Below are 46,068 nucleotides of genomic sequence, written 5' to 3'. Positions count from 1 at the left end.
CCCCGACCAGGCCCAGGAGCTGCTGGTCTTCTCCGCCGTACCCGGCTCAACGGACTACGAAAAACTCCAACTCCTCGCAGCCGTAGGCGCTTAAGCCTGGTCGGCTGTCGCTCCGCAGGCCCAGATCGGGCACGCGCCCATCCAGACACTTGGCCAGCCACGTAATCGGTGCCGCGTTCTCTGTGTCCCGCCACTTGAACAGTGCCCCCAGCTCAACCCATAGAAGGAGACAACAGTCATGAAGGCCATCGTTTTCGATACGTTCGGCGGCACCGAGGTCCTGCACGAGGCGGAGATCGAGGTGCCCCGGCCCGGGCCCGGTCAGGTCCGTGTCCGTGTCCGTGCCGTAGGTGTCAACCCCGTCGACGGAAAGATCCGCTCCGGGATCATGGAGGCCATCTTCCCCACGACGCTGCCCGCCGTCCCCGGCGGGGAGATCGCCGGGGTCGTCGACGCCCTCGGCGAAGGCGTCGACCTGTTCAAGGTGGGCGACGAGGTGCTGGGCTGGTCCGACACCGGTGCCTACGCCCAGTACGCACTGGCCTGCGCGGCTGTCCTCGCCCCCAAGCCGGTGGGCCTGGACTGGACGCACGCGGCCGCGTTGCCGGTGGCGAGCGACGGCGCAGACCGGGTCCTGGATCTGCTCGATGTGAAGGCCGGCGAGACCTTGCTGATCCACGGCGCGTCCGGCGCACTCGGCACCGTCGCCGTCCAACTCGCCGTCGCCCGCGGCGCCCACGTCATCGGCACCGCCGGCCCGGCCAACCAGGAGTACGTGACCTCGCTCGGCGCCACCGCGCTGGTCTACGGAGAAGACCTGGTGGAGCGGGTCCGCGCTCTCGCCCCGAGCGGCGTGGACGCCGTGTTCGACGCTGCGGGCAAGGGCGCGCTGGAGGACTCCATCACCCTGCGCGGCAGCACCGACCGGATCGTCACCACCGCCGACTTCCGGGCCCGCGAACTCGGCATCGTCTTCGCCGAGGGCCCGGCGCGGCGCTCGGCCGCCCGGCTGGCCGAACTCGCCCAGCAGGCCGCCGACGGCGCACTGGTGACCACGGTCGGCGCAACCTACCCGCTCGCCGACGCGGCCAAGGCCCAGCAGACCAGCGACGCCGGCCACAACCGCGGAAAGCTCGTCCTCACCGTCGACTGACCCCCTCTCCCACGAGCCGGCGGCCCTTGCACCTGCGGGGCCGGCCCCCGTACGGCCGCCTGCAACCAGCAGGCGGGCCCGTGTCCGCACGCACCCGTGCGTCCAGACCGCACCCTCCCGTATCCCTTCCGCACCGAAGGAAGCCCTCATGCCCACCACTGACCTGAATCCCTTGTGGCAGCCCATCCGCGCCGGAGACATCCGGCTGCCGCACCGGCTGGCCATGGCCCCCATGACACGCAGCCGCAGCACCGCAGAAGGTGTGCCGACCGAGCTGAACGCCGAGTACTACGCCCAGCGCGCCTCGAACGCGCTGATCATCACCGAGGGCACCCAGCCGTCCGCCGACGGGCAAGGCTACCTGCTCACCCCCGGTGTCCACACCGGGGAACAGGTGGCCGGGTGGCGCAAGGTCACCGACGCGGTGCACGCCGCCGGCGGGCGCATCGTCGTGCAACTGATGCACGTCGGGCGGATCGCGCACGCCGACAACACCCCGCACGGACGGCAGCCGGTGGCGCCCTCCCCGGTGCGCCCGGCGGGCATGATGTACACCGCGTCCGGGCCGCAGGAGATGCCGCAGCCCCGGGCGCTGTCCACCGAGGAAATCGCCGCGACGGTCGAGGACTTCCGCCGCGCCGCGGCGGGCGCGGTAGCGGCCGGTGCGGACGGCGTGGAGATCCACGGCGCGAACGGCTACCTGGTACACCAGTTTCTGTCCTCCAACGCCAACGAGCGCACCGACCGTTACGGCGGCCCGGTCGAAGGCCGCATCCGCTTCGCCGTCGAGGTCGCCTCGGCCGTCGCCGACGAGATCGGCGCGGGCCGCACCGGCATTCGCCTGTCACCCGGGAACCCGTACAACGACATCCGCGAGGATGACACGCACGAGCTGTACCCGGCGCTGGTGCGCGCCCTCGCACCGCTGGATCTGGCCTACCTCCATCTGATTCACGCCGGCGATGAGCAGCTGCTGGACACCCTGCGGCCGCTGTGGCCGAACGCTCTCGTACTGAACCGCGCGGGTGCCGACCTGGCCGCACGGGCCAAGGACGTCGCCGACGGCCGCGCTGACATCGTCACCGTGGGCGCGCTCGCGCTGGCCAATCCCGACCTGGTCGAGCGGGTACGTTCCGGGACACCGCTGAACATGCCCGACCCGGCCACCTTCTACAGCGGCGGCGCAACCGGGTACACCGACTACCCCGCCCGCCGCGACGCCTGAAGAGAAGCGATGAGTTACCCCGCCTCCAGGCCCCCAGCACGGCGCGTCACGGCACCTTCGTCAGTGACCAAGCGGTCACCAGTGCGCCAAGGCACCTGCCCACCGTTGCGCGATCAACGCGCCGCTGTCCTCCTCCTTGATCAGAAAGAGTTCCGTCATGACTCCTGAGCCCCTCATCCCCGCCAACACCACCGTCGTTCTCGTCGACTACGCAGTCGGTTTCGCGAACCTTCTGCGCTCCCACAACCTCGCCGAACACATCAACAACGTCGTGGGCCTGGCGAAGACAGCGAAGTGGTACGAAAGCGGTCTGGTCGTGACCAACGGCCAGTCGAGCAAGCCGTCCGGCCCGCTGTACCCGGAGCTGCTGGAGGCCATCGGTGACCAGCCGGTCATCGAGCGTGCCGTCGACTTCAACTCCTTCCTGGACGAGTCGTTCGCCGAGGCAGTCCGGGAAGAAGGCCGGGAGAACCTGGTGGTCGGCGGCGTGGCTACGGACGGATGCGTGCTGCAGACGGTGCTGGGCGGCCTGCGTGAGGGCTACCGCGTGCACGTGGCCGTCGACGCCTCCGCCAGCCCCTCGCTCGAGGCCCACAACGCTGCGGTGCAGCGCATGGTCCAAGCCGGCGCGGTGCCGGTCACCTGGTTCTCCCTGGCCGCCGAGTTCCAGCTCGACCCCAAGTTCCACGACGCCCCGCACCGTATGCGGCTGATGCAGGAGAACGTGCCGTCCATGGGCATGAGTGCCCGGACTTTCTTTCACGCCTTCGAACTGGGCAAGCGCGCCGCCACGGCCGTCTGAGCCCCTGGGGGGCGGGCTCCGGCCCGCCCCCAGGCCCACTCGCTCATGAAGGCGGCCGGCATGGTGCAGCTGCGCTCGGTCGGCGCAGCGGTCTACGACACACCGCCCACCGCCATGACCTACTCCCATCACACCCAGCACTTCTCCCTGATGGCCGCCACCGTGCCCGCACTGCGCGCGCCGGCCTGACGAGCACTGGGAACGGCTCCAGCCGCATTTGAACGGGCTGCCTGAGCTTCGAAACGCGTACTGGACGGCGACAACTGCAGGACGCCCTTCCCGGCCAGGTACTCGAACGGCTGGTCTCACTCAAGGCGCAGTACGACCCGACCACGTCCTCGACAACAACTTTGCCCTGCCGTCGGTGCCGTTCCCGCACTGAATCCGAGGAGATGACCACCCGATGCCCAGCACACACCTGACTGAAATCCAGTCCATCCCCACCTCCGGTGCACGAGGCGTCGAGCCCTTCGACCTGGACGGCATGCATCTGCTCGCCATACCCCAGCTCGCCTATGACATGCCGGACACCCCAGCGAACATGAACGGAGGAGACAGCGACACGGATCTGCTTCTGCTCAAGCGAGGCGAGCGAGGATACGAGCCGTTCCAGCGCGTACCGGCGCCTGGCGGCGAGGACGCGGAATTCTTCCGTATCGGCGACCGTGCCTTCCTGGCCGTGGCCAGCATCCGTACCGGCAACGGCCCGTACCGGTATGCCACCTCGTCCCATGTCCTCGAATGGGACGGCACCTCCTTCGCCGAGTTCCAGTCCTTCGACAGTTTCGCCGCCAAGCAGTGGAGGCACTTCACGATCGAGGACCGGCACTTCCTGGCCCTCGCCCAAGGGGTCGCCCTTCCGGAACAGGAGGCCGACAACCGGCCTTCGCAGATCTTCCTCTGGGACGGTGAACGCTTCGCCCACTTCCAGGACATCGACTCACGATGGGCCTACAACTGGCATGCCTTCACCGTCGACGGTCACCATTTCCTGGCGCATGCCGAGCACGTGGGCCCGTCGGTGCTCTACCGCTTCGACGGGGAGGAGTTCCGGCCCCACCAGGAGCTGGCCGACCGGCACGGCCGCGCGTTCGCGCAGTTCACCGCAGACGGCGACGCCTTCCTGCTGGTGGCCCGGCTGCAGAGCGACTCGCAGCTGCTGCGCTGGGACGGCACCCGTTTCGTCGTCCATCAGACGCTGCACGGACCGGGAGCACGTGAGTTCGCCGTCGTGCCAGGTGCGGACGGGACCGTGTACATCGTCCGCGTGAACTTCGTCCTGGGCACACCGGCAGAACCGACCACCGACCTCGACTCCGAGATCTACCAGTGGCGAGACGGGCAGCTGGTGCAGACGGAGACCTTCCCCACGACGGGTGCCACCGACGTCGCCACCCTCCACGACGACGAAGAGGGTCTGCTCATCGCCGTCTCCCACAGCCTCACCGCCGACGTGCGCTTCGCCGCCCGCACGGTCCTCTACCGCTTCACCCTCTGAGTTCTCCGATCCCTGTGCCCCGCTCCTCCACGTACTTCGATCCCGCAGACGACCTCGCCGACGTTGCCCTGCGGCAGCGATCGAGTCGCGTCCCCCATTCGTGGTCGAGTCGCCGCGAGGCTCCGGGCGGCCACGTTCCCCAAGCCATCGCGCAATCTCCGCCACGAGAGCCATGCCCAGAGTCCCTGGGCCATCCGATCTTACGAGTGACCAGATCAGACGACCCATGCATGGAGAGGCAGGACTGCCATGACCGCCAACGAAAGCCCTGAGCTCGTCGACCTGTTCACCACCTACACGGCCGGCCCCACCAGCATCGGCTCCCACCTCACCCGTACCGCCGCCTCCGACACGGCGGACGCGCCACTGATCGTCGCCACCGGCACCGACTTCGCGCTCTACCCCGGCGGCGGCAAGCCCCCCACGGTCGAGGGCTTCCGCTTCTCCACCAAGGGCTTCAAGGAACTTGCCGGGATCTCCCACCTCGGCCCCGCCCTCGCCACCCTGGTGCAGCTGCGGAAGAAGTACGGCGCCCTCGGCTGGCGCGCGGACGCGGAGCGGCTTCTGGCCCAGGTGCGGCGCGGCCGGGAGGCGAACAGCGTCGAGTTGTGGCGTGACACCATTGCGGTCGAGACCTACCGCGGCCGTGAGCAGGCCATCACCGACATGGCCGACTACACCTTCGCCGTCACCGACCGCTTCCTCAGCGCGGCTCTCGATGACGAGAGCCGTCTCGACGCCGCCACCCTGCGCGGCGAGTACCTGGAAAAGGGCAGTGCCGAAGGGCACGGAACCATCATCCACATGATGATCGCCACGTTCTTCCTCACCGGGTTGGACATCTCACACCGGATCATCAGCTGGTTCCGTGAGCAGGAGATCGACTGGAGCCGGGCCATGGCGGTCATCGTCGGCAAGCAGGGGCGTCCCACCGCCGGTGTCACCTGGAACACCTCCAGCGTCGCCACCATGCTCCTGGGCGCCTCCGGCTACCAACTGCCTCTCGAACGCCTCTACATGGCACCCCACGCGCCCACATTCACCACGCCGCCCAACGGTGACCTGTCCGAGGTGGCAGCTCTGGAAGAGCCGCTGCGCCAGATCTGGTCCAACACCCGCGCCACCGTGGAACTCGGCGATCTGATGTTTCCCGGACTGCCCCGCTACGCCCCCGGACACCTCACCCTCCCGGACATCTCCGACCCGTCCGTCAACGAGATAAGCGAGATGCCCGTCATTCACGGCGCGAACGACTGGCGCGCCATGACGACCCGCCTGCGCATGGTGCTGGAGGACCCGAGGCAGCTGCTGTCCGGCTCGGTCACCGACTTCGCCGTCAGCCAGCTCGTCGCCGCCGACAACGATCCGGCCAAGGTGACCGTACCCGGCCTGGACAACGTCACCTACCCGACCGGACTGTGATCACCGCAAGCGGAAGGTCCCGTGCCGCGGTACCTTCCGCCCGAAGCCAGGAGCACGGCACATGCCCCCGTTGACCTTCGACCAAGCCCACCATCTCGACGTGGACGGCGGCCGGATCGCCTACTACGAGACGGGCACCGGCCACCACCCCGTCGTATGGGTGCACGGCCTGCCCCTGGACTCCCGCTCCTGGGCCGCCCAACAGGAGTTCTTCGACCCTCACGCCCACAACGTCTTCCTCGATCTACGCGGCTACGGGGCTTCCGACAAGCTGCCCCCCGCCGTGGACAGCGTCACCGCGCTGTACACCGCCGACCTCGCCGCCCTCATCACCCACCTCGGCCTGCGAAGCCCCACAGTGATCGGTTTCGCCTCCGCAGGGCACGTCGCGCTGAGATTCGCCGCTCAACACCCGCAGCTGCTGGGCAAGCTGGCCGTCCTCAACGGCTCACCCAAGTTCCGTCGCAGCGACGACTGGCCGTACGGCTTCGACGACATCGGCATCGCCCACTTCACCGATGCCGCTCGTGACAACGGAATCGCGGGACTCACCGACGCAGTCCTCGACCCGGGCCTGGTCTTCGCCGATATCGGCCCTGACCGCGCCGCTGAGCTCGGCTCGTGGTTCCGCGACATGAGCTACAACGCGGGCGTTGCGACCCTGCTCGGCTTCTTCGACAACATCTCACTCGACGACGACCGTCACCTGCTGCCCGCCATCACGGTCCCCACCCTGGTGATGAGCAGCACGATCGGCCAGGAGGTACCTGCGAGCGTCTCCCTCTACCTCCGCCGGACCATCCCACATGCGCGTCTGGCTGAGCTCCCCGGCGCCGACCACTTCGCCTTCGCCACGCGCCCTGACCTCGTCAACTCCCTACTGCTCTCTTTCATCGACGATCGCCCCGTACCCGGCCCGTGATCAGTGACCGGTGGTCCGCCCGGACACCAGCCGATGCCCATGCCCGCCTACGAGTGGGGCGGGCCGGACCAATTTCCCCACCGACCTCCAAGAACGGAGTTCTCATGACGATGGCCTATCTGGCGCAGCCCGAGCAGCAGCAGAAGCTCGAATGGCTCGACGGGGGAACGTTCTCCGTGCTGCTCGACAAGGAAGCCACCGAGGGCAAACTGACCGTGGGCCGCTTCGACGTCGCCAAGGGCGAAGCCCCGCCGTTCCACCTGCACACCCGCGAGGACGAGGTGTTCATGCTGATCAAGGGCACGGCCCTGGTGTGGTCCGGGGAGGAGGAACACGAACTGCGCGAGGGCGGGATCGTGTACCTGCCCCGCAACGTCCCCCACGCCTACCGCATCACCTCCGACCACGCAGACCTCCTGATGATCGCCACACCCGGCGGCATCGAGGGCATGTTCCGCCACGCCGGACGCGACCTCACCACCCCACGCCCCGACGGCTTCGAGATCCCCACATCCCTCCTGGCGGAAGCATCCGAACTCTACGGAGGCGTCATCCTCGGCCCGCCGCGCTGAACCGCTCACTGTCCCGAGTGCCCGTGCCGGAACAGCCGCCATCCTGACTGCCGCCCGGTCTCGAAGGCACTGCCTCCGAGGCGACGGCGGGCCCGTTTCCTTTCCCGCTCCCGACCACCGCGGCCGACGTCGAGCAAGCGCCGGTCCCTCAGGAGACTTTCATGCCCCTCCCTGTCCTGTTCGGCGCAAACGTAGAGCCAAATGCCCTCCCCGTCGGCCGCTCCAGTGAGCAGGCACTACTCATCGACAGTCTCGGCCTCGACCTTCTCACCATCCAGGACCATCCGTATCAAGCGGCGTTCGACGACACCTGGACACTGCTCATTTTCCTGGCCGCGCGGACGCGACATGTCACGCTCGTCCCGACGGTCAGTTCCCTGCCGTTGCGTCCGCCGGCGGTGCTGGCGAAGGCTGTGGCGACCTTGGACAGACTGACCGGCTCCCGGGTCCAACTCGGCCTGGGTGCCGGCGCTTTCTGGGAAGCCATCGAGGCCATGGGCGGCTCCCGTCGCACGCCGAGAGAGGCCGTCGACGCACTTGAAGAGGCGATCACCGTCATCCGGGCCATGTGGAGTGGCGAGCGCAGTGTGCGGACGCACGGCGCGCACTACTCGCTTGCCGGCGTCCACCCCGGCCCGGCGCCGAGCCCCGGTCTGGGGCTGTGGCTGGGCTCCTACGGGCCCCGCACGCTGGCTCTGACCGGTGCGAAGGCGGACGGCTGGCTTCCCTCGCATGCCTACCTCGGACTCGACGCACTGCCCACGGCTGTCCGCCGCATCGACGACGCAGCTCTGGCGGCGGGCCGCGATCCGGACACGATCCGCCGGGTCTACAACATCGCCGGTGTCATCCAGCCGGAGTCGGCCGGCCCGTTCCAGGGGCCCGCCGCCCAGTGGGCCGAGCACCTTGTCGCGCTCGTGCGCACCGTCGGGATGAACGGTTTCGTCATCTGGCCCGAACGAGACCACACCCGACAGATCAGCGCGTTCGCCGCCGAGGTCGTACCCGCAGTCCGCGAAGCCCTCGCACGGAAGACCTGACCACTCCGTGCGCTCGGGGCCGGGCAGCACCCCTGGCACAACGGCACCGGCTGTACCCGTCCCAGTCCTTCCGCCCCCAGCGCAGCGTCTTGATTCTCTTGTCCGTGGATAAGTACGGCAGTCATCCGGATTCACGTTCACGCGATGCTTGATCAGTCGAGCACAGGAGGGCGTATGTGGAAACAGCCATCCGCCCGCCGCGCGTGTCCAGTTGGCCGAGAACGTCGGCGTGATCGGTGTGAGCAGTGCTGAGCACGAGTGAACACTGCAAGACGCAAAGACCGGGCAGCGGTGCAAGGCAGGGTGGCAGGAGGACGGCACACCCGCCCACCGACCACCGCGTCAACTCATGTCTGACCCTGGCCGTCCGGCTGGACGGCGTCGAGGTCACCACCATCGAGGGACTGGCTGACGGCGACCAACTGCATCCGTTGCAGCAAGCGTTCATAGACCAGGACGCCTATCAGTGCGGCTTCAACAGCAGATCGGTGAGTGCGTCCGGCACGATGACCATGCAGTCATGGCCGCTTTGCAGTTCCCACACCTGCGACGCAGCGCCGCCTGGCTGCACCGCCGGAACTGGGCGGCGCGTGACGTCCCCCGGTGCGCTGCCGACACAGTGGATGTGCGTCCGGGAAATCGCGTCCGCGGCCGGGTTGTCCAGCCGGACCGGCTGCAGGAAGCAGTGCACCGACTCGTCCGACAGCATGGTGCGCAGCCACGCCGTGTCCGCCGGGTCGGTCACCCCGAACAGACCCATCGGCGCGGGCATTTCCGGCACGGGCGGGATGCGCCAGGGGGTGTCGGAGGCGGCGGCCGCGTCGATCAGTCGCTGGGTCTTCTCCCGTATGACGTCCAGCGCGCTCTCACCGTCAACCGGGACCATCGCGTCGACGTAGACCAGATGCGCGATCCGGTCCGGGACCTCCCCGGCCACGCCGGATATGACCATCCCGGCGTAACTGTGCCCGACCAGCACCACGTTGGTGAGATCCCGCTCGCCCAGGAGAGCGACGACGTCGGCGACGTGGGTGTCCAGGTCGACGTCTGGAGTGAGCAGGTGTTCCTTCTCGCCGTGGCCGGTCAGCGAAGGGGCGAAGACCTGATGCCCGGCCCGGGTCAGCAGGGGAACCACCCGGTCCCAGACGCGCCCGCTGTGCCAAGCACCGTGGACAAGAACATAGGTTTTCGTGTGCGACGTATTCATGCAGAAAGACGCTACTGAGCCGATAGGTACCTCCTGGTAACCTTCGGCCATGCACGACTCAGCCGGAAGCGTCTTCCTCGCCGACTGCCCCGCCCGGCTCGCCATCGACATCATCACCAACAAATGGGCCGTCGTCGTCCTGTTCGCCCTCAGCCGCAGGCCCCGCCGGCACGGTGAACTCGTCGACCTCGTCGGTGGCATCTCCCGCAAGGTACTCACTCAGACACTGCGCAGACTTCAGAGCTACGGCCTGATCGAACGCCATGCCTATGCCGAGGCACCCCCACGGGTCGAATACAGCCTCACCGACCTCGGCCAGACCCTCACCGAACCCATCGCTGCCCTGACCGACTGGGCGAAGACGTACGGCGCCGCCGTCGCCGACTTCCAGGAAGAGGCGCAGCAGGACACCGCCACCTCCGGCACCTGACCCGTGACCGCCGCCGGGCAGGTGATCAAGAAGGGCACTCTTTGAGCGAGTCTGTGAGCCGAGCAGACAGTCCGGCTCGCAGACTGCCGCTACACCGCCCGCGACCTCACCGACTACAACGCCAGATCCCTGCTGGTAAGCGGCGGCTTCAGGCCACTACTGCACCCTGGATTGTGAAGGGCTTGATAACCACGCCTACGAGTTGTTTTCTTCCGATTCGATGACTTGCAGGCACCTCGCGAGGGCGGCCACCATGTATCGGCGCCAGAGGGGAGTGAATGGACCGGCGAGAATCCAGCGACGACCCGGAAGCGGCTTGAATTCGTAGGTCCACCGAATGAGGGTGCCATCGCCGTCGGGATTGAAGTTCCATTCGCCTCGAACGCCGGCCGCGAGTCGGGAGAGGATGTTCGTGAATCCCGTCAGTTGATACGCAAAGCTACAGCCTTCCGTGTACTCGATCAACTGTTCGTCGGCCTGCGACCCGTCGTCGAACTGCGGGTTCCTGGTAGGACCGACGTGATCCCATGCTTCGGTCTGGTTTGCCACACCTTTGACACCGGGAAACGGTGCCACCCGGTGGAAAACACTCGATAGGTCGATGGGAACGATCAGTCGGAACGCGTTGGCGGGCGCCACCGAAGATCGCCGCTGCACTGTGATCGGAACAGTGTTGTCGGCTGAGCCGATAAGGAGGGGTATTGCCTGGACCACTGCGGCCCCCTGGGACTCGGTCGCTTTCTTCACGGCGATCGGTTTCTTGTCGGACATCGATGTCCTCCTGGCTTGGTGATGTGTATCCACTGCGAAGCATTGACGAACATAAAATGCTTCGAATGGGAAGCGAGTAGATTCGTGATGTGAGTGACCTGGCCACCGGCCTGAACATCGACGCGGGCCCTTTCCTCGCCGACCCAGGGGCCGTTCGACGAACCGGTCCAAGTTCCGTATTGCGTGCCTTGTCGCCGCCATCGGAAACGGAGGCGTCTCCTCATCACCCCTATGTGGGTGTGCGGTGCTGCAGCGATGCTGAGAGTCGTTGAGGTAGTGCAGCAATATGTGGCTGGACGCGTGGGTTGGTAAGTGACAGCAGGTCGCTGGTCATGGCTCAGATCGACTTGAGCACCCGGACCCGGTCGGCGATGGCGCGGCGGGCGACGTCGGAGGTGAAGACGACGGAGTCGAACTCGTGCGGGGCGCCGGGGTGCAGGTGGAACTCCACCGGGACGCCGGCGCGGCTGAGTTTGGTGGCGTAGGCGGTGTCTTCGTCGCGGAAGACGTCGAGTTGGCCGACCTCGATGTAGGCCGGCGGCAGGCCGGTCGCGTCCTCGAGCCGGGCCGGGGCCGCCGTGGCCGCGACGTCGGGCCCGCCGGCGGCCTCGCCGAGCAGGGCCGGCCACGCGGTGAGGCTGTCGTCGTAGGACCACAGAAGGTAGGGCTCGATGTGAGGGTCGGGCGTGGTGGTGCGGTCGTCGAGCATTGGCATGAGCAGGATCTGCCGGGCGATCTGCGGGCCGCCGCGCTCGCGGGCGAGGATCGTCAGGGCCGCTGCCATGCCGCCGCCGGCGCTGTCGCCCATGACGCCGATCCGGTGGGCGTCGACGCCGAGTTCGGCGGCGTGTTCGTGCAGCCAGCGCAGTGCGGCGTAGGCGTCTTCGAGGGATGTCGGGAAGGGGTGCTCGGGGGCGCGGCGGTACTCGACTGACAGCATCGGTACGCCGCTGGAGGACACGTAGCGGGAGACCGGGCCGTCGAACAGGTCGATGTGGCCGAAGATGTATCCGCCGCCGTGGAAGAACAGCACGGCCGAGCCGGGCTCGGCGCCGTCCTTGACGTACCAGCGCATTTTGATCTGTGTGCCGTCGTCTGCGCTCGCGTAGTGCTCGTGGGTCGTCACGTCGGCCGGGATCGGCTGCGCGGCTCCCGCGGCGCCGATGATCGGCTCCCACATGGCGCGGCGGCCGGCGATGTCACCCACAGCCGGCGGCTTGGCCTCGGCCATCGCGCCGGCCATCGGGGCCAGCGCCTCTGCGATCTCGGGATCCAGGGACAGTGTCATGGTCTTTTCCTTTCGAGGCTGGCCGGTCGGTGTCAGGCGGCGGGCGCGACGATGACGGCCTTGCCGTGCAGCTCGCCCGTGGCGGCCTGGGCGTGGACTGCCGGCAGCTCCGCCAGCGGCACTCGCTGCGCGACGTCGACGCGCAACTCGCCGGAGTCGATCAGTGCCACCAGGCGCGACAGCTGGTCGGCGTCGCTGCGGACGAACAGGTCGATGCCTCGTACGCCGCGCTGTTCGTCGCTGGGTGCGGGCATCCATACCGTGGTGTTCACCAGCACTCCACCGGGAGCGATCAGGGTGGGCAGCGCGGCCAGTTGCGCCGGGTCGATCGGCGCGAGGTTGAGCACGACGTCGACCGGCTCGGTCACCGCCTCGGTCACCTCTGTGGTGGTGTGATCGATGACCTCGTCGGCACCCGCCGTCTTGACCTGCTGGCTGCTGTGCGGGCCGGCCGTGGCTATCACGTACGCACCGGCGTTCTTGGCCAGCTGCACGGCGTAGCCGCCGACCGCTCCGCCCGCGCCGTTCACCAGCACCCGCTGACCCGCCACCAGCTTCGCGTGATCGAACAGCGCCTGCCACGCGGTGAGACCCACCAACGGCAGCGCGGCGGCATCGGGAAGCGGAACGCTCGTGGGCGCCGGCGTCAGAATCCCGGCCGGAGCCACCACGTACTCCGCGGCCGCGCCATCGCCCGCCATCGGCAGGAAGCCGACGACCCGGTCGCCGATCTCGAGGTCGGCCACGCCCTCACCCAGCGCCTCGACCGTACCGGAGACGTCGATGCCGGGAGTGTGCGGCAACGCCACCGGGATGGGACCCTGCATGAAGCCCCCTCGGATGTTGCCGTCGACACCGTTGAACGATGTCGCGGCGACCCGCAGCAGAACCTGCCCGACGCTGGGAACGGGCTGCTCGACGTCCTCGTAACGCAGGACGCTCGGGTCGCCGTACTCGTGGAAACGCACTGCCTTCATGGGAAACCCTCGTCTCTCGATATACGTGAGGTGCTGCGCTTTCGAAGCACCAACTTCGATGTGTGAGCCGACCGGCAGCCGGCGAGGCCAGGCGCCTGCTGGTGCCAGGGACCGGAGTTTTTCGTGGCTCGGCGAGCCGGGCACGGTGGAGAAGATCAACAGTTTCTGGCCCTGCTCCGGATCCACCAGCCGCTGGCGGTACGACTTGAACCAGGGGAGGTGGCCGAGTTGGCTGGTTCGTCGGTCGATTACTGCAGCCGGATCGAGTAGCAGCGTTCTCCGGCCGCGGGGAAGTCCGACGTCCTCCGGCTGCAGCACCTCCCGGCGTACCCGAAGAAGGTCGGCCGACGTACCCGATTCATCTCGTCCTCCCGTGCTCGACTGATCAAGCATCGCGTGGACCAGAACCCGGATGAAGGCCGTACTTATCCACGGACAAGTCGTCCGTGGTAAGCCATGCGATGCGGGGGGAGGGGAGAGTTGCATGACCGTCGACACCCTCACGCGCGGCGGGAACCGCATGAGCCGGCCCCGCGCTCCTCATCCGGATGGCTCGGGTCGCCTTCTGCTCCCCGCACGCGCGGGGATGGCCCCTCCACCCCGTGCTGCCCGCACTACTGCTCTCCGTGCCCGCGGGAATGGTTCCCCGGACAGCGTCGCGGACCGCCGGTTCCGCAATTGCTCCCCGCGCGGGGACGGACCCTGGTCAGCTCTGCGACCGTGGCTGCCCGCTCCGGGCACGTCTGGTCCGCCTCGGAGTCCGGGAGCAGCGCCATCAGGTTGCACACCGTCCGGCGCTGGTGGGTGAGCTTGCCAGACAGGGGCACCGGCGAGCGGGCTCCAGGTGGTCCGGTCGTCGTACGACGGGTTGCGTCGGGTCGCTGATGTTCTGTGGCCGGTGTGCCGATCGGACCGGGAGTGTGGCCGGTCGGCCGACGCGGTGTCACGGGCGGTGCGTCTAGCGTCGTTCGGACCAGGCCACCGCGTTTCGAGGGGAATGTTCGATGGATCAGCCAGGGACGACCGCACCACACGCCGACGCCACCGCCGTGGTCGGGGCGACCACGGAGTTCGAGCCGGATGTCATGGACCTCCTCGTGGGGGCACTGCGCCGTGGGGTCAGGCACGAGTTGCCGGCAGTGGGGACGGACACGCTGCTGGGTGAGCTCGTGATGGGGGACACGGACGCCGGTGCGGCGATCGCCCCGGGGATGCGGAAGGCCGGTTCGCTCAGTGGCATGATCTCCGGACTGGCGGGCCGGGGTTGGGTGAGCGACGACGAGGCGTACGATGCGCCGGTCGCGGCCGGCGCGGAAGCCGACGGGGTGGAGGTCGACGCCGCTTGGCGCGAGGCAGGGTGGCGCTTCGGCCTCGGCTCGCGGGTACCGGCTTCGCAGAGCGGCCCGGTGCTGCCCCCGTTGACCGGGGCGATGCGCGGGTGCCTGCTCCTCGCGCTCAGGTCGGCCCGCGCCGAGGGGACGATCTCGGTGCGCTGCCGCCATGTTGCCCGTGCCCTGCTGGACCTGCGGGGCAGCAGGGCACGGGAGGCCATGCTGCTGCAGAGGCTGGATACGGCCGCCGCGGCAACCGCGCTCGACGCGCTGGACGCGAGCGCCCCGGCACGGACCGAGGGGCCGGAATCCCGCGGCGTCGCCCTTCTGCGCCGGGCCGGAACGCTGGGCAGGAGCGGTAACCGCCTCACCCGCGCGCTGACTTCGTGGTTCTCCGGGACCCCGGTGAACGGCTCACCGGTGCTGTTCGCGGTGTCGGTCGAGGCCGTGCGGCAAGCGGTACGGTGCGGGCGCGCGGCGGCGGAGCCGGTGGATCTCCTGCTGGGGATACTGGCCCTGGACCGGGCCCTGTCCGTCGCCGGGCACTCGCTTCCCGGGAGTCTGGCGGACGCCAACGCCGCCGCGGCCCTGATGCGCCGGCACGGTGTACGGCAGGTTTCCCTGGTCTCCTCGGCTTCGGCGATTCCGTCCGCCGCTGTTCCTGACGGTGACGGGGTGCGGCTGTCCGCTGCCGCCGACCGGATCATGGCGGTCGCCCGCCTGTCCGCCGCCGAGCACGGTTCCCCCACGGTCGGCACGGTCCACCTGCTGTCCGCGCTGCTCGACGAGTCGGCGACGGATGCGGAAGCCGGGGCTGGCGGAGCGGTCGTACGGCTGCTGGCTGCCGGCCAGGTGGACTTGGCCGCTCTGGGGGCCGAGTTGAGCCTCCGGCTGGGCGCGTGACACCGGGGGCCCGCCGTGCGGCGACCACCACGGCCGCGGCTACCGTTCTGCCCGGGAGATCAACGGTGGCCGGGCAAGGGTGATGATGAGTCAGGTGTCCGAAGACACACAGCCGCCGCGCCCGTCCGTACGGCTGGCGCGCACGCTGACCGGCGTGTCGGGGTGGGTGCGGCGGGAGACGGCCGAGGGCTGGGCCGCGGTGCGTGCCGCCGAGCGCCGTACAGTCGTCGGCGAGGCGCTGGTCTGTGTCCTGGCGGCGGCTTTCTGCCTGCTGCCGCTGCTGACGGCGCCTCCGGAACGGCTGGCGTCGGCGGTGCTGGAGGGGGTGTGGGCGGCGCTGATCATCCCCGCTCGGCGCGGTCGGCCGGTCGCCGCCGTTGTGTGTGCCTCCTTGCTGGTCGTGGGAACGAACATATGGACGCTGGCGGTGGTGCCGCTGATCGTGCTCTCCGCCACCCGTCGTATCGCACCGCCGCGGCGTGCGTGGCAGGTCGCGGGGGTGGCCTGTGCCGCCGTCGGTGTCCTGACCGTGGCCTCCGCCCCGGTCCACTCCGAGTCCCTGCTGGGGGAACTCGCCGGCAATGCGGTCTCCGCGGTGCTGCTTGTGCTGCTTCCCACCCTGGCCGGGACCCTGCTGGGGCGGCGGCGCCCCCTGGTCAGCCTGCTGCGGGAACGCAACGCCTATCTGGAACAGACCCGCACGCTGGCCGCCGCGGCCGCCCGAACCCAGGAACGGACCCGGATCGCGGGAGAGATGCACGATCTCCTGGGCCACCGGCTGAGCCTGATCTCGGTGCACGCCGGGGCGCTTGAACTCGCCGCCGCGCGACAGGCACCCACCCTCGTGGGACAGGCCGAGCTGCTGCGTACGACCGCCGGTACGGCCATGGGGGAACTGCGCGAAATCCTCGGCGTCCTGCGGCACTCGGACGTCACGGACCAGACGGACAGAACCGGGGTAGAGAGGGGAACACGGGAGGACATCACCGCTCTGGTGACGGAATCCCGGCGGACAGGCAGCACCGTCGAACTGGACTGGTCCGTTCCCGACACGGCCCAGGTCGACCCCCGTACGCGTCAGGCGATCCACCGGGTGGTCAGAGAAGGGCTGACGAACGTGCTGAAACACGCAGCCGGTGCCCCCACCAGGGTGGAGGTGAAAGGCACGGACAAGGGGATCGAGGTGTCCGTCAGCAACGAGGCACCGCGGGCGGCGAACCACTCCCAGGGGGGAAGCCGCAGCGGGCTGGCCGGCTGTCAGGAACGGATCGCGTTGCTCGGCGGGACGTTCACAGCGGGCGCCCTGACGAACGGCGGTTTCCGTATGGCGGCTTGGCTGCCCACCCACGGGAGGACCCTTGAACGCGCCCCGCTTGAGGGGGCCTTCGCCGAAACCCCTCCGGACGCGGTGCGCCTTCCCTCCGGAGGCATCGGGCAGGAAGGGGCCCGTGCCCCGCTGTCGGACGAGATCCTGACGTGGCCGAGGGTCCTGGGATCGGGTTGTGTGGCGCTGCTCGTGGTCCTGCCGACGGTGGGCTTCCTCGTCGTACTGCTCGCGACAGCAGCCCTAAGATGAGCTGATGATCCGAGTCTTGATCGCCGATGACGAGGCACTGATGCGTGCGGGAATCCGGCTGATCCTGGAGAACGCCGAGGACATCGAGGTGGTCGCGGAAGCGGGCGACGGTCGGGAAGCCGCCGCGGCGTGCCGGGCTCAGGACGTCGACGTCGCCCTCCTCGACATCCAGATGCCGGCCCGGGACGGAATCGCGGCCGCCGAGGACATCGCCCGTCTCTCGCCCGGCACCTGTGTCGTGATGCTGACGGCGTTCGGCGAGGAGGCGAGCGTGACGCGAGCCTTGCGGGCCGGGGCGAGCGGTTTCCTGCTCAAGGACACCGGTCCCACCGAGCTGATCCGCGCCGTGCAACTCGCCGCGAAGGGTGAACCGGTCCTGGCGCCCAGGATCACCCGGCAGTTGCTGGAACGGCACGTACGGTCCGGCCGGGACACCGAGGCCGCTGTGCGCAGGACCGAAGAGCTGACCCCGGCCGAACGGGATGTCCTGCGGCTGCTCGGCGCGGGCCTGTCCAACGCGGAGATCGCCGATCAGCTCTACCTGAGCGCCGGCACGGTCAAGGCGCACATCAGCCGGATCCTCACCCGCACCGGCTGCGCCAACCGCGTACAGGCCGCCGTCCTCGCGCACGACGCGGGGCTGATCACCGACCTTTGAGCCGTCTCTACTTGATCAGGGTATTCGCGAACAGGGACGGTTCCGACGGTCGCTGCAGCGGGATCCACCTCGGTCCGACGCTCTCGGGACGGACAGGTTCGGCGCGGTCGGCCATCGCTTCGCCTCGGTGCGGGAAGAGGGGCTGGGTCGCACATGCTCACTTATGTGTCGTCAGGAAACGCGACGCCACGCGCTGCTCGCATCGTTTGTGGACGGTCACGGAATTCCCCAGGGGCGTGGTCACGGAATTCCCCAAGTATCCGCCGTGGGCACTGACCGAAGGATGACCGCGTCTTCCCGTTTGGGGGCCGGCGCGGACACCTCGGCAGCGGGCAGCGTCCGTGCCCCGTGTGAGCGCGAGGGGCTCGCGATCCCAGGGCGCTCCATGGCGGCCACGCTGACTCCAAGCTAACCGGATAGTCATCCGAATATGTGCTAGCGTCACCTCCAGCAATCGGATGACCTATCCGGTTCTACTTGGGGTGGAGGAGCGCGTGAGGCAAGCTGTAGTCACCGCCGGGACGGCCGGAATCGGTTTGGAGACGGCGCTGGGGCTTGCCGGCGCCGGGTTCGCGGTCACCGTGGTGGGAAGGAGCCCCAGCCGGGGTGCCCAGGCAGTGGACCGGATCAACGCCATGGGCCCGGGGCAGCCTGGTCGGTTCCTGGCCGCCGACCTCTCCTCGCTCGACCAGGTGCGTGCGCTGGCCGACCGGATCGCATCCGAGCACCAGGCCTCAGGGGATCCGCTGACGGTGCTGGTCAACAACGTCGGGGCGATGTTCCCCAACAGGCGCGAGTTGGGCGGCGTCGAGGCGTCGTTTGTCGTCAACCACCTCTCGCCGTACCTGCTGACCGAACTGCTCCTGCCCACGCTGACGGCCGGTTCGCCGAGCAGGATCGTGAACGTGACCTCGGGTGCGGTCGGGGTCGCCAAACGGGTGTTCGACGCCGTCGAGCCACCCGGCGGCTACTACGGCTTCCACTGGTACGGCCGCGCCAAGCTCGCCAACCTCGCCTACACCCTCGACCTTGCCGCGCGGCTGGACGGCACGGGCGTATCGGTTTTCGCCGCCGACCCTGGAGGCGCCGCGACCGACATGACCAACGGCACCCTGACCGACCCGAAGATCGTCTCTCCCGCCCTGCGACTGCTGTGGCCGCTGGTGCGCCGCAAGTTCGAACGGTCCACGTCCGGCCCGGCGTCCGCGGCAGCCAGGCCATCGATCGTCGCCGCCACCGACGACGCGCTGATCGGCAAGACCGGAGTTGTCATCGGTCCCCAAGCGCGTCCGGTCGCCCCGTTTCGCCCGGCCACCGACCGCCGCGTCGCCGACGCAGTGTGCCGGCTCAGCGAAGCCCACGCTCCCGTCGCGGCCTGGTAGGCGCTACGCCTGCGCCGGTGAACCTCGGACCAGCCCGCCTCGACCCCACGATGCCGGCCCGGCACCACCGGTAACCAGCGGGCCGAGCCCTCGCGCACCCACCCTCGCAGCTCGACGCCCCGCACCGCCGTCACGCAGACACGTAAGGCCTGCTGCCGCCGGTCACCGAAGCTCATCCTGACCCCCACGTTCGCCCGTCTGGACCCCCGTACCGAGCTGGCCGCTGCGGTCTGGCACCAGCTCTACGAGTCCGGACGCCGACAAGGACCCGGCGGGCGGGTGGGCCGCACGGCCCACGCGCCACAGCGCCGACCTCCCAGCCGGGCACGACTGCGTATGATCGAACGCCGGACACACATGACGGGACACGCGACAGAGACTGGCCACACATGACGACCACACAGCTGCGCAAGGACGCTGCCCGCAACTGGGACCGGATCGTCGCCATCGCCCGCGTCCTGGTCGACCAGGGCGTCACGCTGCAGCTCAACGATGTCGCCCGCCGTGCCGGACTCGGGGTCGGCACCGTCTACCGGCACTTCGCCACCCCCGAGGCGCTGCTGGAGACCGTGGCCACCCCCTGCCTGGAAGCCCTGGCCGCCCACGGCGAACAGGCGCTGGCCGACACGGACCCCTGGCGCGCATTCGAAGGCTTCCTGACGCGGACCCTCGACGCGCAGATCACCGACGCCTCCCTGGCCCTGGTCACCGCCGCACCGACCGACGCCCTCCCACGCACCACGGAGCTCAAGCAGTCGCTGACAACGACCGGCACCGAACTCCTCGACCGGGCCCGCGAGGCCGCAGTGGTCCGTCCCGATCTGTCCGCTGCCGATCTCGTCCCGCTGATGTGCGGCATCGCCCACGCCGTCACCGTCCACGGCGGCACTCCTGCCGACCGGATCAACACGGCACACCGCTACCTCGCCACACTGCTCGGCGGTCTGCGAGCCGCCCCGTCGAGCACGTGACACGCCTCTTGCCACCGGGGTGATCCTCGGCGTCCTGCTCCGCCGCCTGGCACCTGCACCGTGGCGGAGAACCACCGAGTCTTCGCCGGCGCCGCCCGCCACCCCTGGCTCAAGGAAGGGTTCCCGGCGTCGCCGTCCGCCCCGCCCGCGCAGACCGGATTCAGCGTTTGCCACGCGCCTGCCTTGCCGTCCTGGTCGAGCAGTCTGATCGCGGCACCGCGCCGGGCCCCGGTCCAGGTGACCCCGACGTATTCGACGGGGAAGCCCGGTTCCGCGGACCGCGCTGCCGCGCTGCCGCGCCCGAGAACGTCTTCGCCCGGGTACGGGCACACGCTCCTGCCGCGTCGTGGCCTCGGGGGCGGCGGCCGAGGCGAAAACCGGGATCGCGGCGGCGACGCCGGCCGCGAGACTGGTCGCTCCGAGGACGGTGCGACGGGTCATGGCGCGCTGGGAGAGCCTGGAAACACTCGCGGACCCGCCCCCGATCAGGGAGCAACCGAAGGCTGAGCTCTGGAAGGAGTGCTTCTCCAGTGACGGCGGCGACTCCGACTTCGGCGGCGTGCGCAACCGGTTCACGGCGGCCGTCTCACTTGACCGGTGACAGCACGTGTCATGCCTGGACGGTGGGGCGAACGTTGATCTCGCCGATCTCGACGTCGCCGGGCTGCTCGATGGCGAAGGCCACCGCGCGGGCGACCGCCGCCGGAGGGATGCCCATCGCGTCCATGGTCTTACGCGTCTGCTCGCGGATCTGCGGGTCTGCCATGGAGTCGGCGAGATCGGTGCGGATGTATCCCGGCGAGATGGCTGTCGTGCGCACCACCCCGTCGGTGGACTCCGTACGCAGCCCTTCGTGGACGGTGCGGACCGCGTTCTTGGTCGCGGCGTAGACAGCCATCGTGGGGGACACGCCGGACAAGCCTGCCACGGAGACGATGCTCACCAGGTGGCCCGACCCTTGCTCGCGGAAGACCGGCAGCGCGGCGGCGACGCCGTTGAGCATGCCGCGAAGGTTGACATCGATCATGGCCGACCACCCTTCGGTGTCGAGGTCGGCCAACGGGCTGATCGGGGCGATACCGGCGTTGTTCACCAGAACGTCGATACGGCCGTACTGGTCGATGGTGGTGGCGACCAGGCGCTGCAGGTCCTCGGCCTTGGTGACGTCGACGACGCACGTGGCAGCACGGCCCCCCTTCTCCCGGATGTCCTGCGCTATGGCCTCGATGCGCTCGCGGCGACGCGCCGCGAGGACGACCGCGGCGCCGCGCTGGGCGAGCAGACGGGCCGTGGCTTCGCCGATGCCCCCACTCGCTCCGGTGAGGGCGACGATCTTGCCGTGAAGAGAGAGCACTACTGCCTCCAAGTAAAGTGGACACGTGTCCGCTGCATGATTCACCCTACCGGACACGTGTCCACTTGTGGCGGAACCTCGGGAGAAACCAATGACCGCGTCAGCACGCCGTCCGGATGCGGCGCAGAACCGGACCCGCATCGTGGAGGCCGCCCGCGCAGCCCTCGCCGAGTCCCCCCAGGTCCACCTCAACGAGATCGCCAAGCGCGCCGGTGTAGGACAGGGAACGCTCTACCGGAACTTCCCCAACCGCGAAGCGCTCCTCGCCGAGGTCTACCGGCGCGACGTCGAAGAACTCGTCACCGCCGCCTCCGCACTGCTGGCGGAACACGAGCCCGTGGAAGCGTTGGGTCACTGGCTCGACCGCGTGATCGACTACGCCGAGATCAAGCGCGGCGTCCTGGCAGCGCTCGAGCCGGCGGCGTGGCAGGACCTTGTCGCCCACAGTCACAACCCCATCGAAGGCGCCCTCGCAAACCTGCTGGACGCCGGGAAGGCCGCCGGTTCCCTCCGCACGGACGTGGACGCCCACGGGGTCCTCCTGCTCATCGCCTACCTCGGCCGACTGGAGCAGGCCGAATGGGAGGCAACGGCACGGCCGTTGATGAACGTCATCCTCGACGGCCTTCGCCGACGGGACGCGGACCAGTGAGGGCGTCAGCCCTGACCACCGAGGTTCCACCGCGTCCCTGCCGCGCGAACGTTCAGGCGCCGATCGCAGGTGCCCCAGCCGATCGACGAACGGCCGCGTGCTGCACCGAGCGCCCGCGAGGCATCGCTGATGGCCTCGACCGCATCCGGATGTCTCAGGCGAGGCCGCGCAGTGCTTCGTCGTCGGGGCTGCCGGGCTGCGGGAAGTACAGGTACAGGACATGTCCCTCGAGCCCGGTGAGCGCGAAGGTCTCGAAGCTGAGGCGGAGGATGCCGAGGCCGTCCACGGCGAGCCGCTTCTCACCTGTCGAGCGCTCGTACACGTCGTGGGAATCCCACAGGGCACGGAATGTCTCGCTGCGCTCCCGCATACTCGCCACGAAGCCGTCGAGTTCCGTGCGGCGCGTGGCCACGGTGGCGCGCAGACCTGCGACGGCTTGCAGGGCGATCTCGTCCCAGTCGGGGTACACGTCCCGAGCGCGCGGGTCGAGGAAGGTGAACTCGATCAGGTTGTGCCCCGGGCTCCATGCCGGATTGACGCGGGCCGAGAGCGCGGTACCTGCCAGGACGTCGCGGTTGGGGGCGACGACGAACGCGGGCAGGTCAGCCCAACGCTCCAGCAGGCGCAGCACCCCTGGCCGCACGGTGTGGGCAGGAAGGGCGTCGCTGTCGGCCGGGACCAGCGAGGGCATGGCCAGGGACCAGAGGTAGGCCCGCTCGGTGTCGTCCAGGCGCAGGACACCGGCCAGTGCTTCGAGGATCTCGCGGGAGGGATTGCGGTCACGGCCCTGCTCGATCCGGGCGTAGTAGGAGGGACTGAGCCCGGCCAGCAGCGCCAGTTCCTCCCGGCGCAGTCCCTTGACCCGCCGTCGCGTGTTGTCGACGACCCCGGCAGAGGCAGCGTCGATCTTTTCCCGGCGACTGCGCAGGAAGGAACCGAGTTGGTTGTCGTCGCGCGCCATCCGACGAGCGTATCGCTCCTCATGGACCGGGCCGCTCGTGCGCCCGCATGCGAAGCTCACCCTGTGAGGGCCTCCCTCAAGGGGGCGTGGCACGTCCGCCGGCTTGCTGTTGCCATGGAGGCATGTCGAACCACAAAAACGAATCGTCCGTCTGGCTGATCACCGGCTGCTCCAGCGGTCTGGGCCGCGCCCTGGCCGAGCACGCCCTCGAGCGGGGCCACCGAGTGGCTGTCACCGCCCGCAACCGCGCCTGCGTGACCGATCTCGCCGCCAAGTACGGCGACCGCGCGCTGGCTCTACGGCTGGACGTGACCGACCCCGAGTCGGTGACCGCGGCCGTCCAGACCTGCGAGGCGGAGTTCGGGCGCATCGACGTCCTGGTCAACAACGCGGGATACGGCTACCTGGCCGCCATCGAGGAGGGCGAGGACACCGCGGTCCGTGCCCTGTACGACACCAACGTGCACGGCGTGGTGACGGTCCTCAAGGCCGTACTGCCCGGCATGCGGGCACGCCGCTCAGGGCGCATCGTCAACGTCTCCTCCTTCGGTGGCCTGGCCGCCTTCGCCGCGACCGGCTACTACCACGCCACGAAGTTCGCGTTGGAAGGACTGTCGGAGTCGTTGGCCGCGGAACTCGCGCCGCTCGGCATCACGGTGACGATCGCCGAGCCCGGCGGTCTGCGCACTCAGTGGGCGGGGACGTCGATGCAGCAGTCCCCGACGCGACTGGACGACTACGAGCAGACCGCGGGCAAGCGCCGTGAGGCCACCCTGGGGGTGTCCGGCCGCCAGCCCGGCGACCCGGTACGGGCTGCCGCAGCCATCGCCGCGGCCGTGGATGCCGACACACCGCCCCTGCGGCTGCTGCTCGGCTCGGACGCGCTCGCCGGTGCACGCGCCCGCCTTGAGCGCCTGCGCGGCGAGATCGATACCAACGAGGCGCTGACCAGGAGCGCGGACTTGGAGCAGGTGTGAGCACAGTCGGCGCGTTCGTCGTGATCGGTGCCGGGCCCGGGCTGGGCGCTGCGGCCGCCCGCCGATTCGGCCGTGCGGGACATCCGGTCGGGCTGATGGCGCGCAGCGCCGAACGCCTGGAGACGATGGCCGCCGACCTGACCTCCCAGGGCGTGACGACAGCAGTCGAGACCGCGGACATCACCGACGAGCAGGCACTCGCCGCGGCGCTCGACGCACTGCGCGAACGGCTCGGTCCCATCGAGGTGATGCTGTTCAGCCCACGGCCGAGTCTCACGTGGATCAAGCCCGTGCTCGACACCGCGCCCGCGGACACCGAGAACGCGCTGGCACTGAGCGTCGTCGCCGCCACGACGGCCGTCCGCGCGGTCGTGCCGGACATGCGCCGTCAGGGACACGGCACCCTGCTGTTCACCACAGGCGGCGCCGCCGTCGAACCACACCCCGACCGCGCGGTGTCGGGAATCGCCTACGCGGCCGAGTCGGCGTACGTGCGCATGCTCCACGACGCACTGGCCGACGACGGAGTGCACGCCGCACAGGTCACGGTCGTCGGCCCCATCGCGCCGGGCGCCAGGCACGAACCGGACGACGTGGCCGAGCAGTTGTGGCAACTCCACACCGCACGCGACCAGTCACTGCTCATTCTGCGCTGACACCTCTCGCCGGCAACCCACCGCGAGGCGGCGGCCCCGGGCCTCCTTCCAGGCGACAACGCGGGCGTGATGCCGCCGTCGCGGCCGGCCAGGGCGCCGCGACTCACCGCAGGGAGCGGAAGAAGTCCCTGAGGTCGCGGACCAGGAGGTCGGGAGCCTCCAGGGCAGCGAAGTGTCCGCCGCGGTCGAACTCGCTCCAGCGGACGATGGTGTTGGCTTCCTCGGCCCAGTGCCGGATCGCCGTGTCGCCCGCGAAGTTCGCCACCGCGGTGGGCACCTCGGAACGCGTGAGGGGGAACCACCCGGCCTGGGCGTACTTGGCCCCCTCGTAGTACATCCGCGCCGCGGAGCCTGCCGTCGCGGTCAGCCAGTACAGCATCACGTTGGTGAGCAGGGTGTCCCGGTCGACCGCGTCCTCGGGCAGTTCGGCCGAGGGATTGGACCACTCCTTGAACTTCTCGATGATCCAGGCGAGCTGGCCGGCCGGGGAGTCGGTCAGGCCGTACGCGAGGGTCTGCGGACGGGTCGACTGGATCGCCCTGTAACCGGAACCCTCGGCGGCGAACTCGCCGATCGCCGCCAGACGTTGCCGCTCCTGGTCCGTCAGCTTGGCCACCACGTCCTCAGGCACGGGGCCCAGCGGCCGGAAGCCGACGGTCGCGGCGTTCACGTGGATCCCGATGACGGACTCGGGCGCGACCCGGCCGAGCTCCGGCGTGATCAGCGCGCCCAGGTCGCCGCCCTGCGCGGCGAAAAGCTCGTAGCCGAGGCGGCGCATCAGCTCCACCCACGCCCGGGCCACCCGGTTCGGATTCCAGCCAGCCTCGCAGGTGGGTCCAGAGAGGCCGAAGCCGGGAACGGACGGGATGACCAGGTGGAAGGCGTCGGCCGCATCGCCACCGTGAGCGCGTGGGTCGCTCAGCGGGCCGATCAGGCCCAGGAACTCCACGATCGAGCCCGGCCAGCCGTGGGTCAGGATCAGCGGCACCGCGTCCGGTTCGGGCGAGCGGACATGCAGGAAGTGCACCTGGGCGCCGTCGATCTCCGTCACGAACTGCGGGATCTCATTCAGCCTGGCCTCGTGCTCGCGCCAGTCGTAGCCGTTGCGCCAGTAGTCGACCAGTCCGGCCAGGTATCCGGTCGGGACGCCGAGGTCCCAGCCGGCGCCGGGCGGCTCGTCCGGGAAGCGGACCCTGGCCAAGCGCTCGTCCAGGTCATCGAGGTCGGCCTGCGGGGTGTCGATCCGGAACGTACGGATGTCGGTCCTGGCGGCAGTGGTGTCGCTGTTCCTCATACACCTATGACATCTCCTATTGCGGAAGGAGCCTTTCCGCAATACGGGTAACGTGCCTCCATGTGATGACCGTCTCGGCCCGCCTGCTGCAGCTCCTGTCCCTGCTGCAGGCCCGCCCCTCATGGACCGGGCCAGAGCTCGCCGAGCGGCTCGAGGTGAGCGCCCGCACCGTGCGCAGCGACATCGACAAACTGCGCGAGCTCGGCTACCCGGTGCACGCGCTGCCCGGCGTCGGCGGCGGCTACCGGCTCACGCCCGGGGCGAAGCTGCCTCCCTTGCTGCTCGACGACGACGAGGCCACCGCGGTCGCGATCGGCCTGAACAGCGCGACCGGTGGCGCGGTCGCCGGGATCGAGGAAGCGGCCACCCGCGCACTGGCCAAGCTCGAGCAGGTCCTGCCCTCGCGACTACGCCACCGGATCGACCTCCTGCGCACTTCCACCGTCACCCCCCGGCACGACGGACCGGTCGTCGCCCCGGAGGTCCTGACCGCGATCGCCGCCGCTTGCCGGGACCAGCACCGCCTCCGCTTCGACTACCGCACCCACGACGGCGCCGACCAGCGCCGGGAGATCGAGCCGCACCGGCTGGTCCACCTCGGCCGCAAGTGGTACCTCGTCGGCTGGGACCCTCACCGCGCCGACTGGCGAACCTTCCGCGTCGACCGGATGCGCCCACGGACTCCCACCGGGCCGCGCTTCACGCCCCGCGAGCCCCCGGAACAGGACCTGACCGCCTACATCACCAAAGGCGTCGACGCAGCGCTCACCCGCTGTCGCGCCCAGGTGCGCGTACACAAATCGGCTACCGAACTGGTGCAGTGGCTGACCCCGGCCACCGTCGTCGAAGCCGTCGATGACCACACCTGTCTGGTCCACGTCGGCGCGGAGAGTCCGCACATGCTCGCCGCACACATTCTCGTCATCGACGCCGACTTCGAAGTCGACGGCCCCCCTGAACTCCTCGACGCTCTCCGCACGATCGGCGACCGATGCCACGCACCACAACAGCGGCGATGAGACAGGAACGGTTCACCCGGGCTCATCCACGAAAAGCCGCTGAACGGTGGCCTGGATTGCTGCGAGGTGGTCCGTCTTCAGCGGTTGCTCACCCGCTCCGTCAGTCGTTGCGGTCATCCAGCAGGGCGGTCGACACCCGCTCTGCCAGCCACTTCTCGGTGTGGTTCCACGACCAGCCGCAGTCCGCCACGTACAGACGCCAGGACTGGTGGCCGAGGAAGAACCAGAGGATGTCGGTGGCGCGGCCCCTGGTCAGGCCCTCCCGCAGCGCGCCCAGGTCCTCCAGTCGTCCGGCCACGGCAGCGAGGGCTTCGCGGTAGGCGTGGTCGGCGTGGGTGAGGGTGTCCGCGGCGCTCTCGTCCAGTGTGGCCGCGGTAGTCAGTACCTATCCCCACTTCCACCGTCCCATCGATCCGATGTTCACATCGTTTCGATGCAGGGTGTGGGATACTGAAGCATGCTGGAACTGGCGATACTGGGTTTCCTGGCCGAGGGTTCTCTGCCCGGGCACGTGCTGCGCCGCCGGGTTTCGCAGCTGACCGGGTACACGCGGCCGGTCAGCGACGGCAGTCTGTATCCGGCGATCAACCGTCTCACCAAGGCGGGCCTGCTGGAGCGGCGCGCCGACCCGGCTGCGGGGGCAGCCCGGTACGTGCTCAGTCTGACCGGCGCCGGGCGTGCCGGGCTGCTGAAGCGGCTGCGCGAGCCGGCCGACCATGAGATCACCGACTTCACCCGCTTCTTCACCATCCTGGCGTTCCTCTCGCACCTGCCCGACGTGTCCGAACAGCACGCGGTGCTGCGCAGACGGCTGGAGTTCCTGGAGGAGCCGGCGAGTTTTTTCTACGACGGTGACAGGCCGTTGCGGGCCGAAGAGGTCGCCGACCCCTACCGGCGTGGCATGCTGCTCGCCGCCCGTGCGCTCAGCGGGGCTGAACGTGCCTGGCTGCACAGGGTTCTGGACGGTGACGAGCCCACCAAGAACGCTCCTTTCCAGCTCGACGAACCCGTGAGCTGACCGACCTCGGAGGTACCCGTACATGCTTGCGTCCTGGTACGACGAGCAGGGCCCCGCCGCCGATGTCCTGCACGTCGGCGAACTGCCCGATCCCACCCCCACCCCCGGCGAGGTCCGCGTCCGCGTCACCGTCTCGGGCGTCAACCCCGGCGACACGAAGAAGCGGCGCGGCTGGCTCGGCTCCTCGATGCCGCACCCGCGGGTGATCCCGCACAGCGATGCCGCCGGAGTCATCGACGCCGTGGGCGACGGGATCGACGCCCGCCGTGTGGGGCAGCGGGTGTGGGTGTACGGCGCCCAGTCCTACCGCCCCTTCGGCACCGCCGCCCAGTACACCGTCGTACCGGCGGACCTGGCCGTCCCGCTGCCCGACCACCTCAGCGACGAACTCGGCGCCGGCCTGGGCATCCCCGGGATCACCGCCCACCGCACCGTGTTCAGCGACGGCCCCGTCGACGGACTGATCGTGCTCGTGCACGGGGTGCTCGGCGGCGTCGGCTCCCTGGCCGCGCAGCTCGCGCGGTGGGGCGGCGCGACGGTGATCGGGACCGTGCGGCGCGGCAGTGACCTGAACCGCGTCGACCCGGCCGTCGTCTCTCACGCCGTGGCGCTCGACCAGGGCGATCCCGTCGAAGCCATCCGTGCCCACGCTCCCGACGGCGTGCACCGGATCATCGAGGTGGCCCTGTCCGACAACGCGGATCTGGACAACGCCGTCGTCACGAACGGCGCGGTGATCGCCGCTTACGCAACCCGGGACGGCCGGCCCCGACTCCCCTTCTGGCCTCTGCTGTTCAACAACGTCACGCTGCGCATGCTCGGCAGCGACGACTTCCCCGATGCGGCGAAACGGCAGGCGGCCCGCGACCTCACCGACGCGGCAGCGGCCGGCATGCTGACGGTCGCCATAGGCGAGGTGTACCCGCTGGAGAAGATCGCTCAGGCCCACGACCGCGTTGACGCCGGCGGTCGAGGTCGCGTCCTGGTGACCGTCCCCAGCTGAGCTGTGCCGGGACCGGCAGCTGTCTGCTCCCGGACCCGATCTCCGGGAATGATGCCGCCACGCCATTACGGCCGGGGTGAAGAGGTCCAGGAGTGGCGGGTCAAGCTGACAAACCTGGTGGAGCAGACGATCCGACGAGCCCGCCGAAGAGACCACCGACGTTTCCACGGCCTGCGCCGACCTGCCTGCCGGTCGACCTCGCGCACCCGGGCGGCTGTCTGTCGGGGTGGGGGACGCACACCCCCTGACCGGGCGGCCCGACCCCTTTTCTTATCTCAACAGGCATAGGGGGATGGCGAGTTCACCCATGAAACTGATGAACTGCAAGATCGGCACGGATCGTATTCTGGCCCTGCCGACGCCATAGACGACAGGTAGGAGAGGTTTCGATGACAGATCTTGTGGATTCGATCGAATCGATGGAGCAACTCGCTGCGGGCTGGCGTGCCATGGTGCTCGATCGCGATGCCGATGCAGATGTGCGGGATCTTCCGGGTATCGCCGTTCGCTGGGCCGACTGCCGGTTCGCTTTCTGGAACTGCATCACGTTGACCGATGTCGGCACGGACACGAGGCTCGTCGAGCAACGGCTGGGCCAGGCAACGGACATCATGCGCTCGAAGAAGCACCCGGGCTTTTTGTGGGTCTTTGAGGACCTCCTCGATGACGAGGCCCGTGCAGTGTTAACGGCGGCGGCCGAACGGGCAGGCCTTGCCTACGCCTTCCCCGGCACCGGCATGGCCGGAGATGTGCTTCCCCTGCCCGAGCCGGTCCACCCCGACCTGACGTTCGTGCGCGTGACTACTGACGAACAGCTGCAGGCCTACGCGGACCTCAACTCGCGCGCCTACGGGTTCCCCCTGGAGGACGGTCGAGACGGGCTCGGCGGCTCCACGGTGTGGAAGAAGCAGGTGCACGCCTACCTGGGCATGCGCAACGATGTTCCGGTGACGTGCGCTGCGACAGTGGAGACAAACGGCCGTCTCTTCGTCGTGCTCGTCGCCACGGACCCGGAGTGGGAGCGCAGAGGCTACGGCGAGGCGGTGACCCGGAAGGCACTGTACGAGGGTGCCCGGGCGACCGGACTGACCCGCGCGACCCTGCACGCGACCGTCGCCGGGGCGCCTGTGTACCCGCGTATCGGTCTCAAACCGAACTCACCGATCCACTTCTACAGCCTGAAAAGCTGACAGCAACACACCGCCGCATTGCCGCTTCTGGGACCACGCCGGCGGTTCACCCTGACCGGGGTTTCGAGGCGGACGCGGCGTCGCGGGCTGAAATCCTGGAGGATCTTCCGCAGATCCCGATGCAGCCCGAACCGCATGACGGGCAGGTCAGCGACGAACGCGTCAGCCACCGCAACGGATACCGCCCGCACGAGTGGGACACCCCCGTGCGGGCACCGTTTGGCGCGGAGCCCGGGGTCACGAAGTGCGCGTGTGGCATCATCGCCACATGCCGGAAGAGGTGCCGCACCCGCGCATCGTCGAGCTCTCACGTGCGCTGGAGCACGATGTGGAGGTCGTCGAGCCGTCGGTGCGGCGGGTGTGGGACGAGATCCCTTCCTACGTCGCAGCGACGCGCGAACAGCTCGAGGCCAGTGTTCGGCGGAACCTCCGCTTGGCGGCTCGCACGGTGCTGGCCCGGAAGGTGCTGTCGCCGACGGAGATCTGGGAGGCGCAGCAGGCGACCCTGGAGCGCCTGAGCGCCGGCATCCCGATCGAGGACATCATGGCCGCTTTCCGCGTGTCGATCTCCTCGATCGAGGACCGGCTCATCGAACTCGCCGCGGTGTACGAGGTCCCGGCCGACGATGTCGTGGCACTCACGCGGCTGTTGTGGCAGCTCAGTGACGCCTTCTCCGCGCGGGCGGCCTCGGCCTACCGCGAGCAGGGGGTGACGAGCGCCCTGGCCGAACAGCGACGCCGCGACCGGTGGCTGTTGGCGCTGCTGGCCGGCGATCTGGATGCGGCGGAAGTGGAGCACGGTGCGACGTCGTACCGGCTCGGACGGCAGAGGGCCTACATCCCCTTCTGCTCGGCCGCGCGCGGTCTGGGAGCGCTGGAGGCGCTGCTGGAGCACCTGACCGAGCAATTCCGCGGGCATGGCGTGGCAATGATGCTGCCTCTGGATGATCAACTGGTCGGCATCCTGCCCGACGCTCCGAAGGCCGTCGACGGGCACCTCATCGCCCTCGGGCCGCCAGTCCGGCCGGACGAGACCGCGGCGTCGTTCGCGCTCGCCCGACGTGTCCTCGCCGCCGCCTCGGTGCAGTCCGATGGCGGTGTGCACACCGTTGAGGCCCTCGGCTGGCGCATCGGCGTGCCCGTCGTCCCCGAGCTCGCGGCGCTGGTGTCAGCCCGGTACCTCGATCCGCTACGGCAGGCCGGTGCGTTCGGCGACGAGGTGGAGCAGACGTTGCGCGCCTACCTCGAGCACGACCGGAGCATCCCGCGGACGTCCGAGGTCACACACGTGCACGTCAACACCCTGCGCTACCGATTGGCGCGTTTCGAGGAGTTGACGGGCCGGTCCCTGGCGAAGACGGACACTTTGGTCGAGCTCGCCTGGGCGCTGCAGCTGCGACCGCCTTCGTAGCCACCTACGAAATCCGGGTGCCAGTTCAGGTTTCCTGTCTGTTTCACCTCGTCGCTCACCCGGTGCACGCTGACCGAAGCAGAGGTCGCCCCGGATCGCGGTGATGGCCTCGTCACGACGAGGGATGAGGGTGACGACCGGTGAAGATCGTGACGTTTGACGCGGGCCGGCCGCGGGTGGGCCTGATCCTCGAGGACGGACGTGTCCTCGATCTGGCGGCAGCGGCGCGGATTCTCGGTGACGGCGTAGAGATCACGGACCCGTCGATCTTCGACGACACCATCGCGCTGTTTGGAGCGGGGCGGCCCGGTCTCGATGACGCGCGGCGGGTGCTCGACCGCGCGGCCGGGGTGCTCGACCAAGAGCAGATGCGCGTGGCGGTGCTCGACGCGCCCCGTCTGCTCGCTCCCGTACCCCGGCCGCCGCGGGTGCGGGACTACCTCACGTCGAGTCAGCATGGCACCAACCTGAAGATGCCGCTGCAGGCGGCGCTCGAACAGATGCCGGTGTGCTATCAGGGCAACCATCTCGCGGTGGTGGGGCCGGAAGCGGAGATCCAGTGGCCGGCCTACACCGATCAGCTGGACTATGAGCTCGAGCCCGCCTTTGTCGTCGGCGCGCCCGGCCGGGATATCCCGGTGTCCGAGGCGCTGTCACATATCGCGGGCGTCACACTGTTCAACGACGTGAGTGCACGCGACATCCAGGGTTTGGAGATGTCCTCGCTGGTCGGACCGTCGAAGGGCAAGCACTTCTGCAACGCCATCGGGCCTTGCGTCGCGACGCTCGACGAGGTCGAGGTCGATGCCTTCGAACTCGAGTCCCGCGTCAACGGCGAGGTGTGGGGTGGACCCAAGCGCTGGTCTGCGGACCACTCCGTTGCCGAAGTGCTGGCGTTCGCCTCCTGGCAGGAGGACCTGGCTCCGGGCGAGGTCATCGCGCTCGGCACGGTCGGTCAGGGCTGCGGCCTGGAGATCGACCGGTGGATTCAGCCGGGCGACGTGGTGGAACTCGAGATGGCGGGAGTCGGCGTCCTGCGCAACGTGGTCGGCCAGAAGCAGGGACGGGGCGACGCGGGCATTCCCCGTTTCCGTGGTGCGGACCGGTTCGCCCCGGCGGCCCGCCGATGAACCCCGCAGGCACCCGGGTGTGGATCGCCGGAGTCGGGATGACCCCGTTCGGGGTCCACCGCGACAAGTCCCTGTACGACCTGGTGCGGTGGGCGGTGACCGACGCGTTGCGCGACGCCGACGCGAGCCAGGACGTCCTCGACGTCGTGTTCTACGGCGCTGCCACGCAAGGCCTCCTGCAGGGCCAGCACATGATCGCCGGCGAAATCGCCATGCGTGAGCTGGGCATCCAAGCCATCCCGGTGTTCAACGTGGAGAACGCCTGCGCCACCGGCTCGAGTGCCTTCACGTTGGCCGTGGCGCACGTGCGCGCCGGGGCCGCCGACGTCGCGCTCGCCGTCGGCGCGGAGAAGATGCACATCGGCGATGCCGAACGGTCGATGGCGGTGTTCGACACCGGATACGACGTGAGTGACCGCGCTGCGCTCACAAAGACCCTGCACACCCTCGGCGGCGACATCGACGAGCCCGACCTCGGCACACGGTCGATCTTCATGGACATTTACGCCGCCATGGCCCGCAGCCACATGCGTCAGTACGCCACCACCCGCGAGCAGATCGCCGCGGTCGCAGCGAAGAACCACGCGCACGCGGTGGACAACCCCCGCGCCCACTACCGCAAGGCCATGACCGTCGACGACGTCCTGGTCGCGCGCCACCTCTCCTTCCCACTCACCGTCCCCATGTGCGCGCCGTTGACGGACGGCGCCGCCGCGGTGGTCGTCTGCAACGACAGCGGGCTGCAGAAGATCGGGGGTCGCGCCGACGTCCAAGTCCTCGCGGCGGTCATGGGAACCGGTTCGGACCGCGACATCACCACGTTTGATGATCACCTGAGTGCCAGGGTGGCCGCACAGGCCTACGAGACCGCCGGCGTCTCCCCCGGGGAGGTGGACCTCGCCGAGGTACACGACGCCACAGCCTTCGCCGAGATCCTGCAGACCGAGATGCTCGGCCTCGTGCCCGCCGGGGACGGCGGGCCGGCCGCCGAACGCGGCGACACCTCACTGGGCGGGCGGTTGCCGGTCAACCCCTCGGGTGGGTTGGAGTCCAAAGGGCACCCCATCGGTGCGACCGGACTCGGGCAGCTGTTCGAGCTCACTCAGCAGCTGCGAGGTTGGGCCGGAACGCGACAGGTCGAGGGAGCCCGCATCGCCCTGGCCGAGAACGGCGGTGGGTTCCACCGCGGCGAGGAAGCGGTCGCCTCCGTCGTCTTGCTCGGGAAGGCGTAACAGTGGCGATCATCGACTTCTTCGACCGCGGATGGCGGATCAACCCCCACGGCGTCGCCTACCGTCACGGCGACACGAGCTTGGCCTTCGACCAAGCAGGCGAGCTGTCGTGTCGCATCGCCAACGCCTTGGTCGACACCGGGGTGGGACGCGAGACCAAGGCAGCAGTGCTGTCCCCGAACGACCTGCTCGCGTGGATCTGCGTGCTGGGCATCTGGCGGTCCGGCGCCGCCTGGGTGCCGCTCAACCCAAGTCACCCAGTGAGCGACAACGTCGTTCTCCTCGACCGTTTCGACGTCGAGGTCCTGTTCTACGCTCCGTCCGTCGCCGACCAGATCGAACGGATGCGAGCTGAATTGCCCGGCATCACGGCGTGGATCGCCCTCGATGAGGGCACCGGCGACGTCGCGCTCGCAGACTGGGTCAGTGGCCACGCCGACACCCGGCCAGAGGTCGAGCGCGACATGGACGACGTCGTCGCCGTTGCACCGACGGGTGGCACTACGGGACTGCCCAAGGGTGTGATGAACACCCACCGGAGCTTCTCGACCATGGTCGTCCACCAGATGCTCGCACTGACCTATCCAGCCGGTGCACCAATCGTGAACCTCGCGGCCGCACCCATGACGCACACCGCCGGGCTTTTCAGTCTCCAGGCGACGGCACGCGGCGGGACCACCGTGGTCATTGACGAGGCGCGAGCGGACTCGATCCTTGATGCCATCGAGCGGTACGGCGTCACCGAACTGTTCTTGCCCCCCACGGTGGTGTACCGGCTCCTGGAGCGACTCGAGCACCGCGAGGCGGACACCTCCTCGTTGCGGTACATCATGTACGCGGCGGCGCCGATGTCACTCGACAAACTGCGCCTTGGGATCGAGCGGCTCGGACCGGTGTTTGTCGAGTGCTACGGGCAGATGGAGGCGCCGGCGGCGATCACCTTCCTGCGTCCGGACGAACACCTCATTGACGGCGCCACCGCGCCGGACGAACGGCTTTCCTCGTGCGGTCGGCCCTACCCGCTGGTTCGTGTGGCAGTCCTCGATCCCAGCAGCGGCGCGGAACTGGCCCCCGGCAGTACCGGCGAGATCTGCGTGCGTGGCGACCTGCTCATGAAGGGCTACTACAAGGACCCCGAACGCACGGCCCAGACCATCGTCGATGGCTGGCTGCACACCGGTGACCTCGGGCATCTCGACGAACACGGCTACCTGCATCTCACCGACCGCAGGAAGGACCTGATCATTTCAGGCGGGTTCAACGTCTATCCGGGCGAGGTCGAGCAGGTCATCTGGAGCCACCCAGCGGTGCAGGACTGCGCGGTCGTCGGTGCCCCGCACCCTGATTGGGGCGAGGCGGTCACGGCGGTGGTCGAACTCAACCCGGGCGCGTCGGCGGATCCGGCCGAGATCCTTGCGCTGTGCCGTGAGCGGCTGGGCCCGATACGGACGCCGAAAGACGTGATCTTCGTCGCCCGACTGCCGCGCAGCCCCAACGGCAAGGTGCTGAAGAAAGACGTACGCGCAACATTCTGGGCTGGGCACACGACCAAAATCTGACGGATCGACGGCGCCGCCCCCACTCCAGCGGCGACGACGAGCGAAAGGAATGCAAATGGCAAGAAAATACGTCATGGGCAACCGTGCCGACGGCCTCTCCGATGTCCTGCAGGACGACGAGATAGCGTTCAAAGGACCGGCGTCCAATGTGGACCTCTGGGTCAACGCCTCGACACCGGCGGACCTCACCGCGACCGACGACCCGACCGTCGGCAAGGCGTTCGAGCACGAACCGCCGGACGGCGGCGCGACTTTCCGGATTGTGAGCTGGGCACCGGGCTCGTTCGAGTATGCGACGCCTGAGCAGGTTCACGAGTATCACACCTCGATCCACAGCGCGCACATCCCCAGCATCGAGTACATCCGCTCAGCCAAGCACCCATCGATGCACCGCACGGACACCCTCAACTACTTCATCGTCCTGTCGGGCCAGATGTGGGCCCTGACGGAAGGCCGCGACGTCCTGGTCAAGCCCGGTGACGTCCTCATCCAGCACGGATGCATGCACGGTTGGCGCGTCGAGGGAAGTGAGCCGTGCGTCATGGCCGCCGTGCTGATCGACGCCGAATGGCCGCAGTAAGCGGCTCCGACCGAGAGAAACGCCGCTGACAACATGTGCTGTTGCTCGAGTGGATCCCGGTCGGCAGCTCAGCGAAGAACTCCGTCAGGCGCGTCTCGGGGCGCATCAGGCGCAGGCGGAAGAGGACTTCCCCGGCGGCAGCGGAGTCGTGCAGATCGGCCGGGGCGACCATGACCGACAAAGGCAGGCCGCGGGTGTCGACCACCAGGTGGCGCTGCGTACGGCGACTTGATCGTACCGGGACGCAAACGTATGGCGCGGATGCTGCCGGGTTCTCCACGGATCCCCGCCCTCGGCATGGCCACGATGCGGTCACCACCGGCGGGCACTACGACGCGGCCACCACTGGCGGCGTGAATGCAAGGAGGCTTTCATGTCCAATCTGGCGGAATACCTGGTGCGGACCGCGCGGCGGCAGCCCGAACGGCCCGCCCTGCGGCTGGGAACCAAGACCGTCGACTACGCCGAGTTGGACGAGCTGTCCGCACGAGCCGCCGCGATGCTCCGCGCCGAAGGCGTCCGCACCGGCGACCGGGTCGCCCTGATGCTGCCGAACGTGCCCGAGTTCGTCGTGCTGTACTACGGCATCCTGCGCGCCGGCGCCGTCGTCGTACCCATGAACCCGCTGCTCAAGGCAGGGGAGACGGAGTACCACCTGCGTGATTCCGGGGCCGTGCTGCTCTTCGAATGGCACCTGGCCCCCGGTGAGGGTGCTCAGGGCGCGGCGACTGCCGGGGCGCGGCACCTGCCCGTCGAGCCAGCCGCTTTCGGCGCGCTCCTGGCCGGCCACGCGCCCCGCCCCGAGGCCGCCGCCGTGTCGGAGGACGACGTGGCGGTGCTGCTGTACACCTCGGGGACCACCGGCCGCCCCAAGGGCGCCGCGCTCACCCACGCCGGCCTGCGCCACAACACCGAGACCACCGTCGCCGATGTGGAACAGCTGACCCCCGATGACGTCATAGTCGGCTGCCTGCCGCTCTTCCACATCTTCGGCCAGACCTGCGCCATGAACGCCGCCGTACACGGCGGGGCCACACTGGTGCTGGTGCCGCGGTTCGACCCGCAGACCGTCCTGGACACCATCGCCCGCGACCGGGCCACCCTCTTCCAAGGCGTCCCCACCATGTACGCGGCGCTGCTCGGGCATCCGGGCGCGGAGCGGGCCGACACCTCCAGCCTGCGCAGGTGCCTCTCCGGCGGCGCCGCCCTGCCGGTTGAGCTCCTGCACACATTCGAGCAGACCTTCGACTGTGTGATCCTCGAGGGCTACGGCCTGTCCGAGACCAGTCCGGTGGTCTCCTTCAACCACCCCGACCGCCCGCCCAAGCCCGGCTCCATCGGCACTCCCGTCCGCGACGTCGAGGTCCGGCTGCTCGACGAGGGTGGCAAGGAGGTCGGCCCGGGCGAGGTCGGTGAAATCGTCGTCCGCGGACCCATCCTCATGAAGGGCTACTGGAACCGTCCCGAGGACACCGCCGCGGCCATCCCCGACGGCTGGCTGCGCACCGGCGACCTCGCCCGTCAGGACGATGACGGCTACCTCTACATCGTCGACCGCAAGAAGGACCTCATCATCCGCGGCGGCTACAACGTCTACCCCCGCGAGATCGAGGAGGTCCTCTACGAGCACCCCGCTGTCGCCCTCGCCGCCGTCCTCGGCGTGCCCGACGAACGCCTCGGCGAGGAAGTCGCCGCGGCAGTCGTCCTGCACCCGGGCGCCCTGGCGACCGCCGAGGAGCTCCGCGAGTTCACCAAGCAGCACGTGGCCGCCTACAAGTACCCCCGCCACGTCTGGCTGATGGACGCATTGCCGATGGGCCCCAGCGGCAAGATCCTCAAGCGCCGGATCACCGCCCCGGCCCCCTGACCCCGTGCCTCCCATGAACGCTTCCGAGGCGGCTGCCGTGATCGGCAGGCCCGGCCGCGACATCCCGCGCGAGCGGGCCCTTGACCACATCGCCGACTACACCATCCTCTGCGACTGGAGTGCGCGTGACCTGCAGCTGCGCGAGCTGCCGTTGGGCGCTGGTCCCGCGAAGAGCATGGATGGCGCGATCACGCTTGGCCCTCTGCTTGTCACTCCCGACGAGATCGAGAGCCGCCGCTCCGGCAAGGGATTCGCGCTCGTCATGACCGCGGCCCTGAACGGCAAACATGTCAGCGAAGGACGATGGGACAGCATCGACTGGGACTTCGCCGACATGATCGCCTACACCTCGCGCGGCACCGAGCTCCGACCCTGCGACGTCATCGGCTCCGGAACGGTCCCCACCGGATGTCTCTTCGAGCACTACGCGACCAGTCCCGAGACCTTCACGGGCTGGCTCCAGCCCGGCGACGAGGTGCGGCTCTCGATCGAGGGACTCGGCCAGACAGCCGGCGCGTCGTGGCCGGACCGGACCTCATCCCGCTCAGCACCGGGTTCTGAACCCGACCCCGCACACAACCCTCAACACAAAGGAGCACAACATCATGACAACGACAACCACCGCTGTCGACGTCACCGTCGTTTCCGGACCGACCTCAGCCGGGAACGTCACCGACTGGGAGCTCTACTTCGCCCGCCGCGCTCTCACGAAGCTCAAGTCCCTCCTCGGCAGGGAGGGGCTGCTTGAGTTGCTCGAGCCGGACACCAGCGCCTCGGCCGGAACCCTTGCGGGCTGGGCCGCGGCATCCGATGGCCGGTGGCAGCCCGCGCTCACCCACCTGCGCGTGGCAGGAGTGGGAGCCGCTGAGTTCGTGGCCTACTTCCTCTCCCTCGAGGCCGACGAGCCGCGACTTCTCGCGGCGGAGCCCGAGCACTTCGTCCTGAGCAAGCTCGACGAGGGTCGCATCCAGGTGGTGGAGAACCTTTCGCACCACATCACGGACTTCCGGGTCACGTTCACCTCCGAGGACCAGGCCATCGACGACCTCGCGGCCGACTATCCGCTCCGGATGGTCGCCAACGTCACGCTGCCAGACGGCACCCTCATCGGACATGCGCTGCACCAGTTCAAGGAGACCGAGACCGGGTTTGACGCGCTTTTTGCGATCTACTTCCCGGCTGCTGCTCCCGAGGAGTTCATCGAGGGGCACCGTCAGCACCTCGCCGTGGAGTTCACCAATTGGATCAACGCTGCCGCCGAAGCGTTGGGACGACAGGTGAGCTCGCGGGTCCCGATCGTGGTGACCGGCTCCGAGGTCTTCGGGTCCTAACGGCGCTGCCCCCAACGCGGCCACTCACAATGCCGCCGACGCCCGCGTCACCGGGTGTCGGCGGCACCCGCGCGTCGTGACTAGGTGCCTTCCGCCCGGGCATAGCGGGCGAACTGCGACAACGCGGCAAAGTCGTCAACCGCGTCAGGAGCAGCGACATCCTCGAGCGGGTGACCTTGGATGAGTCGCTTCACCGGCAACTCGAGCTTCTTGCCCGTGCGGGTGTGGGGAAGCGCTGAGACCGCGATCACGTCATCAGGAACATGCCGAGGTGACGCGCCGCCGGCTATCGCCCGTGCTGTCTCGCTGGCCAGGATGTCGTCGAGCTGACGACCGTCGGCGAGGACGACGAACAGCACCAGCCAGTAGCCGCCGTCGCGCAGTTCGGCCCCGACGACCAAGACCACCGCCCTGGTGGAGTGCTTCGCGCAGGGTGGCGTTCTCCGCTTCGAGTTCGGCGTTCCGCGAGGCTGCTCGTCGGTCGTGGGGGGGCGTTCAAGAAACGTCTGGCCCTCAGCGTTCCGGACCTGCTGGACTACGGGCAGATCAAGGCCCCGGCGACGGAGGTGTTGATGACGGCAGCCGAACACCGGGTGTTGCGCGACGCCCTGGATGAGCACGACGGCGACACTGCCGTTGATGACGAGCGGGCGTGAAATGACCCCTGCGGCCGCAGGCCGCAGGGGTTCTTGGTGTTCACGGTGTCGGCTTCGTGTTCACGGTGTCGTGGAGAGAGCCGGTGTCTTGCCTGGGAGGGACGGCTGGAAGACTGGATGTCTGTGACTCACTCTGATCTTGCTCACCGTATCCATGCTGCCTCCCATCTGACCGGGCAATTCACGCTCCGGTCCGGACGTACTGCCACGGAGTACTTCGACAAGTACCGGTTCGAGGGTGACCCGGTCCTGCTGGACGAGATCGCCCAGCGGATGGCCCCGCTGGTGCCCTCGGGCACCGAGGTGCTGGCCGGCCTTGAGATGGGCGGCATCCCGGTGGTGACCGCACTCGGCCGACACACGGGTCTGCCCTGCGCGTTCGTGCGCAAGCAGGCGAAGTCGTATGGCACCTGCCGTCTCGCCGAGGGCGCCGATGTCGAGGGCCGCCGGGTGCTGGTGGTTGAGGACGTGGTCACCAGCGGTGGGCAGATCGTGCTGTCGACCGGGGACCTGCGGGGTCTGGGGGCTCAGGTGCAGGAGGCTCTGTGCGTGATCGACCGTGAGCAAGGCGGAGCCGATGCCCTCGCCGCCGAGGGCATCGGACTGTTGTCGCTGCTGACGGCCGGGGATCTTCGGGCCGCTGCCGCCTGATCCGCCGGGCGCCCTTCAGTCTGTCGCGTGTGTCTCGGTGATGGCGAGGCGGGTGGAGGACTCGTCGACGATGCTCTTCTCGTCGGCGAACGCGGCGATGAGGGACTGCAGGGCGATGTTGTTGACCGACCGGGGCAGGCCGCGGCTGGTGAGGTGGATCAGGTCGACGGCGTCGTCGGAGAACAGCGGATCCGATCGTCCGGCGATCGTCAGGTGGTGCTTGATGTAGCTGGCGGTCTCCTCCTTGCTCATCGTCGGCATCTGGAAGCTGATCGAGATCCGCTGGTCCAGGGCCGCCAGGACGCCGTGTTTCATCCGCTTCCGCAGTGTGGGCTGCCCGATCAGCAACACCGCGAACGGCGTCGTGCCGCGCCGTACTGGCCCCGCTGGTCAAACGCGAGATTCTGTGGCGTCTGATCACCAGCGAGCAGGGCGCGGCGGTGCGCCAGCTCGGCCTCGCCGACAGCGGCCTCAGTCATATCTCGCGGGCCGTGCGCTGGATCCGCGAGCACTACGCCGAGCCCTTCCGGGTCGAGGACGTGGCACGCCTGTCCGGCATGAGCGTCTCCGCCTTCTACCGCAACTTCCAGGCGGTGACGGCGATGAGTCCTATCCAGTTCCAGAAACAGATCCGGCTCCAGGAGGCCCGGCTGCTGCTCGCCACCCACCCGGGCGACGTCACCGGAGTCGGCCAACGCGTCGGCTACGACAATCCGTCACAGTTCAGCCGCGAGTACCGCCGCCAGTTCGGCGCACCCCCGAGCCGGGACGCGGCCCGCCTGCGCAACACCGCAGGCGTCCTTCCCTGAGCAGCCGGGCCGCGAGAGAGGATCGTGCAAGAGGAAGCGACGATAGTTCTACTGTTCCAGCAGGTCACAGCGATTGAATGGGATCACCGGTTCTTCCGCGGGGCAGGAAAATGCCTGTCCATCCGCGCGGATCCCACCACATCGCAAAGGCCACAGCATGAAGACAGTCCTCATCACTGGTGCTTCATCCGGATACGGGCGGGAGACCGCCCTGTACTTCCACTCGCAGGGGTGGAACGTCATCGCCACGATGCGTACGCCGCGTGCGGGCGTCCTGCCCGAGTCGGACCGGCTCCGTGTCGTCGAGCTCGACGTGACCAAGCCCGAGACCATCACCGCCGCGTTCGAGGCAGCCGGGCCCATCGACGTCCTGGTCAACAACGCGGGCGTCCCATCGATCAGCGTGTTCGAGGGCACCCCCATGGCCCGAGTGCGGGAAGTCTTCGAAACCAACACGTTCGGCGTGATGGCGACGACGCAGGCGGTGCTGCCCCAGTTCCGCGAGCGCGGCTCCGGCGTGGTGGTCAACGTGACTTCCAGCGTGGTGCTGGGCCACATGCCGCTCTCGGCCGTCTACAAGGCGAGCAAGATGGCCATCGAGGGGTTCACCGCATCCCTCGCGCTCGAGCTCGCGCCCTTCGGCGTGCAGGCGAAGACGGTCGAGCCGGGCGCCTGCCTGACAACGAACTTCGCGGCCAACGCGACGAACGGCGCCTCGCTGGACGAGCTGGTCCCGGCGCCCTACGCACCCTGGGCGAAGAAGACCATGGGCGACTTCACCAGCCAGGACCTGTTCACCAAGGAGAGCGATGTCGCCGAGACGGTGTGGCGAGCCGTGCACGACACGACCGGCCAGCTGCGATTCCCGGCCGGCCCTGACGCGGTCTGGCTCGCCCAGGCGAAGTGATCAGCCAGCAGGCAAGGCGACACCGAACTGACCCCAGGAGCCCCGCGCCCACGCAGCGGGTCGGCCCGGGAACAAGCTCTGAGCTGGTCGCGTTCGGTGATGGTCTTGGGTCGCCTGACCGTTTTGCCCGCGTCGTAGCGGGTGGCGGGGTGTCGGTTCTCAGAGCCGAGGGGTCTGCCGGGGCCTGGCCGGTTGGGTTTCGGCGAACGGGTCGGGCAGGGCAGGTGCGGGCGGAGGTTCCTAAACCCTCGGCGGACCCGGGCGGGGGTGAGCCGACCGGGCTCGGCCGGCTTCTCCCATGGGCGGCGGTGGTCGGAGGCGAGGGTGCGGACGAGGCGGAGTTGAGTGTGGGCGGCGATGATCAGCCAGGTCCAACGGTCTGCCGCGTGGGGCCTGCGGAGCTTCGGGCGGGTCCAGCCCAGCGTCTGCTTGATCATCCGGAAGGTGTGCTCAAGATCGAACCTGGGCGATCGAACCTGCGCAAGAACGCCTGCCGGCGCAGATCGACGTCCTCGCCCGACAGTCCGGTGGCCGAGGACCACGCCAGACGGGGAGCGGGTCGTGGCCGCCGGGCAGGCGGTCGACCTCCAAGCGGATCAACGTGCCCTCTATGACGTGGAGTTCGCCGGTGTGGTCGATCCACGCGGAGCGGGTGGTCGGGCGAGGACGGATGCGGTCCCCAGGCGATCACGCGAGCGGTGCCCTAGCGGTCGGTGACCTGCAAGGTCGCGGCATCAGGTTCGTGCAGCAGACTCACCTCCGACGGCGGTCTTGGGACTGGTGAAACTCGCGCTCTGGTCAGCACGAAGGATCACGCCGAGACCGCCGTTCGTATATGCCGAACTCCCTGGTGAGTGAACTTGTTCGGGCCGTTGTTCGAGCTATCGTCACCAGATGCCTGAAGCTCCCGAGAAGTTCAACGCTCGACCTCGCCGGCGGTGACGGCGGCGACGCGATGCGCCTGGCCGCCCGCGGGCATCAAGTCACCATCGTCGACTACGCACCCGCCATGCTCGCCGCCGCGACCGAGCGAGCCTCGACGGCTGGCCTGACGGAGCTGATCACATGCGTGCGCGCCGACGTGACTGCTCTGCCCGCCGATATCGCCGATGGAGCGTTCGACGTGGTCCTGTGCCACAACCTTCTCCAGTACGTGGACGACGTGCCGGGCGTCCTCGCCACGGCCCTCGCCCCGCTGAAGTCCGGCGGGCTGTTCTCGATGATGGCGATCAACCGTCACTCGGCCGCCTTGACCATCGCCGTTCGCGAGATCGACCCCGCCGCCGCGCTGGCCGCGCTCGGCACAGACCAGTCCCGGACCCAGATGTTCACCTCGGCGGTGACGCTCCACACGGCCGAAGAGATCATCCCTGTCCTGCAAAGCCTCGGCTGCCAGGACGTACAGCACTACGGCATCCGCAGCTTCTGCGACTACATCACCGACGACGCGCGAAAGTACGACCCGGCGTTCTATGCCGACCTTGAGCAACTGGAACTCGCCACGACTGCACTTCCGCCCTACATGCACACCGCTCGGCTCTTCCAGCTGACGGCGCGGAAGCGGGACATCTGAGCTCGGACCATGAAGAACAAGGCGCATACTCAAGCTCCTCTAACTCCTCCAGAGCGTCCCGGGTGGGGCCGAGGATGCCCTCGACGCACTCCCGCCGCATCTGCCAACCGCCCCCGCCGGACATGCCGTTCTTTCGCCAGTAGGTGCCGAAGCAGTGAGGGCCGTCGAAGGTCCGAAACCGCCACTGCGGCACCTCATGGCGAGCCGCTGAAGGACGGCGCCGTGCGCCTTGACGACGGGCACCACGCTCTCGTCGTTCAGTCGCATGTCCTTGCCGTCGGTGCCGTAGCTGACGAAGTCCTCGTACAGAGCTTCGTCAGGGCGATTGCCACCTCCACAGTCGCTCACAAGGTAGAGGCGCGCGGCAGCCACACCTTCAGTAGGGGGAGGTCTGCCGGCGCCGGCAGACCTCCCTCGCGGCTTCACCGGTCACGACAACGGCACGTTGCAGTCGGCGTGCACGACGGTCCCGCCGACGAGCCCCACACAGGGACGCATCCGCGCGCATAGGATGCGCTGCTTGCGCTCTGCCCGCCGCAGTTCATCGGCCGCTCACTGCTGTTTCCCGGCGGAGAACCTCCCTGTGTGAGCGTCAGGAGATAGGTGAGTCCGCCGGTCGGGAGAGGGTGACGCTCGCCGCGGGCGTGGAGGTGCTGCCGGTGCTCACCCAGGGATAGCAGATATATTTCGTAGCTCGATATATGCTCGGCGCATGACGCGACAGAGCCCGTCCCTGACGGAACCTCAATACTTCATCCTTGCTGCGCTCATGGATGGGCCGTTGCACGGTTACGGCATCATCAAGGCTGCCGAGCAGGCCACCGACGGGCGGCTCCGGATCGCTGTCGGCACGCTCTACGGCGCGCTGGAGCGGTTGGAGCGGGCCGGGCTGGTGGCCGCCGGCGGCGAGGAGATCGTGGACGGGCGGGCTCGGCGCTACTACCGGCTCACGGAGGACGGCACAGAGGCGCTCGGCCGGGAGGCGCTGCGGATGCAGCAGGCGGCGGCTGTCGTCATGGGGCGCTCGCGCGATGCCGGGGTGGCCCCGGCATGAACCGTCTGCTGCTTGCGGCCTACCCCGAGTCCTACCGCTCCCGGCAGGGCAAGGAGTTACTGGCCTGTCTGTCCGAGGCGTATCCCGGCCGTTCCTGGCCCCCGCCGCGGGAAGTTGTCGCCTTGGCGCGTGCCGGGGTGCAGGCCCGCGCCCGTGCCGTCGTCGACGACACGGCCCGGCCGTGGTGGCTGGACGGCATCCATCTGACCGCTCTCGTCCTCGCCGCGCTGGCGCTGGTGCCGTACCTGCAGGATGTGTGGCACTGGGCACTGCACATCGATCCCGGCCGGAATGCCATCGCCTTCCACTTCTCCGGCTGGTACCCGTGGGCGCAAGGTCCCGACACCCGGACACGGCTGCTGCCCTACGGGCTGCTTCCGCTGGTCTGCCTGATCGCCCTGCTGCGCGGCAGGGCCTGGATCGCACTGCCGGCCGCAGCGGTGATGATCTACGCCGGTGCCACGTTCAACAGCACTACGTTCTTCAGCGACGAGGGCAAGTCGGGCCTGGGCTACTACGGGCTGGGCGCCCCGATAACGGCCCGTGACCTGGTGCTGTCCGGGGCGCTGTGCACCGCGTGCGCCGTGCTGGCGGCCTGCCGCCCTGGCAGGCTGCGGCGCCGCTCGTACCGCTGGCTGGTTCCCGTCGTGCTCGCCCTGTTCGTGGCCGGGGGCCTGCACATCATCTCCGTCAGCCCGGCCTTCCAACGCGGCCTGTTCGCCCTGGAAGTCGCCGCGCTGCTCGCCGCGTGGGTGGCGACGGCCGCCACCGGGGACTACCGGTGGCTGATCCCTGTCGCAGCGGTCGCGTTCATCCGCACACAGGCGATCGTCGCCCAGCCGCAAGAGTTCATGCAGTCCCTGCCGGACCTGGTCGTCCTCCTCCTCCTGGTCGCACCCCTCCCGGTCCTGGCGATCACCGCCCAGCGCCGGCAGAACCGGGCGCTCCCCGAATAGGAGCAGATTCCCTGGTGGGCCGGCCGAGCCCGTCGGCCCACCGCGTGCAACAAGAGGCGCGTGACCGAACTGCTCCCACGGAAGAAAGCAAGCGATGACC

45 protein-coding genes and 4 pseudogenes are annotated in these 46,068 nt (G+C 68.9%); 37 read left to right on the top strand and 12 right to left on the bottom strand.

The window, feature by feature from the left end; all coding sequences use genetic code 11:
• Positions 1–238: 238 nt before the first annotated feature.
• The 10 genes and pseudogenes from ACIBK3_RS44260 to ACIBK3_RS44215 form a co-directional block, all read left to right on the top strand.
• Positions 239–1,153, top strand: coding sequence for an NADP-dependent oxidoreductase (locus ACIBK3_RS44260; RefSeq protein ID WP_399374128.1), 915 nt, complete (start codon positions 239–241; stop codon positions 1,151–1,153).
• A 148-nt stretch (positions 1,154–1,301) separates the two neighbouring features.
• A complete protein-coding gene (locus ACIBK3_RS44255; protein WP_399374127.1) occupies positions 1,302–2,378 on the top strand; it encodes an alkene reductase in 1,077 nt (358 codons plus the stop codon).
• 157 nt (positions 2,379–2,535) lie between these two features.
• Positions 2,536–3,180 (top strand): isochorismatase family protein, encoded by a 645-nt coding sequence (locus tag ACIBK3_RS44250; RefSeq protein WP_399374126.1) that lies wholly within the window; start codon positions 2,536–2,538, stop codon positions 3,178–3,180.
• A 60-nt stretch (positions 3,181–3,240) separates the two neighbouring features.
• Positions 3,241–3,369, top strand: coding sequence for a hypothetical protein (locus ACIBK3_RS44245; protein ID WP_399374125.1), 129 nt, complete (start codon positions 3,241–3,243; stop codon positions 3,367–3,369).
• A gap of 214 nt (positions 3,370–3,583) precedes the next feature.
• On the top strand, positions 3,584–4,678 hold the full coding sequence (locus ACIBK3_RS44240; RefSeq protein ID WP_399374124.1) for a hypothetical protein: 1,095 nt from the start codon (positions 3,584–3,586) through the stop codon (positions 4,676–4,678).
• Between the two features lie 249 nt (positions 4,679–4,927).
• A complete protein-coding gene (locus ACIBK3_RS44235; protein WP_399374123.1) occupies positions 4,928–6,100 on the top strand; it encodes a DUF5624 domain-containing protein in 1,173 nt (390 codons plus the stop codon).
• 61 nt (positions 6,101–6,161) lie between these two features.
• Positions 6,162–7,022: an alpha/beta fold hydrolase gene (locus tag ACIBK3_RS44230; RefSeq protein ID WP_399374121.1), complete on the top strand. Its 861-nt coding sequence runs from the start codon at positions 6,162–6,164 to the stop codon at positions 7,020–7,022.
• A gap of 104 nt (positions 7,023–7,126) precedes the next feature.
• The gene (locus tag ACIBK3_RS44225; protein WP_399374120.1) at positions 7,127–7,594 is read left to right on the top strand and encodes a cupin domain-containing protein; all 468 of its coding nucleotides are present in this window, start codon (positions 7,127–7,129) and stop codon (positions 7,592–7,594) included.
• Between the two features lie 161 nt (positions 7,595–7,755).
• The gene (locus tag ACIBK3_RS44220) at positions 7,756–8,634 is read left to right on the top strand and encodes an LLM class flavin-dependent oxidoreductase (RefSeq protein WP_399374119.1); all 879 of its coding nucleotides are present in this window, start codon (positions 7,756–7,758) and stop codon (positions 8,632–8,634) included.
• Between the two features lie 338 nt (positions 8,635–8,972).
• Positions 8,973–9,137: pseudogene (locus ACIBK3_RS44215) on the top strand ((2Fe-2S)-binding protein); the annotation flags it as partial.
• Here ACIBK3_RS44215 and ACIBK3_RS44210 read toward each other — a convergent pair.
• A complete protein-coding gene (locus ACIBK3_RS44210; protein WP_399374117.1) occupies positions 9,098–9,841 on the bottom strand; it encodes an alpha/beta fold hydrolase in 744 nt (247 codons plus the stop codon). The pseudogene ACIBK3_RS44215 and the gene ACIBK3_RS44210 overlap by 40 nt on opposite strands.
• Before the next feature lie 49 nt (positions 9,842–9,890).
• On the opposite strand from ACIBK3_RS44210, the gene ACIBK3_RS44205 reads away from it, so the two are divergent.
• Positions 9,891–10,271 (top strand): winged helix-turn-helix transcriptional regulator, encoded by a 381-nt coding sequence (locus ACIBK3_RS44205; protein WP_399374116.1) that lies wholly within the window; start codon positions 9,891–9,893, stop codon positions 10,269–10,271.
• Positions 10,272–10,466: 195 nt separating this feature from the next.
• Here ACIBK3_RS44205 and ACIBK3_RS44200 read toward each other — a convergent pair whose 3' ends face one another.
• The 3 genes from ACIBK3_RS44200 to ACIBK3_RS44190 form a co-directional block, all read right to left on the bottom strand.
• Positions 10,467–11,042: an SRPBCC family protein gene (locus ACIBK3_RS44200; protein ID WP_399374114.1), complete on the bottom strand. Its 576-nt coding sequence runs from the start codon at positions 11,040–11,042 to the stop codon at positions 10,467–10,469.
• Positions 11,043–11,379: 337 nt separating this feature from the next.
• Positions 11,380–12,330: an alpha/beta hydrolase gene (locus ACIBK3_RS44195; protein WP_399374112.1), complete on the bottom strand. Its 951-nt coding sequence runs from the start codon at positions 12,328–12,330 to the stop codon at positions 11,380–11,382.
• Between the two features lie 32 nt (positions 12,331–12,362).
• Complete coding sequence (locus tag ACIBK3_RS44190; protein WP_399374132.1) at positions 12,363–13,307, bottom strand: NADP-dependent oxidoreductase; 945 nt, start codon at positions 13,305–13,307, stop codon at positions 12,363–12,365.
• Between the two features lie 1,004 nt (positions 13,308–14,311).
• Between ACIBK3_RS44190 and ACIBK3_RS44185 the strand changes: the two genes are divergently transcribed.
• The 6 genes from ACIBK3_RS44185 (at position 14,312) to ACIBK3_RS44160 (ending at position 20,729) form a co-directional block, all read left to right on the top strand.
• Positions 14,312–15,541, top strand: a complete 1,230-nt coding sequence (locus tag ACIBK3_RS44185; RefSeq protein ID WP_399374111.1) for a hypothetical protein — start codon at positions 14,312–14,314, stop codon at positions 15,539–15,541.
• A 94-nt stretch (positions 15,542–15,635) separates the two neighbouring features.
• Positions 15,636–17,117, top strand: coding sequence for a histidine kinase (locus ACIBK3_RS44180; RefSeq protein WP_399374110.1), 1,482 nt, complete (start codon positions 15,636–15,638; stop codon positions 17,115–17,117).
• A 4-nt stretch (positions 17,118–17,121) separates the two neighbouring features.
• Positions 17,122–17,775: a response regulator gene (locus tag ACIBK3_RS44175; protein ID WP_399374108.1), complete on the top strand. Its 654-nt coding sequence runs from the start codon at positions 17,122–17,124 to the stop codon at positions 17,773–17,775.
• 494 nt (positions 17,776–18,269) lie between these two features.
• On the top strand, positions 18,270–19,157 hold the full coding sequence (locus ACIBK3_RS44170; protein WP_399374106.1) for an SDR family NAD(P)-dependent oxidoreductase: 888 nt from the start codon (positions 18,270–18,272) through the stop codon (positions 19,155–19,157).
• A 389-nt stretch (positions 19,158–19,546) separates the two neighbouring features.
• Positions 19,547–20,128 (top strand): TetR/AcrR family transcriptional regulator, encoded by a 582-nt coding sequence (locus ACIBK3_RS44165; RefSeq protein ID WP_399374105.1) that lies wholly within the window; start codon positions 19,547–19,549, stop codon positions 20,126–20,128.
• Between the two features lie 439 nt (positions 20,129–20,567).
• Positions 20,568–20,729 (top strand): hypothetical protein, encoded by a 162-nt coding sequence (locus ACIBK3_RS44160; protein ID WP_399374104.1) that lies wholly within the window; start codon positions 20,568–20,570, stop codon positions 20,727–20,729.
• A gap of 9 nt (positions 20,730–20,738) precedes the next feature.
• On the opposite strand, the gene ACIBK3_RS44155 is transcribed toward ACIBK3_RS44160, so the two are convergent.
• Positions 20,739–21,482 carry an SDR family oxidoreductase gene (locus ACIBK3_RS44155; protein WP_399374102.1) on the bottom strand — a complete coding sequence of 248 codons (744 nt, stop codon included), beginning with the start codon at positions 21,480–21,482 and terminating at the stop codon, positions 20,739–20,741.
• A 91-nt stretch (positions 21,483–21,573) separates the two neighbouring features.
• Here ACIBK3_RS44155 and ACIBK3_RS44150 point away from each other — a divergent pair, with 91 nt between their 5' ends.
• Positions 21,574–22,134, top strand: coding sequence for a TetR/AcrR family transcriptional regulator (locus ACIBK3_RS44150; protein WP_399374101.1), 561 nt, complete (start codon positions 21,574–21,576; stop codon positions 22,132–22,134).
• A gap of 154 nt (positions 22,135–22,288) precedes the next feature.
• On the opposite strand, the gene ACIBK3_RS44145 is transcribed toward ACIBK3_RS44150, so the two are convergent.
• Positions 22,289–23,095, bottom strand: a complete 807-nt coding sequence (locus ACIBK3_RS44145) for a helix-turn-helix domain-containing protein (RefSeq protein WP_399374100.1) — start codon at positions 23,093–23,095, stop codon at positions 22,289–22,291.
• Between the two features lie 122 nt (positions 23,096–23,217).
• Here ACIBK3_RS44145 and ACIBK3_RS44140 point away from each other — a divergent pair, with 122 nt between their 5' ends.
• Positions 23,218–24,072 carry an oxidoreductase gene (locus ACIBK3_RS44140; protein ID WP_399374099.1) on the top strand — a complete coding sequence of 285 codons (855 nt, stop codon included), beginning with the start codon at positions 23,218–23,220 and terminating at the stop codon, positions 24,070–24,072.
• Positions 24,069–24,728: an SDR family NAD(P)-dependent oxidoreductase gene (locus ACIBK3_RS44135; protein WP_399374097.1), complete on the top strand. Its 660-nt coding sequence runs from the start codon at positions 24,069–24,071 to the stop codon at positions 24,726–24,728. The genes ACIBK3_RS44140 and ACIBK3_RS44135 overlap by 4 nt, the downstream gene beginning before the upstream one ends.
• 103 nt (positions 24,729–24,831) lie before the next feature.
• On the opposite strand, the gene ACIBK3_RS44130 is transcribed toward ACIBK3_RS44135, so the two are convergent.
• On the bottom strand, positions 24,832–26,022 hold the full coding sequence (locus ACIBK3_RS44130) for an epoxide hydrolase family protein (RefSeq protein WP_399374095.1): 1,191 nt from the start codon (positions 26,020–26,022) through the stop codon (positions 24,832–24,834).
• A gap of 62 nt (positions 26,023–26,084) precedes the next feature.
• On the opposite strand from ACIBK3_RS44130, the gene ACIBK3_RS44125 reads away from it, so the two are divergent.
• On the top strand, positions 26,085–27,041 hold the full coding sequence (locus ACIBK3_RS44125) for a helix-turn-helix transcriptional regulator (RefSeq protein ID WP_399374093.1): 957 nt from the start codon (positions 26,085–26,087) through the stop codon (positions 27,039–27,041).
• Between the two features lie 100 nt (positions 27,042–27,141).
• Here the strand turns inward: ACIBK3_RS44125 and ACIBK3_RS44120 are convergent, their stop codons facing one another.
• Positions 27,142–27,339, bottom strand: a complete 198-nt coding sequence (locus ACIBK3_RS44120) for a hypothetical protein (protein ID WP_399374091.1) — start codon at positions 27,337–27,339, stop codon at positions 27,142–27,144.
• A 159-nt stretch (positions 27,340–27,498) separates the two neighbouring features.
• Here ACIBK3_RS44120 and ACIBK3_RS44115 point away from each other — a divergent pair, with 159 nt between their 5' ends.
• The 8 genes from ACIBK3_RS44115 to ACIBK3_RS44080 all read left to right on the top strand — a co-directional run bounded on the left by ACIBK3_RS44115 (position 27,499) and on the right by ACIBK3_RS44080 (position 36,164).
• On the top strand, positions 27,499–28,059 hold the full coding sequence (locus ACIBK3_RS44115; protein WP_399374089.1) for a PadR family transcriptional regulator: 561 nt from the start codon (positions 27,499–27,501) through the stop codon (positions 28,057–28,059).
• Between the two features lie 22 nt (positions 28,060–28,081).
• Positions 28,082–29,062 carry an NADPH:quinone reductase gene (locus ACIBK3_RS44110; protein WP_399374088.1) on the top strand — a complete coding sequence of 327 codons (981 nt, stop codon included), beginning with the start codon at positions 28,082–28,084 and terminating at the stop codon, positions 29,060–29,062.
• Positions 29,063–29,451: 389 nt separating this feature from the next.
• A complete protein-coding gene (locus tag ACIBK3_RS44105) occupies positions 29,452–30,252 on the top strand; it encodes a GNAT family N-acetyltransferase (protein ID WP_399374086.1) in 801 nt (266 codons plus the stop codon).
• Between the two features lie 268 nt (positions 30,253–30,520).
• A complete protein-coding gene (locus ACIBK3_RS44100; RefSeq protein ID WP_399374085.1) occupies positions 30,521–31,663 on the top strand; it encodes a helix-turn-helix domain-containing protein in 1,143 nt (380 codons plus the stop codon).
• A gap of 140 nt (positions 31,664–31,803) precedes the next feature.
• Positions 31,804–32,793, top strand: a complete 990-nt coding sequence (locus tag ACIBK3_RS44095) for a fumarylacetoacetate hydrolase family protein (RefSeq protein ID WP_399374084.1) — start codon at positions 31,804–31,806, stop codon at positions 32,791–32,793.
• Positions 32,790–34,025 carry a thiolase family protein gene (locus ACIBK3_RS44090; RefSeq protein WP_399374083.1) on the top strand — a complete coding sequence of 412 codons (1,236 nt, stop codon included), beginning with the start codon at positions 32,790–32,792 and terminating at the stop codon, positions 34,023–34,025. Before ACIBK3_RS44095 ends, ACIBK3_RS44090 begins: the two co-directional genes overlap by 4 nt.
• A 2-nt stretch (positions 34,026–34,027) precedes the next feature.
• Complete coding sequence (locus ACIBK3_RS44085; protein ID WP_399374082.1) at positions 34,028–35,584, top strand: class I adenylate-forming enzyme family protein; 1,557 nt, start codon at positions 34,028–34,030, stop codon at positions 35,582–35,584.
• A 55-nt stretch (positions 35,585–35,639) separates the two neighbouring features.
• Positions 35,640–36,164 carry a cupin domain-containing protein gene (locus ACIBK3_RS44080; RefSeq protein WP_399374081.1) on the top strand — a complete coding sequence of 175 codons (525 nt, stop codon included), beginning with the start codon at positions 35,640–35,642 and terminating at the stop codon, positions 36,162–36,164.
• 85 nt (positions 36,165–36,249) lie between these two features.
• Here ACIBK3_RS44080 and ACIBK3_RS44075 read toward each other — a convergent pair.
• Positions 36,250–36,381: pseudogene (locus ACIBK3_RS44075) on the bottom strand (transposase); the annotation flags it as partial.
• Between the two features lie 156 nt (positions 36,382–36,537).
• On the opposite strand from ACIBK3_RS44075, the gene ACIBK3_RS44070 reads away from it, so the two are divergent.
• Both ACIBK3_RS44070 and ACIBK3_RS44065 read left to right on the top strand, forming a co-directional pair.
• Positions 36,538–38,031 (top strand): long-chain fatty acid--CoA ligase, encoded by a 1,494-nt coding sequence (locus tag ACIBK3_RS44070; protein ID WP_399374079.1) that lies wholly within the window; start codon positions 36,538–36,540, stop codon positions 38,029–38,031.
• A gap of 37 nt (positions 38,032–38,068) precedes the next feature.
• Entirely contained in the window at positions 38,069–38,779 is a 711-nt protein-coding gene (locus tag ACIBK3_RS44065) for a fumarylacetoacetate hydrolase family protein (RefSeq protein ID WP_399374078.1), read from the top strand.
• Between the two features lie 663 nt (positions 38,780–39,442).
• On the opposite strand, the gene ACIBK3_RS44060 is transcribed toward ACIBK3_RS44065, so the two are convergent.
• On the bottom strand, positions 39,443–39,982 hold the full coding sequence (locus ACIBK3_RS44060; RefSeq protein WP_399374076.1) for a hypothetical protein: 540 nt from the start codon (positions 39,980–39,982) through the stop codon (positions 39,443–39,445).
• A 153-nt stretch (positions 39,983–40,135) separates the two neighbouring features.
• On the opposite strand from ACIBK3_RS44060, the gene pyrE reads away from it, so the two are divergent.
• Positions 40,136–40,669 (top strand): orotate phosphoribosyltransferase, encoded by a 534-nt coding sequence (gene pyrE, locus ACIBK3_RS44055; protein WP_399374074.1) that lies wholly within the window; start codon positions 40,136–40,138, stop codon positions 40,667–40,669.
• Positions 40,670–40,684: 15 nt separating this feature from the next.
• Here the strand turns inward: pyrE and ACIBK3_RS44050 are convergent, their stop codons facing one another.
• A complete protein-coding gene (locus tag ACIBK3_RS44050; protein ID WP_399374073.1) occupies positions 40,685–40,984 on the bottom strand; it encodes a hypothetical protein in 300 nt (99 codons plus the stop codon).
• On the opposite strand from ACIBK3_RS44050, the pseudogene ACIBK3_RS44045 reads away from it, so the two are divergent.
• Positions 40,945–41,478 (top strand): annotated as a pseudogene (locus ACIBK3_RS44045) (helix-turn-helix domain-containing protein); the annotation flags it as partial. The gene ACIBK3_RS44050 and the pseudogene ACIBK3_RS44045 sit on opposite strands and share 40 nt — an antisense overlap.
• Positions 41,479–41,635: 157 nt before the next feature.
• Positions 41,636–42,385 carry an SDR family oxidoreductase gene (locus ACIBK3_RS44040; protein ID WP_399374071.1) on the top strand — a complete coding sequence of 250 codons (750 nt, stop codon included), beginning with the start codon at positions 41,636–41,638 and terminating at the stop codon, positions 42,383–42,385.
• A 77-nt stretch (positions 42,386–42,462) separates the two neighbouring features.
• Here the strand turns inward: ACIBK3_RS44040 and ACIBK3_RS44035 are convergent.
• A pseudogene (locus ACIBK3_RS44035) lies at positions 42,463–43,127 on the bottom strand (transposase); the annotation flags it as partial.
• Between the two features lie 93 nt (positions 43,128–43,220).
• Between ACIBK3_RS44035 and ACIBK3_RS44030 the strand changes: the two are divergent.
• The 3 genes from ACIBK3_RS44030 to ACIBK3_RS44020 all read left to right on the top strand — a co-directional run bounded on the left by ACIBK3_RS44030 (position 43,221) and on the right by ACIBK3_RS44020 (position 45,968).
• Positions 43,221–43,958, top strand: coding sequence for a class I SAM-dependent methyltransferase (locus ACIBK3_RS44030; protein WP_399374070.1), 738 nt, complete (start codon positions 43,221–43,223; stop codon positions 43,956–43,958).
• Between the two features lie 712 nt (positions 43,959–44,670).
• Entirely contained in the window at positions 44,671–45,012 is a 342-nt protein-coding gene (locus ACIBK3_RS44025) for a PadR family transcriptional regulator (protein ID WP_399374069.1), read from the top strand.
• Positions 45,009–45,968 (top strand): hypothetical protein, encoded by a 960-nt coding sequence (locus ACIBK3_RS44020; protein WP_399374067.1) that lies wholly within the window; start codon positions 45,009–45,011, stop codon positions 45,966–45,968. The genes ACIBK3_RS44025 and ACIBK3_RS44020 overlap by 4 nt, the downstream gene beginning before the upstream one ends.
• Positions 45,969–46,068 lie beyond the last annotated feature (100 nt).

Source organism: Streptomyces sp. NPDC050287 (assembly GCF_044459385.1).
Lineage (GTDB): Bacteria > Actinomycetota > Actinomycetes > Streptomycetales > Streptomycetaceae > Streptomyces.
This window is presented reverse-complemented; position numbering and strand designations above follow the sequence as displayed.

Coding starts and splice junctions, on each gene's coding strand:
- ACIBK3_RS44260 (WP_399374128.1), top strand. CDS start 239: ATGAAGGCCATCGTTTTCGATACGTTCGGCGGCACCGAGGTCCTGCAC.
- ACIBK3_RS44255 (WP_399374127.1), top strand. CDS start 1,302: ATGCCCACCACTGACCTGAATCCCTTGTGGCAGCCCATCCGCGCCGGA.
- ACIBK3_RS44250 (WP_399374126.1), top strand. CDS start 2,536: ATGACTCCTGAGCCCCTCATCCCCGCCAACACCACCGTCGTTCTCGTC.
- ACIBK3_RS44245 (WP_399374125.1), top strand. CDS start 3,241: ATGGTGCAGCTGCGCTCGGTCGGCGCAGCGGTCTACGACACACCGCCC.
- ACIBK3_RS44240 (WP_399374124.1), top strand. CDS start 3,584: ATGCCCAGCACACACCTGACTGAAATCCAGTCCATCCCCACCTCCGGT.
- ACIBK3_RS44235 (WP_399374123.1), top strand. CDS start 4,928: ATGACCGCCAACGAAAGCCCTGAGCTCGTCGACCTGTTCACCACCTAC.
- ACIBK3_RS44230 (WP_399374121.1), top strand. CDS start 6,162: ATGCCCCCGTTGACCTTCGACCAAGCCCACCATCTCGACGTGGACGGC.
- ACIBK3_RS44225 (WP_399374120.1), top strand. CDS start 7,127: ATGACGATGGCCTATCTGGCGCAGCCCGAGCAGCAGCAGAAGCTCGAA.
- ACIBK3_RS44220 (WP_399374119.1), top strand. CDS start 7,756: ATGCCCCTCCCTGTCCTGTTCGGCGCAAACGTAGAGCCAAATGCCCTC.
- ACIBK3_RS44210 (WP_399374117.1), bottom strand. CDS start 9,841: ATGAATACGTCGCACACGAAAACCTATGTTCTTGTCCACGGTGCTTGG.
- ACIBK3_RS44205 (WP_399374116.1), top strand. CDS start 9,891: ATGCACGACTCAGCCGGAAGCGTCTTCCTCGCCGACTGCCCCGCCCGG.
- ACIBK3_RS44200 (WP_399374114.1), bottom strand. CDS start 11,042: ATGTCCGACAAGAAACCGATCGCCGTGAAGAAAGCGACCGAGTCCCAG.
- ACIBK3_RS44195 (WP_399374112.1), bottom strand. CDS start 12,330: ATGACACTGTCCCTGGATCCCGAGATCGCAGAGGCGCTGGCCCCGATG.
- ACIBK3_RS44190 (WP_399374132.1), bottom strand. CDS start 13,307: ATGAAGGCAGTGCGTTTCCACGAGTACGGCGACCCGAGCGTCCTGCGT.
- ACIBK3_RS44185 (WP_399374111.1), top strand. CDS start 14,312: ATGGATCAGCCAGGGACGACCGCACCACACGCCGACGCCACCGCCGTG.
- ACIBK3_RS44175 (WP_399374108.1), top strand. CDS start 17,122: ATGATCCGAGTCTTGATCGCCGATGACGAGGCACTGATGCGTGCGGGA.
- ACIBK3_RS44165 (WP_399374105.1), top strand. CDS start 19,547: ATGACGACCACACAGCTGCGCAAGGACGCTGCCCGCAACTGGGACCGG.
- ACIBK3_RS44160 (WP_399374104.1), top strand. CDS start 20,568: ATGGCGCGCTGGGAGAGCCTGGAAACACTCGCGGACCCGCCCCCGATC.
- ACIBK3_RS44150 (WP_399374101.1), top strand. CDS start 21,574: ATGACCGCGTCAGCACGCCGTCCGGATGCGGCGCAGAACCGGACCCGC.
- ACIBK3_RS44145 (WP_399374100.1), bottom strand. CDS start 23,095: ATGGCGCGCGACGACAACCAACTCGGTTCCTTCCTGCGCAGTCGCCGG.
- ACIBK3_RS44140 (WP_399374099.1), top strand. CDS start 23,218: ATGTCGAACCACAAAAACGAATCGTCCGTCTGGCTGATCACCGGCTGC.
- ACIBK3_RS44130 (WP_399374095.1), bottom strand. CDS start 26,022: ATGAGGAACAGCGACACCACTGCCGCCAGGACCGACATCCGTACGTTC.
- ACIBK3_RS44115 (WP_399374089.1), top strand. CDS start 27,499: ATGCTGGAACTGGCGATACTGGGTTTCCTGGCCGAGGGTTCTCTGCCC.
- ACIBK3_RS44110 (WP_399374088.1), top strand. CDS start 28,082: ATGCTTGCGTCCTGGTACGACGAGCAGGGCCCCGCCGCCGATGTCCTG.
- ACIBK3_RS44105 (WP_399374086.1), top strand. CDS start 29,452: ATGACAGATCTTGTGGATTCGATCGAATCGATGGAGCAACTCGCTGCG.
- ACIBK3_RS44100 (WP_399374085.1), top strand. CDS start 30,521: ATGCCGGAAGAGGTGCCGCACCCGCGCATCGTCGAGCTCTCACGTGCG.
- ACIBK3_RS44090 (WP_399374083.1), top strand. CDS start 32,790: ATGAACCCCGCAGGCACCCGGGTGTGGATCGCCGGAGTCGGGATGACC.
- ACIBK3_RS44080 (WP_399374081.1), top strand. CDS start 35,640: ATGGCAAGAAAATACGTCATGGGCAACCGTGCCGACGGCCTCTCCGAT.
- ACIBK3_RS44070 (WP_399374079.1), top strand. CDS start 36,538: ATGTCCAATCTGGCGGAATACCTGGTGCGGACCGCGCGGCGGCAGCCC.
- pyrE (WP_399374074.1), top strand. CDS start 40,136: ATGTCTGTGACTCACTCTGATCTTGCTCACCGTATCCATGCTGCCTCC.
- ACIBK3_RS44050 (WP_399374073.1), bottom strand. CDS start 40,984: ATGAAACACGGCGTCCTGGCGGCCCTGGACCAGCGGATCTCGATCAGC.
- ACIBK3_RS44040 (WP_399374071.1), top strand. CDS start 41,636: ATGAAGACAGTCCTCATCACTGGTGCTTCATCCGGATACGGGCGGGAG.
- ACIBK3_RS44030 (WP_399374070.1), top strand. CDS start 43,221: ATGCCGAACTCCCTGGTGAGTGAACTTGTTCGGGCCGTTGTTCGAGCT.
- ACIBK3_RS44025 (WP_399374069.1), top strand. CDS start 44,671: ATGACGCGACAGAGCCCGTCCCTGACGGAACCTCAATACTTCATCCTT.
- ACIBK3_RS44020 (WP_399374067.1), top strand. CDS start 45,009: ATGAACCGTCTGCTGCTTGCGGCCTACCCCGAGTCCTACCGCTCCCGG.